The sequence below is a fragment of the Holdemania sp. genome, from assembly GCF_986127675.1.
The window spans coordinates 1-56,084 of record NZ_CFQZWI010000007.1; the positions used below are offsets into that span (position 1 = coordinate 1).

Annotated in this window: 56 protein-coding genes, 1 other RNA gene and 1 other annotated feature; of the genes, 34 read left to right on the forward strand and 23 right to left on the reverse strand. The window is 48.4% G+C overall.

Annotated elements, in window-relative coordinates; genetic code table 11:
• Positions 1-13: 13 nt before the first annotated feature.
• The 21 genes from AC5OW4_RS02350 to dnaA form a co-directional block, all read right to left on the reverse strand.
• Entirely contained in the window at positions 14-1,222 is a 1,209-nt protein-coding gene (locus tag AC5OW4_RS02350; RefSeq protein WP_195395495.1) for a glycoside hydrolase family 10-like protein, read from the reverse strand.
• Between the two features lie 57 nt (positions 1,223-1,279).
• The gene (locus AC5OW4_RS02355; protein WP_195395494.1) at positions 1,280-1,909 is read right to left on the reverse strand and encodes a hypothetical protein; all 630 of its coding nucleotides are present in this window, start codon (positions 1,907-1,909) and stop codon (positions 1,280-1,282) included.
• On the reverse strand, positions 1,906-3,774 hold the full coding sequence (gene mnmG, locus AC5OW4_RS02360; protein ID WP_195395493.1) for a tRNA uridine-5-carboxymethylaminomethyl(34) synthesis enzyme MnmG: 1,869 nt from the start codon (positions 3,772-3,774) through the stop codon (positions 1,906-1,908). The genes AC5OW4_RS02355 and mnmG overlap by 4 nt, the downstream gene beginning before the upstream one ends.
• A 6-nt stretch (positions 3,775-3,780) precedes the next feature.
• On the reverse strand, positions 3,781-4,731 hold the full coding sequence (locus AC5OW4_RS02365) for a hypothetical protein (protein WP_195395492.1): 951 nt from the start codon (positions 4,729-4,731) through the stop codon (positions 3,781-3,783).
• 332 nt (positions 4,732-5,063) lie between these two features.
• Positions 5,064-6,731 carry a formate--tetrahydrofolate ligase gene (locus tag AC5OW4_RS02370; RefSeq protein WP_072685166.1) on the reverse strand — a complete coding sequence of 556 codons (1,668 nt, stop codon included), beginning with the start codon at positions 6,729-6,731 and terminating at the stop codon, positions 5,064-5,066.
• Between the two features lie 16 nt (positions 6,732-6,747).
• On the reverse strand, positions 6,748-7,341 hold the full coding sequence (gene recR, locus AC5OW4_RS02375) for a recombination mediator RecR (RefSeq protein WP_072685167.1): 594 nt from the start codon (positions 7,339-7,341) through the stop codon (positions 6,748-6,750).
• A 4-nt stretch (positions 7,342-7,345) separates the two neighbouring features.
• On the reverse strand, positions 7,346-7,654 hold the full coding sequence (locus tag AC5OW4_RS02380) for a YbaB/EbfC family nucleoid-associated protein (RefSeq protein ID WP_072685168.1): 309 nt from the start codon (positions 7,652-7,654) through the stop codon (positions 7,346-7,348).
• A gap of 3 nt (positions 7,655-7,657) precedes the next feature.
• Positions 7,658-9,499 (reverse strand): DNA polymerase III subunit gamma/tau, encoded by a 1,842-nt coding sequence (gene dnaX / locus AC5OW4_RS02385; protein ID WP_072685169.1) that lies wholly within the window; start codon positions 9,497-9,499, stop codon positions 7,658-7,660.
• A gap of 90 nt (positions 9,500-9,589) precedes the next feature.
• Positions 9,590-10,135, reverse strand: a complete 546-nt coding sequence (tadA, locus tag AC5OW4_RS02390; protein ID WP_072685170.1) for a tRNA adenosine(34) deaminase TadA — start codon at positions 10,133-10,135, stop codon at positions 9,590-9,592.
• Positions 10,136-10,151: 16 nt separating this feature from the next.
• Positions 10,152-10,249, reverse strand: an RNA gene (gene ffs, locus AC5OW4_RS02395) — signal recognition particle sRNA small type.
• Between the two features lie 185 nt (positions 10,250-10,434).
• Positions 10,435-10,734, reverse strand: coding sequence for a hypothetical protein (locus AC5OW4_RS02400; protein WP_072685171.1), 300 nt, complete (start codon positions 10,732-10,734; stop codon positions 10,435-10,437).
• Between the two features lie 134 nt (positions 10,735-10,868).
• A complete protein-coding gene (locus AC5OW4_RS02405; RefSeq protein WP_195395491.1) occupies positions 10,869-11,858 on the reverse strand; it encodes a C45 family autoproteolytic acyltransferase/hydrolase in 990 nt (329 codons plus the stop codon).
• Positions 11,859-12,043: 185 nt separating this feature from the next.
• Positions 12,044-12,469 carry a GNAT family N-acetyltransferase gene (locus tag AC5OW4_RS02410; RefSeq protein WP_195395490.1) on the reverse strand — a complete coding sequence of 142 codons (426 nt, stop codon included), beginning with the start codon at positions 12,467-12,469 and terminating at the stop codon, positions 12,044-12,046.
• A 47-nt stretch (positions 12,470-12,516) separates the two neighbouring features.
• Entirely contained in the window at positions 12,517-13,800 is a 1,284-nt protein-coding gene (gene serS / locus AC5OW4_RS02415) for a serine--tRNA ligase (RefSeq protein ID WP_072685174.1), read from the reverse strand.
• Between the two features lie 38 nt (positions 13,801-13,838).
• Positions 13,839-14,040 (reverse strand) — a binding site (T-box leader).
• A 141-nt stretch (positions 14,041-14,181) separates the two neighbouring features.
• Positions 14,182-15,159 carry a helix-turn-helix transcriptional regulator gene (locus tag AC5OW4_RS02420; RefSeq protein WP_072685175.1) on the reverse strand — a complete coding sequence of 326 codons (978 nt, stop codon included), beginning with the start codon at positions 15,157-15,159 and terminating at the stop codon, positions 14,182-14,184.
• A gap of 284 nt (positions 15,160-15,443) precedes the next feature.
• A complete protein-coding gene (gyrA, locus tag AC5OW4_RS02425) occupies positions 15,444-18,005 on the reverse strand; it encodes a DNA gyrase subunit A (protein WP_195395489.1) in 2,562 nt (853 codons plus the stop codon).
• Positions 18,006-18,017: 12 nt separating this feature from the next.
• Complete coding sequence (gene gyrB, locus AC5OW4_RS02430) at positions 18,018-19,946, reverse strand: DNA topoisomerase (ATP-hydrolyzing) subunit B (RefSeq protein WP_072685177.1); 1,929 nt, start codon at positions 19,944-19,946, stop codon at positions 18,018-18,020.
• Between the two features lie 2 nt (positions 19,947-19,948).
• Positions 19,949-21,055 (reverse strand): DNA replication/repair protein RecF, encoded by a 1,107-nt coding sequence (gene recF, locus AC5OW4_RS02435; RefSeq protein ID WP_072685178.1) that lies wholly within the window; start codon positions 21,053-21,055, stop codon positions 19,949-19,951.
• The gene (gene yaaA, locus AC5OW4_RS02440; protein ID WP_072685179.1) at positions 21,052-21,255 is read right to left on the reverse strand and encodes a S4 domain-containing protein YaaA; all 204 of its coding nucleotides are present in this window, start codon (positions 21,253-21,255) and stop codon (positions 21,052-21,054) included. Before yaaA ends, recF begins: the two co-directional genes overlap by 4 nt.
• Positions 21,256-21,356: 101 nt before the next feature.
• Positions 21,357-22,478, reverse strand: a complete 1,122-nt coding sequence (gene dnaN / locus AC5OW4_RS02445; protein WP_072685180.1) for a DNA polymerase III subunit beta — start codon at positions 22,476-22,478, stop codon at positions 21,357-21,359.
• Between the two features lie 146 nt (positions 22,479-22,624).
• On the reverse strand, positions 22,625-24,001 hold the full coding sequence (gene dnaA, locus AC5OW4_RS02450) for a chromosomal replication initiator protein DnaA (RefSeq protein WP_072685181.1): 1,377 nt from the start codon (positions 23,999-24,001) through the stop codon (positions 22,625-22,627).
• A gap of 511 nt (positions 24,002-24,512) precedes the next feature.
• Between dnaA and AC5OW4_RS02455 the strand changes: the two genes are divergently transcribed.
• The 3 genes from AC5OW4_RS02455 to AC5OW4_RS02465 all read left to right on the forward strand — a co-directional run bounded on the left by AC5OW4_RS02455 (position 24,513) and on the right by AC5OW4_RS02465 (position 26,974).
• The gene (locus AC5OW4_RS02455) at positions 24,513-25,346 is read left to right on the forward strand and encodes an HAD family hydrolase (RefSeq protein ID WP_072685183.1); all 834 of its coding nucleotides are present in this window, start codon (positions 24,513-24,515) and stop codon (positions 25,344-25,346) included.
• Entirely contained in the window at positions 25,340-26,107 is a 768-nt protein-coding gene (locus AC5OW4_RS02460) for a M15 family metallopeptidase (RefSeq protein ID WP_083538604.1), read from the forward strand. Before AC5OW4_RS02455 ends, AC5OW4_RS02460 begins: the two co-directional genes overlap by 7 nt.
• Positions 26,108-26,179: 72 nt before the next feature.
• On the forward strand, positions 26,180-26,974 hold the full coding sequence (locus AC5OW4_RS02465; protein WP_072685184.1) for an HAD family hydrolase: 795 nt from the start codon (positions 26,180-26,182) through the stop codon (positions 26,972-26,974).
• Positions 26,975-27,352: 378 nt separating this feature from the next.
• Here the strand turns inward: AC5OW4_RS02465 and AC5OW4_RS02470 are convergent, their stop codons facing one another.
• The gene (locus AC5OW4_RS02470; protein ID WP_195395485.1) at positions 27,353-29,269 is read right to left on the reverse strand and encodes a GGDEF domain-containing protein; all 1,917 of its coding nucleotides are present in this window, start codon (positions 29,267-29,269) and stop codon (positions 27,353-27,355) included.
• Positions 29,270-29,787: 518 nt separating this feature from the next.
• Between AC5OW4_RS02470 and rpmH the strand changes: the two genes are divergently transcribed.
• The 18 genes from rpmH (at position 29,788) to AC5OW4_RS02560 (ending at position 46,851) form a co-directional block, all read left to right on the forward strand.
• The gene (rpmH, locus tag AC5OW4_RS02475; protein WP_072685186.1) at positions 29,788-29,922 is read left to right on the forward strand and encodes a 50S ribosomal protein L34; all 135 of its coding nucleotides are present in this window, start codon (positions 29,788-29,790) and stop codon (positions 29,920-29,922) included.
• A 37-nt stretch (positions 29,923-29,959) separates the two neighbouring features.
• On the forward strand, positions 29,960-30,298 hold the full coding sequence (rnpA, locus tag AC5OW4_RS02480) for a ribonuclease P protein component (protein ID WP_072685187.1): 339 nt from the start codon (positions 29,960-29,962) through the stop codon (positions 30,296-30,298).
• A gap of 22 nt (positions 30,299-30,320) precedes the next feature.
• On the forward strand, positions 30,321-31,190 hold the full coding sequence (yidC, locus tag AC5OW4_RS02485) for a membrane protein insertase YidC (protein ID WP_072685188.1): 870 nt from the start codon (positions 30,321-30,323) through the stop codon (positions 31,188-31,190).
• Between the two features lie 15 nt (positions 31,191-31,205).
• Positions 31,206-31,832: a Jag family protein gene (locus AC5OW4_RS02490; protein ID WP_072685189.1), complete on the forward strand. Its 627-nt coding sequence runs from the start codon at positions 31,206-31,208 to the stop codon at positions 31,830-31,832.
• A 141-nt stretch (positions 31,833-31,973) separates the two neighbouring features.
• Complete coding sequence (locus tag AC5OW4_RS02495) at positions 31,974-32,354, forward strand: BlaI/MecI/CopY family transcriptional regulator (protein WP_072685190.1); 381 nt, start codon at positions 31,974-31,976, stop codon at positions 32,352-32,354.
• Entirely contained in the window at positions 32,347-34,623 is a 2,277-nt protein-coding gene (locus AC5OW4_RS02500; RefSeq protein WP_195395484.1) for a M56 family metallopeptidase, read from the forward strand. The genes AC5OW4_RS02495 and AC5OW4_RS02500 overlap by 8 nt, the downstream gene beginning before the upstream one ends.
• 67 nt (positions 34,624-34,690) lie before the next feature.
• On the forward strand, positions 34,691-35,272 hold the full coding sequence (locus AC5OW4_RS02505) for a hypothetical protein (RefSeq protein ID WP_195548324.1): 582 nt from the start codon (positions 34,691-34,693) through the stop codon (positions 35,270-35,272).
• A gap of 229 nt (positions 35,273-35,501) precedes the next feature.
• Complete coding sequence (locus tag AC5OW4_RS02510; RefSeq protein WP_195548325.1) at positions 35,502-36,722, forward strand: peptidoglycan bridge formation glycyltransferase FemA/FemB family protein; 1,221 nt, start codon at positions 35,502-35,504, stop codon at positions 36,720-36,722.
• Positions 36,716-37,969: a lipid II:glycine glycyltransferase FemX gene (locus AC5OW4_RS02515; protein WP_493676601.1), complete on the forward strand. Its 1,254-nt coding sequence runs from the start codon at positions 36,716-36,718 to the stop codon at positions 37,967-37,969. The genes AC5OW4_RS02510 and AC5OW4_RS02515 overlap by 7 nt, the downstream gene beginning before the upstream one ends.
• A gap of 373 nt (positions 37,970-38,342) precedes the next feature.
• Positions 38,343-38,540: a hypothetical protein gene (locus AC5OW4_RS02520; protein WP_072685194.1), complete on the forward strand. Its 198-nt coding sequence runs from the start codon at positions 38,343-38,345 to the stop codon at positions 38,538-38,540.
• A 108-nt stretch (positions 38,541-38,648) separates the two neighbouring features.
• Positions 38,649-39,035, forward strand: coding sequence for a GntR family transcriptional regulator (locus AC5OW4_RS02525; RefSeq protein ID WP_072685195.1), 387 nt, complete (start codon positions 38,649-38,651; stop codon positions 39,033-39,035).
• Positions 39,016-39,729 carry an ABC transporter ATP-binding protein gene (locus AC5OW4_RS02530; protein WP_072685196.1) on the forward strand — a complete coding sequence of 238 codons (714 nt, stop codon included), beginning with the start codon at positions 39,016-39,018 and terminating at the stop codon, positions 39,727-39,729. Before AC5OW4_RS02525 ends, AC5OW4_RS02530 begins: the two co-directional genes overlap by 20 nt.
• Complete coding sequence (locus AC5OW4_RS02535) at positions 39,723-40,523, forward strand: hypothetical protein (protein ID WP_195548327.1); 801 nt, start codon at positions 39,723-39,725, stop codon at positions 40,521-40,523. The genes AC5OW4_RS02530 and AC5OW4_RS02535 overlap by 7 nt, the downstream gene beginning before the upstream one ends.
• 279 nt (positions 40,524-40,802) lie before the next feature.
• Positions 40,803-40,997, forward strand: coding sequence for a DUF378 domain-containing protein (locus AC5OW4_RS02540; protein WP_006058322.1), 195 nt, complete (start codon positions 40,803-40,805; stop codon positions 40,995-40,997).
• 69 nt (positions 40,998-41,066) lie between these two features.
• Positions 41,067-41,864, forward strand: a complete 798-nt coding sequence (locus tag AC5OW4_RS02545) for a hypothetical protein (RefSeq protein ID WP_195548328.1) — start codon at positions 41,067-41,069, stop codon at positions 41,862-41,864.
• A 406-nt stretch (positions 41,865-42,270) separates the two neighbouring features.
• Entirely contained in the window at positions 42,271-42,834 is a 564-nt protein-coding gene (gene pth / locus AC5OW4_RS02550; RefSeq protein WP_006058324.1) for an aminoacyl-tRNA hydrolase, read from the forward strand.
• Positions 42,831-46,274 carry a transcription-repair coupling factor gene (gene mfd, locus AC5OW4_RS02555; RefSeq protein WP_195395475.1) on the forward strand — a complete coding sequence of 1,148 codons (3,444 nt, stop codon included), beginning with the start codon at positions 42,831-42,833 and terminating at the stop codon, positions 46,272-46,274. The genes pth and mfd overlap by 4 nt, the downstream gene beginning before the upstream one ends.
• Before the next feature lie 52 nt (positions 46,275-46,326).
• Positions 46,327-46,851: an AbrB/MazE/SpoVT family DNA-binding domain-containing protein gene (locus AC5OW4_RS02560; protein ID WP_072685201.1), complete on the forward strand. Its 525-nt coding sequence runs from the start codon at positions 46,327-46,329 to the stop codon at positions 46,849-46,851.
• 303 nt (positions 46,852-47,154) lie between these two features.
• Here AC5OW4_RS02560 and AC5OW4_RS02565 read toward each other — a convergent pair whose 3' ends face one another.
• Positions 47,155-47,586 carry a hypothetical protein gene (locus tag AC5OW4_RS02565; protein ID WP_493676603.1) on the reverse strand — a complete coding sequence of 144 codons (432 nt, stop codon included), beginning with the start codon at positions 47,584-47,586 and terminating at the stop codon, positions 47,155-47,157.
• 256 nt (positions 47,587-47,842) lie between these two features.
• On the opposite strand from AC5OW4_RS02565, the gene AC5OW4_RS02570 reads away from it, so the two are divergent.
• From AC5OW4_RS02570 to AC5OW4_RS02630, 13 genes are all read left to right on the forward strand, one after another.
• On the forward strand, positions 47,843-48,166 hold the full coding sequence (locus tag AC5OW4_RS02570) for a hypothetical protein (RefSeq protein WP_493676604.1): 324 nt from the start codon (positions 47,843-47,845) through the stop codon (positions 48,164-48,166).
• An 11-nt stretch (positions 48,167-48,177) separates the two neighbouring features.
• Entirely contained in the window at positions 48,178-48,405 is a 228-nt protein-coding gene (locus AC5OW4_RS02575) for a helix-turn-helix transcriptional regulator (RefSeq protein ID WP_493676605.1), read from the forward strand.
• Positions 48,406-48,449: 44 nt separating this feature from the next.
• The gene (locus AC5OW4_RS02580) at positions 48,450-48,713 is read left to right on the forward strand and encodes an RNA-binding S4 domain-containing protein (protein ID WP_493676606.1); all 264 of its coding nucleotides are present in this window, start codon (positions 48,450-48,452) and stop codon (positions 48,711-48,713) included.
• Positions 48,714-48,760: 47 nt separating this feature from the next.
• Positions 48,761-49,066 carry a sporulation protein YabP gene (gene yabP, locus AC5OW4_RS02585; RefSeq protein ID WP_072685206.1) on the forward strand — a complete coding sequence of 102 codons (306 nt, stop codon included), beginning with the start codon at positions 48,761-48,763 and terminating at the stop codon, positions 49,064-49,066.
• A complete protein-coding gene (yabQ, locus tag AC5OW4_RS02590) occupies positions 49,063-49,602 on the forward strand; it encodes a spore cortex biosynthesis protein YabQ (protein WP_493676607.1) in 540 nt (179 codons plus the stop codon). The genes yabP and yabQ overlap by 4 nt, the downstream gene beginning before the upstream one ends.
• Positions 49,603-49,758: 156 nt before the next feature.
• On the forward strand, positions 49,759-50,097 hold the full coding sequence (locus AC5OW4_RS02595; RefSeq protein WP_229056725.1) for an FtsB family cell division protein: 339 nt from the start codon (positions 49,759-49,761) through the stop codon (positions 50,095-50,097).
• 246 nt (positions 50,098-50,343) lie between these two features.
• Entirely contained in the window at positions 50,344-51,042 is a 699-nt protein-coding gene (locus AC5OW4_RS02600) for an AT hook domain-containing protein (RefSeq protein WP_072685208.1), read from the forward strand.
• 250 nt (positions 51,043-51,292) lie between these two features.
• Positions 51,293-51,556 carry a hypothetical protein gene (locus tag AC5OW4_RS02605; RefSeq protein WP_195395473.1) on the forward strand — a complete coding sequence of 88 codons (264 nt, stop codon included), beginning with the start codon at positions 51,293-51,295 and terminating at the stop codon, positions 51,554-51,556.
• Between the two features lie 151 nt (positions 51,557-51,707).
• A complete protein-coding gene (locus tag AC5OW4_RS02610; RefSeq protein WP_493676608.1) occupies positions 51,708-52,118 on the forward strand; it encodes a GNAT family N-acetyltransferase in 411 nt (136 codons plus the stop codon).
• 185 nt (positions 52,119-52,303) lie between these two features.
• Positions 52,304-53,869: a flavocytochrome c gene (locus AC5OW4_RS02615; protein ID WP_072685211.1), complete on the forward strand. Its 1,566-nt coding sequence runs from the start codon at positions 52,304-52,306 to the stop codon at positions 53,867-53,869.
• Positions 53,870-54,145: 276 nt separating this feature from the next.
• Positions 54,146-54,628 carry a PTS sugar transporter subunit IIA gene (locus AC5OW4_RS02620; RefSeq protein WP_493676609.1) on the forward strand — a complete coding sequence of 161 codons (483 nt, stop codon included), beginning with the start codon at positions 54,146-54,148 and terminating at the stop codon, positions 54,626-54,628.
• Positions 54,625-54,900, forward strand: a complete 276-nt coding sequence (locus tag AC5OW4_RS02625; protein ID WP_493676610.1) for a PTS sugar transporter subunit IIB — start codon at positions 54,625-54,627, stop codon at positions 54,898-54,900. The genes AC5OW4_RS02620 and AC5OW4_RS02625 overlap by 4 nt, the downstream gene beginning before the upstream one ends.
• 8 nt (positions 54,901-54,908) lie before the next feature.
• Positions 54,909-56,084 (forward strand): PTS transporter subunit IIC (locus AC5OW4_RS02630; RefSeq protein ID WP_493676611.1); only part of this gene is annotated, 1,176 nt, incomplete at its 3' end.

Sequence of the window (56,084 nt, forward strand, 5' to 3'; positions counted from 1 at the left end):
TTGTGATCGCCGATTATTTTGTCTCAATCATCAGTTCCTGAAGATTTTCCAGCTCCTGACTGACCCGCTGCGCATTTTCTGCGGCGGGCTGGAACAGTGAATTGTAGCTGAAGATGGAGAAGCCGGCCACATCCGCATGATCGCGCAGCTCCAGAATCTGCCGTTTCAGGATATCGTTGTGCTGCTGCCACTCAAACTTGCCTTCCTTGGCATAATTGTCCACGGTATTGATCTTATAGGCGGCCAGCCCGACGATCAGTTCGGTCGAAGTGCCCTGGGTAAGGTCTTCCCATTGTTTCAGGCATTGATCAAACGGCAGCGTGCCGTGCTCATAGCCGAAATAGATCTGCGGAAGAATGTAGTCGAGATAGCCGTCGTGGCGAACCCATTCCCGGACATCGCCATAAATGCTTTCCACCGAGTATTCCAGATTGCCGGCCGGACTGATGCCGACCTGAATCGTTTCATCAACCTGTTTCACCGTGGCGTAGAGACTGGCCACCATCTCATTGATGTTCTGCCGCCGCCAGTCGCCCAGCGACAGCTCCCCTCCGGTTTGCCGGTATGCCTGATAAGCGGGTCGATCAAAGCTTTCGCTGACACCGTCGGGATAGAAATAATCGTCCAGATGCAAACCGTCGATCGGATAGTTCTGCGCCAGTTCTTTCGCCACCGCGCAGATCAGTTCGCGGACCTCGGGATAGGCGGGATTGAGATACCAGCGCTCGCCTTCCGCAACGATCCGGGTGCCGCGCATCGCGGTGTCGTTAAGCCACTGGCCGATCACGGAGCTGGCAGGAATCTGACTTTCCTGATCGGTGCGGAACGAACGCATCGGATTGATCCATGCCTCGATGTGAAAACCCGCTTCATGGGCCTGCTTGACAAACAGCCCGAACGGATCATAATTCACATTCTGACCGATCTGACCGGCGACATATTGCGCCGCCGGATAGTATTGCGAGGGATAATAGGCATCGGTGAAGGCAGATGCGTGAACGTAGACCGTGTTGAAGTTCATGGTTTTCAAATTTTCCAGCATTGTCTTGACGCCCTGGATGTACTCAGCTTCACTGCGGTTGTCCAGAATTGATGATAATTCGATGTAGGAAATCCAGGCGGCCCGGACTTCGCCCATTTCTCCGGTTTTTTTGTGCGGATGACAGCCGGCAAAGATCAGCAGGATCACGAAGACGGCGATCAGGATTCGTTTTATGTGCATAAACTCGCTCTCCTTCAACCTTACTTTATGCGCGGCCGGGTATCCTTATGAAACGGTTCAGGCCGTCTTGCCGGTAATGAACTCGCTGTACGGCAGCGTTTCGATCCAGGCGCAGAAGGCCCGCCATTCCGGCAGCCGGTGCGTGCGGCGCTGCAGATAGATCGTTTTGAGCTGACGGTAGTTGGTCGTCATGCGAGCGGTAAGACGGAAGCCGCAGGGATTGGAATAGAGAATCTGCAAGTAGCGTTCGTTCAGCTCCGCCTGCAGCGTCTGCTTTTCCGCAGGATCTTCCGTTTCCTTCATCCGGGCCTGCAGGTCGTTGTAAGCCTGGACTTTTTCCTTCATGATCTGAACCATCCGCGGATCGACGTAATCAATATAGGCGCTGTCCAGATCAAATTTCGTAATCCGGTGCATCGTCGACTGACTCGATACGAAGTCGAGGAAATGGTAGCGCTCGGCTTCCACCCAGGCTTTGTTGGTCAGCGTCAGATCCATCTGCACGATGATGCCGTTCATAAAATTATCGTGGCCTTCGCCCTGCTTGCTGGTGGCGAGCTTGACGACGGTCGGGGTGACGTCCTCGCTGATCTTGCCCAGATCGGTCGCCATTGGGTATTTGCTTCCACGCACGCTTTCTTCCAAGCCGTAAACGTGGACGCGGGAAATTACTTCTTCATAGTTCATATTTTCTGTTCCTTTCTGTGACGTTGTTCCAGAACCATCGCGAGCATCGCAATGTCGGCCGGCGACACGCCGGAGATGCGGGAAGCCTGGCCCAGAGTGTGCGGCTGGATCGCCTTGAGCTTCTGGCGGCCTTCCAGCGAAAGATGCTGCACCTGATCGTAGTCCAGATCTTCCGGCAGGACCACATGATCCATCGCCATCATCTTCTCCGCTTCCTTGCGGGCTTTGTTGATATAGCCTTCATATTTCAGTTCGATTTCCGTCTGTGCGGCGGCAGCGGCGTCGAATTCAAAATCCAGCGCCGGTTTCAGCATCGCCACGGTGATGTGCGGCCGGCGGACGAGTTCCTCGGCGCTCACCCCATCGGTCAGCGCGGCATAGCCGACCGCTTCTAAAGCATCCTGAATCGGACTTTTCGGCGTCAGCCGGCAGGTCTTCAGCTGCTCCTTGAGTTGTTCAACCTGAGCACGGCGGCGTTGATAATCCTGCCAGCGTTGCTCGCTGATGCTGCCAAGTTTGTAGCCGTAGTGCATCAGGCGCTGATCGGCGTTGTCGTGGCGCAATAGCAGGCGGAATTCGGCCCGGGATGTCAACAGCCGGTAGGGTTCCTGCGTGCCTTTGGTGACCAGATCGTCGATCATCACGCCGATGTAGGCTTCATCCCGCCGCAGCACCAGCGGCGGTTGATTGCGCAGCTTGAGCACGGCGTTGATTCCGGCCATCAATCCCTGCGCGGCGGCTTCCTCATACCCGGATGTGCCGTTGATCTGACCGGCCGTAAACAGATTCTCCACAACCAGCGTTTCCAACGACGGTTTTAGCTGAAGGGGGTCGATCGCGTCATATTCGATTGCGTAGGCGTATTTGCGGATGACAGCGTGTTCCAGTCCCGGCAGTGAATGGACCATCTGTTCCTGCAGATCGCGCGGCAGCGAGGTGGAAAAGCCCTGGACATACGTGGTATCCAGTGATTCCGATTCCGGCTCCAGGAAGATCTGATGGCGCGGTTTATCGGAAAACCGCACGAGCTTGTCCTCAATCGAAGGACAATAGCGCGGGCCGACGCCTTTGACAACGCCGGAATACATGCTCGACTTTTTCAGATTCGTCAGAATCAGTTCATGGGTCTGGGGTGTCGTATAGGTCAGATAACAGAGCTTCTGATCTTCCGGTCGGCGGATGGTGCGGGTCGTCGTGGAAAAGGCGACGAACTGATCGGTGCCGGGCTGCGGTGTGGTCTTGGAAAAATCAATGGATTCCGTCAGCACCCGCGGCGGCGTTCCGGTCTTTAACCGGAAGGTTTTTAAGCCAGCCTGACGCAGCGATTCGGAGAGCTTGTTGGTGGTTGGTTCCCCATCCGGACCGCTGGGCGTCACTTCGCTGCTGATCATGACCGAGGAACTCATGTATGTGCCGGTGGTCAGAATAACAGCCCGGGCGTCTATTGTCTGACCGTCCTCCATGGTAATGCCGGTAATTTTCCCGTTTTCAACAAGGATCCCGGTACAGATTCCCAAAATCAGCTGCAGGTGCTCCTGATGCAGAATTTCTTCCTGCATCTGTCGGGCATAAGCAAGCTTATCCGACTGCACCCGCAGCGACTGCACCCCCGGGCCTTTGGTCGTATTTAACATCTTAAACTGCAAGGCTGTCTGATCGGCAGTGATGCCCATCTGACCGCCCAGCGCGTCGATCTCCCGGACGACGATGCCCTTGGCCGGGCCGCCGACGGAGGGATTGCACGGCATCTTGCCGATATTTTCCAAACTTAACGAAATCAGCGCCGTTTCACATCCCAGACGAGCCGCGATCAGCGCCGCTTCAATTCCGGCATGGCCGCCGCCCACAACGATGACATCCAGCATGTTTGATCAAATCCTTTCTTCTCCCTGATTTAAAGCGTCGATTGCCCGCGTAACCTCATCAGGCAGCGGTTCTTCACCGACGATCTCAAAATGCAGCGGAATGTGATATTCACTCCACCGGGAAAACTCCAGCTTCATCAGCGCGCAGTGGCCGATCAGATACTGCAGCTTCCGGTAGAAGTCTTTTGAAGTATAGACGAATGGGATCAGGATTTCAATCCTTTCACCCGTATAACAGACCAGTTCGGTTTTACTGCCCTTGATCAGCTCGATAATCTTTTTTTCTTCCGCTTTCTGATCCATCGTCTGACGGGCTAAGCGGCGCAGCCGCTTTTTCTCACTTTCGGTGTAGAAGGAATCGCCGGCCTTTTCGATGATCTGCGACAGCTGGTGCTTGATCTGTTCTTCTTCAAGGTTGAAGTTTTGACCGAGTGTCTCACTCATCGCTGCCATCCACATATCGACGCCGGTTTCCTTGGCTTTGTTCAGCACCTTGGAGGTCGCCTGCGGATCTTCCTTATCCAGATAGATATAGCTCTCCACTTTATTGGAAATGGCAACGCCAATCTCGCTTAAATAAATCGGCGCCTGAAAAAACACAACATCGGTGAGATACAGGCAATTCATCAGTTTTGGCATTTTCTTATTTTTGGAAACCTTGACGATCGCGTCATACAGTTCATCTTCGCTGGCATAGCCGTTTTCTGTGCCATAGACGTTCCACATCTGACGAAAACTGAGGGTATGGGCTTTTTGAAACCTACCGTAGCCCACGATTCCTTTCTCGCGATGACGTCCGCGCTCGCTGCCTTTGGCCAGAAAAAACAACAGGTCGCCCGGTTTGAAATCAGTAAATTTTTTGGAATTGCTGGGACGCCAGAAATTCATCGTCCGGTTTCCGTTCAGGCGATGAAATTCGATCATATTCCGGTCTGTAATGTATGCGATGGATGCCATGAAAACTCACCTCTATGCCTATTATTTTACCATTTTCCTGAGCCTGTGAAAAGAAAACAAAGTTGAACAAGCCCGGAAGTTGCAGGAATTTTTCAACGGTTTTCATATCCAGAAATCACAGATTCCTAAATATCCTGTTTTATTCTCATTTTAATCAATTTATTCGTGCCGCATTGCTTTGTAAAAAAGTTTAGATGAATATTATTCAAGTTCATTTGTTTGTTTTTGATGATCCTGGCAAAAAAAGATGAAGCTATTTTTAACGGCTTCATCTTGATTGAAATTCAATTTTATCCGAGGTTTCCGGTATTTCTGACCGCCTATTTTAAGACTTAGAAAATACCGTAGGAAATACCCTTTTCGTTGATCCCCATGTGCAGTGCTGCCGGATCCTTCGGCAGACCTGGCATCGTCATGATGTTTCCCGTCAAAACAACGACAAAGCCCGCGCCGGCGGAAATCCGCAGTTCCTGAACGTGAATATCAAACCCTGTCGGACGGCCGACGATTTTCGCGTCGTCTGTCAGAGAGTTCGGGGTTTTCGCCATGCAGACCGGCAGCTTATCCCAGCCTGCCCGTTTGTATTCTTCCAGCTGAGCTTTAGCCCGATCGCTGAAGATGACAGACCGCCCGCCGTAAATCTTTCGAACGATCGTGTCGATCTTTTCTTCCAGTGACAGATCGAGATCGTATAACGGTTCAAATTTGGAGTCTTCTTCACACATTCTGACAACTTCCTGCGCCAGATCGACAGCGCCCGCTCCGCCGCTGGCCCAGGCGTCGGATAAGACAACGCGGTGGCCATTGTCTTTGCACCAATTCAGAATCGCATTGACTTCCGCCTGCGTATCGGCGCTGAACTTGTTGATCGCGACGATATACGGCACGCGGTACTGCCTGATGGATTCGATATGCTTTTCCAGATTTTTAATTCCTTCCAGAATTGCCGGAACATTCTCTTCTTTCAGCTGATCTGCCGGCACGCCGCCATGCAGCTTCAGCGCTCTGGCCGTTGCGACAATGACGACGGCGTTCGGTTTCAGTTCGCCGTAGCGGCATTTGATATCAAAGAATTTTTCGGCCCCCAAATCTGCGCCGAAGCCTGCTTCAGTAACAACATAGTCTGAAAGCTTCAGTGCCATGCGGGTCGCGATCAGACTGTTGCATCCATGCGCGATATTCGCAAACGGACCGCCGTGGATGAATACCGGCGTTTTTTCCAGAGTCTGAACCAGATTTGGTTTCAGCGCTTCCTTCATCACCAGCGTGACCGCGCCTTCGACCTTGAGATCGCCGACCGTGACCGGCTGATCGTCATAGGTATAGGCAACGACCGCCCGGCTGACGCGTTTTTCAAAGTCCTGCAGGTCTTTGGACAGACACATGATCGCCATGATCTCCGTTGCCACGGTGATGATGAATCCATCTTTGCGTTCTACGCCGTTTGTTTTTTTATCCTGAGCGATCGTTATGCTGCGCAGCGTCCGATCGTTCATATCCAGACAGCGCTTCCAGACGACCTTCGTCGGATCAATGTTCAATTCGTTCCCCTGATAGATGTGATTATCCAGCACCGCGCTGATCAGATTGTTTGCCGCGGTGATCGCATGCATATCGCCGGTAAAATGCAGGTTGATTTCCTCCATCGGCACCACCTGGGCATATCCGCCGCCGGTCGCACCGCCCTTTAAACCGAAAACCGGGCCCAGAGAAGGCTCACGCAGACAGCCGATGACCATTTTGTTGATCTGAGCCAGACCGTCGACTAAGCCGATCGTCGTTGTCGACTTGCCCTCGCCGGCTTTGGTCGGATTGATCGCCGTGACCAGAATCAGCTTGCCGTTGCGGTTATCCGCAATCTTGTCCATGATTTTCAAATCGATCTTCGCTTTGTTTTTGCCGTACACTTCAAGGTAATCAGAATCAATCTTGGCCTTTCTTGCAATTTTTTCAATATTGTCCATCGTGTTTTCCTGTGCGATTTGTAAATCTGTTTTCATGTTAATCCCTTCTCTCTTATTTAAGACTTTTGCGTCCTTCGAACGCTTTGATCAGCGTCAGTTCGTCGGCATAGTCCAGATGGCCGCCCATAGGCAGACCGTGCGCGATGCGGGTGACAAGCACCCCTTTTCCGGAAAGCAGCTTGTCCAGATACAGCGCTGTGGTTTCACCTTCGATTGTGGCGTTGGTGGCGATGATCACTTCTTCAGTTTCCGGGCTGATTCGCTCCAGCAGCGCGTCGATATTCAGATCTTCCGGCATGATTCCCCTGGATGTGGAAATCAAACCGTTGAGGACATGGTAAACGCCGGCGTATTCCTGCATTTTTTCCATGGCGATCACGTCCTTCGGCGACTGCACGACGCAGATCATCCGCGGATTGCGATTTTCATTCTGACAGATCGGACATTCGTCCTGATCGCTGATGTTGCCGCAGATCCGACAGCGCTTGATGTCATTCTTGCAGCTGATTAACGCCTGAGCGAACAACTCAACTTGTTCCTGCGGCGCATCGAGCATCATAAAGGCGTAGCGTTCGGCTGTCTTGGCGCCGACGCCCGGCAGCAGCTGAAAGCATTCGATCAGTCGTTCAAATGACTTCGGATACATGCAATCAGAAAGCTCCCGGCATCTTGACGCCCTGCGTGATTTTATTCATCCGTTCTTCTTTATCTTTTACCGCGGCGGCCAGGGCTGCGTTCACCGCGATCATCACAGTATCCTGAAGCATCTCTTTGGAGTCTGCGGACAACAGATCTTCGCTGATCTCAATGCCGGTAACTTCCATCTTTCCTGTCAGCGTCACCTTTACCGCATCGCCGCCAGCTGTGGCCGTGTATTCTGTCGCTTCAATCTCTTTTTCTACCTTACCGATCTGATTCTGCATCTGCTGCGCCTGTTTTAATAAATGTTGAATGTTCATTTGTTATTCCTCCTCGATGATTTCGACATTTTCGGCTCCGAACAAATCGCACAGTTTTTCAACCACGTCCTGTTCTGGTTCCGTTTTCTCTGTTTTTCCGACTTCCTCGTCAATTTCTACCGGTGCGACCTGAGCCGGTTCCGGCAGTGTTCCGCTGCGCGAGCGGGCGAGGAAATCGTTCGTTTCTATTTTAAACTGTTCCTGCGTAATCGCAAAGAGTTGTTTTTTGATTTTCAAGCTTTCATAACAGAATTGATTGATCTGCGATTTCATTGCCGGATCGTTGATCTGATTGGCCAGCGCCTGATAGGATACGCAGATCAGGATATAGTTTTCTCCGCATGCAACAATTTTCCCATTGCGCAGCAGATTGGCAATCCGCGCACAGTTGAGATCACGGTCACGGCACTTCTGATCAATCAGTTTCCACTGACTTTCATCTTTCATCCGCATTTCTTTATTCGCGCCGGCCAGAAGCTGCATGACAAATTCATAATCCAGCGGCAGAATTTCGAACTCCGGATGGACCTCCGCCGGTTTTTCCTGAACAACGCTTATGTTTTCTTCCGGCGGCGTCGGTATGGACGGCGCTATTTCTATCGGCGGTGCTTCTTCCGTCAGATCGGCTTCCTCGTCTGTTCCCTCAGGCATGTTCGAAATTTCAATCTGCGGTTTAGCCGGGGACGCCGGCGCCGGAGCGGGTTTTACCGGCGCTGCGGCCGGTTGGGTATAAACGGTCTGAACCGGTGCGGCCGGGCGTTGGCTTGAATCCAGTTCAGCCATCATTTTCAATACCGCGACTTCAAAATACGATGCGGCGCTGCTTGCGGTCCGGTATTTTTCCAGAGTTTCCATCAGAATGTCAATCAGCGCTAATAACTCGCGCGAACTTTTGCCGCTGATGATCGTATTGGCTTCTTCTTCGTTAATCTTATTTAAAAGAGTCACGTCCTGCGTATAGATGAAAATTACGCATTCCTTCAAAATTTCGATGAAATCGGAGGTCAGACGTTTAATATCGACGCCTTTTTCATTAAGCGTGCGGATTTTTTCCAATAACAGCTGAGCTTGATGCTGAAAAATCCATTGCAGCATCTCAATTTTCTCACTCACTGTCGTAATTCCATAGATTTCATTGACATGTGCGGCGGTGATATGATTTTGAGCATAGGCGATACATTGATCCATAATGCTCAAAGCGTCGCGCATTCCGCCGTCAGCCAGTTGGGCAACCAGACGCAGCGCTTCATCGTCGCATTCAATATGTTCCTGTTCCAGAACACTGCGGACACGGGCCATGATTTCATTCTGACTTACTTTTGAAAAATCATAGCGCTGGCAGCGTGAAATAATGGTCGGAAGCACCTTCTGCGGTTCTGTCGTCGCCAGAATGAAGATGACGTGAGACGGAGGTTCTTCCAAAGTTTTTAACAGCGCGTTGAAGGCGCCGGAGGACATCATGTGAACTTCGTCGATAATATAAACTTTATAGCGTCCTTCCAATGGGGCATATTTTACTTTTTCAATGAGTTCCCGGACTTCGTCGACGCCGTTGTTGGATGCAGCGTCAATTTCCACGATATCGGGATGATTTCCCTGTTGGATTGCCAGACAGCTGCGGCATTGATTGCACGGTGCATTCTGTTGATCCTCGCAATTCACCGCTTTGGCCAACAGCTTGGCAATGGTCGTCTTCCCGGTCCCGCGGGGACCGCAGAACAAATATGCATGGGCGATTTTATTTTGCTTTACTGCGTTTTTCAGCGTCGTGACAATGTGCTGCTGACCTACGACTTCTTCAAAGGAGGATGGTCGATAGGTTCGATATAGTGCTTTATAACTCATGCCTGATTCCTCCTTCGCTGACTTACTTATTATAACAAAAATGAGTCGTCATTAAAATGAAAACCCATCTTTTTACGATATTCGTTTCTGTTATTTTCTGGCGTTTTCGCTGGCCTGTTCCGGATGGGAAAAATCTTTTGATTTTTCTTCTTTCAGGCCCTTTTTCTTGGCCCTTTTTTGTTTAAAGAACGTTTTTAACAGGGCTGCGCAATCCTCGCCAAGCACGTCTTTCGTCACTTCGGGATAGTGATTGAATCCTGGGATATCATAAAGGTTAAAACAGGTTCCAACACTGCCGCCTTTGGGATCCGCAGCGCCGTAAACCACCCGGGCAATGCGCGACTGAAGAATGGCTCCGGCACACATCGGACATGGTTCCAGCGTCACATAGAGAATACAGTTTTCCAGCCGCCAGGAATTCATTTTCCGGCAGCCTTTCTCAATAGCGATGATTTCCGCATGAGCCAGCGCAGACTGCTTCTTTTCGCGCAGATTATGTCCCCGGGCAATGATCTTTCCCTCATGGACAAGCACCGCTCCAATGGGAACTTCGTCGATCAACTCTGCTTTTTTTGCTTCTTTGATCGCCTGACGCATGAAATACTCATCATTTTTATCTTGTTTGTTCTCTGCCATGTTTTGAACCTCGATTCAAGAAAATAAAAAGGGTACACACAAACAGAGATTCTTATGGCTGCTACCTTCCGGTCCTGACCAGGTTCAAATATGTTTGTTGTACCGTTTATTATTATACTCAATCCTTGCTTAAACCGCAAGTGACTGTCTGTCTTTTTTGACACAAACTCTTTTCAAGTCTTAATGAGGAAATTATGAATGTTTCACGTGAAACACTCCAGATGAATTCAAAGAAATATCCTGTTGTTTAATAAACCATGACACATCTATCGGCTTCTTATGATTGTTCTTGTTGGGTTTTAGTTTCTTACAACGCGGATGACTTTTCCCAATCCGACAGCTTCTCTTCCTTCCATGATCTGAAACATTTGACCTTTCCTCACCTGATCATAGTGACTGTCCTGAAAAGTGAATTGGATTTTCGCTGTCGACCATGTTTCAAATTCTGATATGGAACAATCAATAAATGTTATACCCCAGTATTCATCCGGATTCTGCCCTTCAAATAAAGCATCAGGCCGATATCCAATGACAGGCAGATGTCGGCGCTTACTGGAATAAAAGAACACTTCTGACAGGATGACTTTGTTATCTTCCATAAGTATACCTTTCCTTTGTTATAAACTAAAAAGTTCGTATTGTTTTTAATTTAACTTTGTTTTACAAAACAATTTACACAGAAAGCGATTGAACAAAGCGCAATCTTTTAAATGTCTTCATCTTTATTTTGAGATTATAAACCAGTTTTTATTGTCTGATAACCCTCTCTTGATGGATTGCCATCGCAAAACTGGATTTTATCATCATTGAGATCATAGATCACAGACCAGACTGTATCTCCGCCGCGTCGACGGTCATATTGACATAAAAATCCTTGTTTTCCTTTTAATACCTCTTTTAAATATTCCATACTCAGCACATTTTGATGTTGAAAAGCTTTCTGACACGTTTTTAATCGCAGCCCTGATTCCATATCATCAATATTTTCTGGATTAGCTGGTTTCATGGCGTCGCTGACAAACTGATTTACTGAATATAAGATGGAATGAGATTGAATAATCTCGATATGCTGCGCACTGCATTCGACAACCGCTTTGTTGCCTGTGCTGTCAGCCATCGTTAAGATCTGAGATGAGCCGATCTTCATTTTCTTTAGCCTGGTAATTGCTTCATTTACGTTTGCACAGTGTTCTAATAAGATCCTGACGATCATTCCGGCGTTTAAACCAAAATGCTTTTGTGCGCTGTATACGAAAGTCAGCCCAACTGCGAGTCCTTTTTCATTCATGCCGTCTTCCATTTCAACAAAACCTGTTGTGTTTCCTGTAAAAGCATAGCCTGACGCAGGTTTAATTACGCAATGACTATACATTGGCTGCATCGCAGTCAAAAAATCACTGTTTCTTCCTAATAAGAGATGCCCGCGGTGATCTAATCCTGTAATGCAGGTACAGAAATTCATCGCCGTATAAACATACATGCTTAACAAGAATTGAGTCAGTACCTCCGCATCACATCCATTTCCTTGCGCCACTCCTTCAATTTCTTCCAGAATCGCCGGATAATCAGATTTATACAGGAATTTTACTGATTCACTGTATTCTTTTCGTTCTTTCGTTCCGGGAGGCAACGTTGCGGACAGATTAACGCCCAGTTCTGCAAAATATTTTCCATATTGAAAACCAATCTCTCGTGGAGTTCCAACTAAGTTTAAATTGTTCATCTTCTATTTTCTCCTGATTTCAGGAGCTGGCGCCAACCCCACAATTAGGATAACTGAATAAAAATTACTTGTCTATGCTTAAATTTTATTCTTAATTTTCTTTTTCCTTTTTCAAAGCTCACCTGTTTAATCTTATGTTTCACGTGAAACATTTGATATGGCTGTTATTATTTGATGTTACTCAATTACATTCTTTTCCACTGCATAAGAAGCTCAATTTCGCCTGTTTTCTGATCCATAAGCCGTTCACCAATAACAAAGCCTTCCTTAAGATAAAATTGCAACGCTCTTTGATTCTTTTGATATACGCTCAGCGTCAATTCTTCATTTCCTGTCTTAGCCCATTCGATTAAAGAATGTCCAATCCCTCTTGATTGAAAATCAGAACTTACAAATAAACCTTCAATTCTTGTTTCATTCATTCCAATGAAACCGACGATATGTCCATCAATTTCCGCGACTTGAATAAGACTGTGAGGGAGCATTTTTCTCACTTCTTCTTTATTCTCCTTCCAATAATCTGATTCAATAAAAGAATGAGCCTGAATATTGCTTTCCAACCAGATCTTAACAACATAATCAAGATCGTCTGTTCTCATAGTTCTTAACATATTTCCTCCAAAGTAATGAAAAAGGAGAGTTATCTCCCCTTTTCATACTATTTCTTCTCGATTTTTGTCTTTCCGCCCATATACATTCTTAACGGTTCAGGAATATTCACCGTTCCGTCAGCGTTTAAATTGTTTTCCAGGAAAGCAATCAGCATTCTTGGCGGAGCTACGACTGTGTTATTCAGCGTATGGGCAAAATACTTCCCTTCCTTGCCCTGAACACGAATGCCTAATCGGCGAGCCTGCGCATCGCCCAGATTAGAGCAGCTGCCTACTTCAAAATACTTCTTCTGACGCGGAGACCAGGCTTCTACGTCGCAGCTCTTTACTTTCAGATCTGCCAGGTCGCCAGAGCAGCATTCCAGCGTTCTGACAGGAATATCCAGTGAACGGAAGAAATCGACCGAGTTCTTCCACAGCTGATCATACCAGTATTTTGAGTCTTCCGGCTTGCAGACAACGATCATTTCCTGCTTTTCGAACTGATGAATTCGATAAACGCCGCGTTCTTCAATGCCATGCGCACCCACTTCTTTACGGAAGCATGGGGAATAAGACGTCAGCGTCTGCGGAAGCTGTTCTTCATCAATAATCGTATCAATGAACTTGCCAATCATGGAATGTTCGCTGGTACCAATCAAATACAGGTCTTCCCCTTCAATTTTATACATCATGTTTTCCATTTCCGCAAAGCTCATGACGCCTGTGACCACGTCGCTGCGGATCATAAATGGCGGGATGTAGTAGGTAAAGCCACGGTCGATCATGAAATCCCGCGCATAGGACAAAATTGCAGAATGCAGACGGGCAATATCGCCTTTTAAATAGTAGAAACCATTTCCACTCGTTTTTCTGGCACTGTCCAGATCAATTCCATCAAACGACTCCATGATCTCCGTATGATAAGGAATCTCAAAATCAGGAACGACAGGCTCGCCGAATTTTTCAATTTCCACGTTTTCACTGTCATCTTTGCCAATCGGGACTGTTTCATCAATGATATTCGGCAGCACAAGCATAATCTTTTTGATCTCCGCTGCTAATTCTTCTTCCTTCACTTCCAAATCAGCCAGCTGCCTTGCAATATTGGCAACCTCTTTCTTTGCTTCTTCCGCTTTTTCTTTTAAGCCCTGCTTCATAAAGCCGCCGATCTGCTTACTGATGGCATTCCGCTGTCCCCGCAGACTATCGCCGTCGGTTTTCGCCTTCCGGAACTGACGATCCAATTCGACCACCTTATCGACTAATTCCAATTTTTGATTCTGAAACTTCTTTTTAATGTTTTCTTTGACTACTTCTGGATTTGTACGCAACAAATTGATGTCCAGCATGACTATTTCCTCCTTTTAACATAAAAAAGGCCCGCCCACTCAGGGACGATGCCTCGTGTTGCCACCCTAATTACCAATGTTTCACGTGAAACATCAGTCACTTGAATCGTTAACGGCGATAACCGGAAAGGTTCACTTTCACTCCGAGGTGGATTTCAGCACGGATTGACAACAGTTTTCACCAACCACTGTTTCTCTAAAGAAAATCATGTACTTACTTATCCTCATCTACGTTTTAACACCTTCATTTTAATCAAGCCCCATTTTTTTGTCAATGGATAAAACGAAACCAACGTAATTCCGATTTCATTCCTTCTTCAGTTTGACCCGAAAGAAAGAAAATAAACGAGAAATTGAGATATTGAATCCGCAAAACGAAAATTAATCTGAAAACTTACGAACTGGGCGGATATATTTCCAGCACCGCTCAGGATTAAAATAGAAATAAATTAACCGTCCTGGAGTCGTTGTATCATAACCATATCCAGTGTCTTTGAAATCAAAATCAGCCATCGCCTTCTCAACTTTTTCCTCAACGCTGCGATTTTCCTGTTCATAATCAAACGGGCCATGCTCAAAAACGAGGTATTCGCCCTCAGGAATTTCTGTCAGCTGCATCCCTGTGGGAATTTCTCCTTGATACTCGTTGGGAAGCCGGACTCCGTAACACTCTGTACGGGGGAAGCCCCAGTCGCATAGCCGTCCTGACGGATCATTACGATAAGCCATAATCTGACCTCCGCCGCTGTTCGCTTCGCTTCCGCCCTCATCATCTAATTTTCCTTTGATACTGTCGAGCAATCCGCAAATCGTTGCCTGATCCTGACCTGGAATCTGATTTTGTTTCTGCCAGAAATCCCAGTATCCGTTACTCTCTTTATTTTCAACATACAAAAATTGATGAGCTGGAATCGTAACGAAATAAATTTTTAAAGCTTCTGATGACTTAACCATACCAATCTCTCCTTGTCCAAAAAAGTAGCGATCAAAAGGATTGATTTTCGTACGTAAAATAACTGGCACAGGATGTCTCCGATAATCGCTGGGCGTTATGCCATACAAGTTTTTAAACGCCCGGGTAAAGGCTTCATGGGAAGAAAAGCCATAATCCAGAGCGATTTCCAGGATTCCTTTCTCACTGTCACGGACTTCCTTTAAAGCAAAGGCCAGTTTCCGCCGGCGCAGATAATCCCGAAACACCATTCCCGATATTGCCTTAAATTTTCGCGCTGTATAAAACTCGGAATAGCCCAGCTGATCGGCCAAAGCATTCAAGGTCAGAAATTCGTCCTGATGCGCTTTGATACTCTCGTCAATCACATTAACGACGTACTGAATCTGTTTTTGCCATTCAAGCATAAATCTTTCCTCCTTTCGCTGCTTACTTTGCAATTATAGGCCACCCCCTGCTTCGCCGCTTGATCAGACTTGCCTTTTTCGTTTTTCACTTTCAGGAATTGAAGATCTTGATTTCAGCTTGAATATTATTCTTATTAAAATTGAGAACGCTTCTCTTCTCTGTTACATCCTATTCTTTATCCTGTTCTAAAAATTATTAAAGTGAATGTGAATTCCGAAAAAAAGCTATAATCTTAATCGACTATAGCTTTTTCATTACTTTTTAAAACTAGTTCTATTTCAGTCTATTCCTGAATCTCAGATTCAGATGCGTCACCTTGAACTTCGCTGCTCTGATCCCCGGTTTCATCCGTTTCTACCGTTGAATTCAGTTCGCTGTTTCCGGCTTCGTCCTCTGTTTCCTCATCGTCTTCCGACTTGTAAACGATGGCAACCGTTGAAACACTCTGGCTGTCTTCTACGGAAATCAACTTCACACCCTGCGTATTCCGGCTGTATACCGAAACCTTTTCCAAACTGATTCGAATGACGATTCCTTCGTTGGTCATAATCAGGCAGTCTTCATCGCCGTTGACCGCGCGTAAGAAGACTAACGGTCCGTTCTTATCGGTAACCTGAACGGTCTTTACCCCCTTGCCGCCGCGGTTGGTCATTCGGTAATCCTCCAGTTTGGATTTCTTACCATACCCCTTTTCCGTAACGGACAGGATGTACTGACCTTCAAAGTCGGTCGTCATGCCGATAACCCGGCTGCCGTTGACATTGAAGCCCTTGACACCGGTTGCGGTCCGGCCCATCGGACGGACGTCGGTTTCATCGAAGCGAATTGCCTGTCCATTCGCCGCCGCAATCAGAATCTGACTGCTGCCGGTCGTCGGTTTCGCGCTGATCAGCTCGTCGCCCTCGCGCAGATTGATCGCAATCTTACCCGATTGCCGGATATTTTCGAATTCTTCAATCGGGACACGTTTGACAATGCCCTGCGCTGTGACAAAGAACAGGAACTTCGCCGGAGAATTCTCGCGTTCTACCGGTACCATTGCCAGTACCTTTTCATCCTTGTCCAGATTCAACAGGTTGACGATTGGAATGCCCTTGGAAGTCCGGGAAGCCAGCGGGACCTGATAGCCCTTGATCCGGTACACCTTGCCCTGATTCGTAAACATCAAAAGGTAATCGTGCGTCATCATCGTCAGGAACTGATCGACGATATCATCCTCATGCATGCTCATGCCCTTGATACCCTTGCCGCCGCGATTCTGCAGCCGGTAGGTATCGACCGGAATCCGCTTGACATAGCCGTTGACCGTCATCGTGATCACGACGTCTTCCTGCGGAATCAGATCTTCATCCTGCATATCAATTTCAGCGTCGATGATTTCGGAACGACGCTTGTCGTTGTACTTTTCTTTAATCTCCGTCAATTCCGAACGGATGATTTCCAAAACGCGGCTGTGATTGTTCAGAATATCCTTTAAATCGGTAATCTGCGCCATCAAACCGTCATACTCTTCTTCAATTTTCTGCCGTTCCAAGCCGGTCAACCGTCTGAACTGCATATCCAGGATCGCCTTCGCCTGAATTTCGCTCAGGCCGAAGTTTTCCATCAACCCGTTCATCGCAATGGATGTGTCCTTGGAACTGCGAATCAGGCTGATGATGGCATCAATGTGATCCAGCGCAATCTTCAAGCCTTCCAAGATATGCGCACGGTCTTCCGCTTTCTTCAATTCAAAGCGTGTCCGGCGCACCGTGACGTCGATCTGGTGATCAAGATAGCATTTTAAAACATCCTTCAATCCCAGCTGCTGCGGGGCGTTGTCGACCAGAACGATCATATTTACGCCGAACGACGTCTGCAGCGAGGTCATGCGGTACAGCTGGTTTAAGATAACGTCGCTCTGGACGTCCTTACGCAGTTCGATCACGATGCGGATGCCTTCCATGTTGGATTCATCGCGCAGATCAGTAATGCCCTCAATAATCTTCTCACGGACCAGACTGGCGATCTTTTCAACCAGCGCCGCCTTGTTGACGACATATGGAATTTCCGTTACGATGATCTGTTTCTTGCCGTTAGGCATATCCTCAACCTTGACCTTAGACCGGATCATGATGGATCCGCGGCCGGTTTCATAGGCCTGCTTGATGCCCGCACGGCCTAAGATATACCCGCCTGTCGGGAAATCCGGACCGCTGATGTAATCTTCCATCAGTTCCATGACCGTGATATCCGGGTTCTCCATCAACGCAATGACAGCGTCGATCGTTTCTCCGAGGTTATGCGGCGGAATATTGGTCGCCATGCCGACCGCGATGCCGGTTGTCCCGTTGACTAACAAGTTCGGGAAGCGGCAAGGCAGAACCACCGGTTCGTGTTCCTCGCCGTCGTAGTTATCCATCCAGTCGACAGTATCTTTATTGATATCGCGCAGCAGCTCCATCGAAATCTTGGACATGCGCGCTTCGGTATATCGCATAGCCGCCGCTCCATCGCCGTCAACCGAGCCGAAGTTGCCATGGCCGTCGACTAACGGATAACGATAGCTGAAATCCTGAGCCATTCGGACCATCGTTTCATAAACCGCGGTATCCCCATGCGGGTGATATTTACCGATAACTTCACCGACGATACGCGCCGATTTCTTATGCGGCTTATCCGCAACGATGCCCAGATCGTTCATCGCGTACAGAATGCGGCGGTGGACCGGCTTCATTCCATCCCGGACATCCGGCAGCGCTCGCGCCACGATAACGGACATGGAGTAATCCAGAAAGGATGTCCGCATTTCACTGGAAATATTCGTTGTTTTTATATTTCCGTGATTAAAGTTGTTCTCATCCATCGACGATCCTCCTTAAATATCCAAATTCTTCACGAAATGGGCGTTTTCCTGAATAAAGTTGCGGCGCGGTTCGACTTCGTCGCCCATCAGCATCGAGAACACGGCGTCCGCATCCATCGCGTCTTCAATCGTCACCTGAATCAGGGTTCTGACTTCCGGATCCATTGTCGTTTCCCACAGCTGTTCCGGATTCATTTCACCCAAGCCTTTGTAACGCTGAATATTCAGCCGGTCGCCCAGCTCAGCTTTGACATGATTCAATTCGTCGTCCGAGTAGGCATAACGAACCTGTTGGCCCTTCTGAATCTTATACAGCGGCGGCTGCGCAATGTAGACGAATCCGCCTTCAACCACCGGCCGCAAATAACGATACAGGAATGTTAACAGCAGCGTGCGGATATGTGCGCCGTCGACATCGGCATCGGTCATGATGACAATTTTATGATAGCGCAGCTTCGTCACGTCGACTTCCTCGCCGACCCCCGCGCCGAAGGCGGTGATCATCGAACGGATTTCGTTGTTGTCAAAAATACGGTGCAAACGGGCTTTTTCAACGTTTAAAATCTTACCCCGCAGCGGCAGGATCGCCTGAAACTTGGAATTTCTTCCCTGTTTTGCGCTTCCGCCGGCGGAGTCCCCTTCCACCAGGTAAATTTCGCAGATTTCAGCATTCTTACTGGAACAGTCAGCCAGTTTTCCCGGCAGTGAACTGATTTCCAGCGCGCTTTTCCGACGTGTCAGTTCACGGGCTTTTTTCGCCGCCAAACGTGCTTTGGAGGCCAGCTGCGCTTTTTCGATGATCAGCTTCGCGCTGTTCGGATTTTCCAATAAGAACCGTTCCAGCTGTTCGCCCAGAATGTTGGAAACGATCTTGCGCACTTCGACGTTGCCCAGCTTGGTTTTCGTCTGGCCTTCATACTGCGGATCCGGATGCTTGACGGAAATGATCGCGGTCAGCCCTTCGCGCACATCGTCGCTCTGCAGCCCTTCCTCGTCCTTTTTCAACAAGCCCGCCTCCTTGGCGTAGTTGTTTAACGTGCGGTTGAGCGCCAGCTTGAAGCCTTCCTCGTGCGTGCCGCCCTCGCCGGTATTGATGTTGTTGCAGAATGAATACACATTAGGCACATAGCCGTCATTGTACTGCATCGCAATTTCAACCTGGATGCCGTCCTGCTCGCCTTCCACGTAAATGATTTCTTCGTGGATCGGCGTCTTGTTTTTATTTAAAAACGCGATGTATTCCTTCAAGCCGCCCTCATACAAAAACGTATGCGTCCGCTTGACTTCATCTTCCATTCTCTCGTCCGTAAACAACAGCTTAATGCCCTTGTTTAAGAAGGCGATCTGGCGCAGCCGGTCATATAACACGTCGTGGTTGTAAGCGACGGTTTCCGTAAAGATCGTCGAATCCGCTTTGAAACGGACTAAACTGCCATGCTTATCCGGATCGCAGGTCCCGATCTGCTTCAGCGGCGCAACCGCCTTGCCGCCGTTTTCGAAGCGGATAAAGAAGACCTTGCCTTCCTTGTAGACCGTGACCTCCAGCCATTCGCTCAGCGCGTTGACGACGGAAGCGCCGACGCCGTGCAGACCGCCGGAGACTTTATACGCTCCGCCGCCGAACTTGCCGCCGGCGTGCAGAACAGTGAAAATCGTTTCTACCGTTGAAATTCCCGTCTTTTCATGAATTTCAACCGGCATGCCGCGGCCGTTATCCTCGACCGTGACGATATTTTCAGGATCGACAGTGACTTCAATATCCGTCGCATACCCGGCCAGCGCCTCGTCGATCGAGTTGTCGACGATTTCCCAGACCAGATGATGCAGGCCCTTTTCCGAAGTCGAACCGATATACATGCCAGGCCGTTTTCGGACCGCCTCTAACCCCTCCAGCACTTGAATATCATGCGAGGTATAAGAATGCTCTACTGGTTTTTCCATATTCAATTCATGTCCTCCTTCCAAGGTCGTATCTGACCGCTGTCTATTTCTGCAATTTTAACTTTTCGCGACAGAAACGGAAGCAGATCCGCAATTTCCGTCGTCGTAATAAACGTTTGGATTTCCGGGGAAATCAAAGAAAAAAGGTTTACCCTTTTTTGTTGATCCAGCTCCGACAACACGTCGTCCAAAAGCAATACCGGCAGTTCGTGAAGCTGATCTGCAATGAAGTCGATCAGCGACAGTTTCCACGCCAGTACAATCATTCTCCGCTGACCCTGGGAAGCATAGCTCAACACATCCCGTCCGTTGAGCTGAAAGCTCAGATCGTCGCGGTGAACGCCGCTGGACGTCGTCTTCAAAATCCGGTCGCGCTCGCGGTTTTCCAACAATTTGCGGCTGATTTCTTCCCGCATCGCCGCCGGCCCGGTTTGTTCCGTGATCGTATGGTAGGCCGCCCTGACCTGCGCTTCTTCTTCGGCCAGCGTGCTGTACATCCGGCTTAAACTTTCATTCATCCTGGCGATGAATTGCCGCCGCATCGTGATGATTGTCAGCTGCTGCTCGATCATCTGCTGATCCAGAACCTCCAGCATCGCGTTGTCGACGTGTTCGCGTTTCAAAAGGCTGTTGCGTTCTTTTAAAAGCTTCATCATCGCGCTCAGCGCCTGCATGTACCGCGGCGAAACCTTGCCGATCTCCACGTCCATCAACCGTCTTCGTACCTTCGGCGGCGCTTCAAAAAGCTCCAAATCCGAAGGCGCAAACAGCACCGCGTTGAGCTTGCCGATGAATTCGCTGGATCGGGATATCGGCTTCTGATGGATCATCAGCGTTTTTCCTTTTCCGTGAATCACCGCCGACAGCACCATCTCCGGCTCAGTATCCAGCCGGCATTCCGCCTTGCAGAAGTCCTGGCCTTCCCGGATCATATCCTGATCCCGCACAGCCCGGTGAGATCGTGTCGTCGAAAGCAGTACGATGCTTTCCAGAAGATTGGTTTTGCCCTGCGCGTTTTTCCCGATGATCACATTCATGTGCGGATCCGGGATAAACTGGCAGGAATCATAGTTTCTGAAATTTTTCAGGCGGATCTGATTGATCTTCATCGTTCGATCGTATAACGCTTATCCTCGATCCTGATTTCATCACCGGGATAAAGCTTGCGGCCGCGCCGGTCTTCTTTTTCACCGTTGACCGTAATCTTGAGTTCTTTCACTGCCAGCTTTGCTTCGCCCCCGGAGGAGATCCAGTCCGTCATTTTCAGCAGCTGCCCCAAGGTAATGAATTCCGTATCGATTTTGATCATTGTCAGAGTCCTTTCCTGCCTGTGGCCTATCGTATAGATTATACCACAAAAGCAAGCAAAAAGCACCGTCTGGGTGCTTTTATTTCGTGTTTCAGAAAGATTTAAGAATAGGTTCTGACCGGCAGAACCAGCTGCAGAATCGAGTCATCGTCAGTGTTGCGGATGACGAAGGGTTTCATCTCGCCGCTGAACAGAATTTTGATCGTCGTTGCGGATAAAACGCGGATCGCTTCAAACACATATTTGCCGCTGAATGAGATTTCAAGCGGATTGCCTTCATAGCCAAGGATGTTTAAATTTTCAACCGATGAACCGACTTCCTGTGATTTGCTGGAAATGACGACTTCCTCGCTGTTGGCACTCAGCTTGACGATGGAAATGCCTTCATTTTTGATGAACGACGCACGGTCGATCGCATTGAGCATGTCGCGGGAATCCACGGTCAGCTCATGCGCGAATTCTGTCGGAATTAAACGGGCGGTTTCCGGATAGGCGCCGTCGATCAGACGGGTCTGAATCACGGTTTCACCAATCCAGAACTGCGCTTTCTTATCCGAGACGGCGATCAGCACGCTGCTGTCCTGAGCGATCGTCTTGGACACTTCATTTAAGCTCTTGGCCGGGATGGTAATGTTAAAGTTGTTTTCGGAGGTCAGATCGACGATCTTGCGGGCCAAGCGGTAGCTGTCGGTAGCGACGCATTCCAGCCGCTTGCCGCTGCACTTCATGTTGACGCCGGTTAAGACCGGGCGGGTTTCCCGATCACTGGTCGCAAACGTCGTCTGGCTGATGACCTTTAATAAGACGTCGGCATCCATTTCAAACTGCTGACCCGGGCGGGTAAAGTCGATCGCCGGATAGTCCAGGGCGCGCATCCCGTTGATCCGGAATTCTGCCGACATCCCGCTGATCTTGGTCAGCGAACCGTCGACGATTTCCAGTTCGATTTCGTCGGCGTCGATCTTTCTGACGATTTCGAGGATATATTTGGCTTCAATCACAATCGAACCGGTTTCTTTGACGATCAGATTGGTTTCTTCATCGCTGCCATTTAATGTGGTCTGGATGGAGATATCGGAATCACTGCCGGTCAGTACGATGGAATCCTGATTCACTTCAATTTTGATGCCGGATAACGCTGGTAATGGCGAGTTGGAAGAAATCGCTCTGGATACGGTATTGAGGGCAGAGTAGAAAACTCGCTTGGAGATTTTGAAATTCATGGTGTACCTCCCTTGTGTTTTTATTAAGTATTCAAGTTCAACATCATTAGGACTGTGGAAAAGTGGATAACGTTTCAAAAAGCCTTATATTACAGGTCTATTTTATCACTTTTGACGGCGGAAATAAAGTGGAAAGCAGTGGTTAACTATTTGACCTGCATGAGCTTCTCCAGCTCGCCGACTGCCTGCCGGTAGGTCTCGTCGTTCTTTAACCCCTTCTCAACTTTCTCGCAGGCGCTCATCACCGTCGAGTGATCACGCTTGCCGAATTCATCGCCGATTTTCACGTAAGGCATGTCGAGATGCTTGCGGCACAGATACATCGCCATGTGCCGGGCGGTCGCGATGTTTTTCGTGCGCGTTTTGGAGACCAGCTGCAGTTTGGTCAGGCCATAGTAATCGGCGACGCAGCGGATGATCTTGGAGGCGGTCAGATCGTTTTTATCAATCGTCTGGGCCTGGCCGCGGAACGCGGAAACCGCCGTTTTGAAATCGATCCGGGTGCTGTTGGAGAAGTTGATTGAATAGAATAATAAACGGTTGAGCGCGCCTTCCAGCTTGCGCACATCCTGCGAAAAATTCGAAGCGATGTATGCCAGCACATCGTCGTCGATGATCGCCGGATCGACGCTCTGCTTTTCCAGCTTGACCTTTAAGATCGCAACGGACGTTTCAAATTCCGGCGAGTCGACGCCGACGGACAACCCGGAAGAGAAACGGCTGATCAGGCGTTCTTCCAGTCCTTTGATCTCGGTCGGATGGCGGTCGGAGGTCAGGCAGATCTGCTTCTTGTTGTTGACCAGTTCGTTAAAGATGTAGAAGAACGTTTCATGGCTCTTTTCCTTGCCGGCCAGAAACTGGATGTCGTCGACCAACAGGACGTCCAGATCGTTCATTTCTTCTTTGAATTCCTGAATCTGGCCGTTTTTGATGGAATTGACGACGGCGTTGACGAAGTCTTCGCTGGTCGTGTAGTAGACTTTTTTGTCCGGCGCATGGGCGCTGACGTAGTTGCCGATCGCGTTTAACAAATGCGTCTTGCCTAACCCGGAATTGCCGTAGATGAACAGCGGGTTGAAAAACTGTCCGGGATTGTAGGCACAGGCCAGCGCTGCGGAGTGGCTTTCGCGGTTGCTTCCCCCGACTACGAAATTGTCAAAAGTGTAATCCGGGATCAGGTTGGTCGTGTTCAATCCAGTGATCGCCGGCGCTTTCTTTTTCGCCGCCATCGGCCGGATTTTCTGCAGCTGGCTTTCCATGATAATCTCGCAGCTGATCTTCCGTTCCTGAACTTCGCTGATCGCTTCTTCAACGATCTCTTTGTTCTGCATCATAATCGTTTGCTGGATATACCCGGGCACGACGACCAGAGCTTTCTTTTCATCAAGGTCCATCAGCTTGGAATCGGAAAAAAACTGATTAAAGATCAGATTGTCCAGTTTTTCCTGCTGTTTCCCCTTTTCCAAGATCAGCGTCAGGGTTCGTTTCCAGATATCGGATAAGTAAGAATCCATTACTGTCATTTTTTATACAACTCCCATTCGTGGATAAGTTTCCATAGCACTACTAGTTTAGCTAATTTATCAGCATTTTTCCACGATGATTTTCTTCCAAAAAAAGTTTTCCACAGGATAAGTGTCCTTAAATCGGTGTTTATTGTTTGTTTATGCCGGGTTATCCACTGTAATCCACATCTTTTCCATTGTGGAGAAAGTGGGGAAAAGTGGACATGGATAACTTTTTTGGGGAAAATGGGGATAAAACCGGTGGAACATAAAGTTATCAATAGTTTATCCATATCAAAATAGCCTTTTATAAAAGTCTTTTTGACATAATCCACCATTATCCACAACTGTGGATAACTATTGAATGTGGAATGCGGAGAAGGCGTGGATAAAGAATTATCCAACCGCGGGAAAACCCCGAAAATCCGCGGGTTGGACAGAAGCTGCGGTTTTTCCTGTGGATATCTTGGGATTTGCTTACCATTGCCGCGATGGTATAATTACAATACGATAAAGTGAGGATTAAAAAATGATACGTTTGATCTTTTGCGACGTGGACGGAACGCTGGTTCAGGATAACGAGCAGGGGGAATACACGATTTCGGTGGAAAACCTCCGGGAAATCAACAAGACGGTGAACTCCGGCGTGCATTTCGCGCTGGCGACGGGGCGTCCCGCCGACTTTGTTCCGCGGACTTATGGCCGGCAGTTCAGCTTTGATACGGTCGCCTATTCCGGCGCTTACGTCACATCGCGCCAGAAGCTGATTTACGAAAGTGTATTTACGCTGGAAGAAGCGCGGCATGTCCATGCTTTGTTGGAAAATCAGCCGGCGGAACTGTTGTGCATCACGAATCAGAATGATTATTGCTTTGCGGATCGGAAACCGGAATACATCGACGAATTTTCCGATCCGGACAATGTGCCGGACCATCGGGAAATCCTGCCGTGGACACTTGCGGAGCTGAGCCATCGCAAACCTGAAATAACCTTTGTTTCGCTGGTGATTCTTTGCCATCAGCCGGAAACGTTAGCGCTGCTGGCCAGACAGGCTGCGCGATTGGGCTATGATCCGGTCATGACCCGCCATGATGGATACTCGATGATGAAACCCGGCGTCAACAAGGCCAGCGGAATTCAGAAGATCGCCGCGCTCGACCATGTGCCGCTGTATGAGATCGCCGTTTTAGGGGATTCTATCAATGATCTGGAAATGTTTGAATTGATTGAAGAAAGCTACGCGATGGAAAAAAGCAATCCGGAAATCCTGGCGCGGGCTAAATATATTGTGCCCGACGTTGCCGCGGCGCTGCGCCGGATTCAGGAGAAAAACCGCGAAGAACAGGAGATGAGCAAGTGTTGAAAATAACGAAAATACTGATTGCCCTGATGCTGGTCATGACGATCGGCGGTTGTGGAAAAAAGGCAAAGACGCCGGCCGAGGATCATTCTGCCCCTGCCGAAACGACCTCGCCGCAGCCAACTGATGCACCGGAGGAGACTCCGGCGTCGGGCAAGGAGGATGGGGAAGGAGATATTCTTATGGAAGTTCCAGATCTGACCAGTCTTGAAAGCATTACGCTGATCGTCAACAAGCAGCGTCCCTTAGGCAAAGATTATGAACCGGCCGACCTTGTGAAACCAGATGTGCCGCTGGCCAAGTCCTCCGTCACGCTGCGTCAGGAGGCGGCGGACGCGATGAAAATCATGTTTGACGCCGCAAAAGAAGACGGCATTTCTTTAATGATCGGCAGCGGCTACCGTTCTTATGATTATCAGAAAAATCTGTATAACAACTATGTCGCCCGCGACGGCGAGGAAGAAGCCAGCCGCTATTCCGCCAAACCAGGCCAGAGCGAGCACCAGACCGGACTGGCCGCCGATTTATCCGGAACGAACGGCAGCTGTTATCTCAAAGGCTGTTTCAAGGATACCGACGAAGGCGTCTGGCTGAAAGAAAACGCCTGGAAATACGGCTTCATCCTGCGCTATCCGGAAGGCAAGGAAGAAATCACCGGTTATATCTTCGAACCGTGGCATTACCGCTATTTCGGCACGGAAGAAGCGCAGAAAATCTATGAAAGCGGTTTAACCGTAGAAGAATATTACAATTTACTGGATTAGGCTTTTCAATTTCTAATTCATCTTCTATAATGGGGCTGTTTTTGAGCCAATGAAGAAGATGAAGGAGCAGCGATGAAGAAAAAATGTCTCTTTTTTGATATTGACGGTACGCTGGTGGATGAACAGACGCACCAGATTCCGCAAAGTACGATTGAAGCCCTGCACACGGCCCGGCGCAACGGCAGCGTTGTATTTATCAACACCGGCCGGCCCTATTCCCACGTTTCAGCGAGGATCAAAGCTTTGAATTTTGACGGCTACTGCTGCGGCTGCGGTACGGAAATTCTGGTTCAGGGAAAACCCCTCTACCGTCATCAGATTCCACAAACCGTCTGCCAGCAGATCAAGGAAAAAGCCGACGCGTGCCGGATCGACGTATTCGGTGAAAATACGCCGACCTGTTACGTCAGCCTGGGACATGTGGAGAACGGTTTTGTGAAGTCGATGGAGATTCTGCACAGCGAAGGCTTCAACAACATTGTTCCCTGGATTGACCACCGCTCCGAATTCGTAAAGTTCTGCATCGCTTATGATCAGCGCAGCGATCTGGAAGACTTCAAACATTTTTTGAAGCAGAAAGAATTTGCGTTTATCGACCGTTTCGACGGATTCGCGGAGATTGTCCCTCAGGCTTGCAGCAAAGCAACGGCGATTGACGTCGTGCGGGAAAAATACAATGTTGATCTGCAGGACTGCTACGTCTTCGGCGACAGCACGAACGATCTGCCCATGCTCAAACATGTGCCGCACAGCGTTTTAATGGGTAACGGTACGCCTTCCCTGCAGCCTGTCGTTGAAAAGGTCACGGCCCCGATCGATCAGGATGGCATTGCGAAAGCACTGAAAGAATACGGCTTGATCGGCTGAATTGATATAAAAAAGCAGAAACCTTCCGGCTTGCAAGATGTCGGAAGGTTTTATTCTGAAAAACGCATGAAATTGAAGAAGGTTTCTGGAAAAATAAGTTTTCTGTAGGAGCTTTCGATTTGAACGCGTGATTTCAGCGCTGTTTTAATCCGCAAATCCTGTTTTATTCTGGGCGGTCACAACGACTGCATGCAGGGAAAAACAGGATAGACAAACGATTATAAAATGATTTTCGTCTATCAAATCAATAAAAAAACCGGCCGCAGTGCTTGCAAGTTTGGATAATCGCTGAAAAGCGGGGCCGGAAATTTATGATCAAAAGGATGTCTGAAAAAAGATCGGTGCCCATCCTGCCGCAGTGACTGTCTGATCAGGACGCTAGTGTTGCGCCGGAGGATCTTCCCGATGAACCGGGCGGTCCAGATCCTTTGCCGTTTTAGAATCCACAGGCGAGGTCCGCAGGTAAAAACTGTTTTTCCCCTGCCGTTTTGCCTGATACATTGCTATATCTGCGGCGTCATACAGCTGATCATAAGTCGTGCCGTCGATGGGCGCGTAGGCAATGCCGATGCTGACGGAAAAAGTTCCGGCTTTTTCCGCAGCGAGCCGTTTAAGAATATGCGAAGCTTTCTGAACCGCAATCATCGGATCGCGGGTTTGTCCCATGAAAACCATGAATTCATCCCCGCCCAGTCTTCCGATCACGTCGTTCTGGCGAAATTCGGATTTAAGCAGCTCTACGAGGTCAATCAGGATCTGATCGCCGATCCGGTGACCCCGCGTATCGTTAATCTCTTTAAAATTATCAATGTCCAGTAAGAACAAAAAGCCGGTTTCCTCTTCATTCAGATGTTCGGTGATCTGCGCTTTGGTTGCTTCCCGGTTCAAGGCGCCGGTCATCGCGTCAGTGGAAGATTTTTCGATCAATCGTTCCTCCTTGGATTTCTGATCCTGAATGTCGGCGATCTTTCCGATAATGGATAACGGCCGCCCGCCGCGCTCGCGCAGCGTTTGTCCCTGGCAGGAAACCCAGCGGTAATTCCCGGCACGGGTCTGGAAACGAACGTCGATGCGGTATAAGGTATCAACGGCGGCCTGGGACGCTGTTTTCAGCATGGTGATCAAAGTGGTCTGGTCATCCGGATGGATCAAAGGCATGGCCCCCGGATAATCCATGGGGTAAAGAATCAGATCAGCCGGCACGTTAAATCGTTCCGCAATGTTGGGCGTAAATGTCAGCCGCTGTGTTTTACAGGAATATTCAAATAAAATGGTATCCGAGAATTGTGCGAGCAGATCGTAGCGCGCCTGATTGTGCAAAATTTTCTTCCGCTGCCAGATAAAAATAGTGATGATCATTCCAGCGAGCAAAATCAGAAAGAGAATCAGCGAAGCAGTTAAAACCGCGGCGTTTTGGCTGATCAGCTTGGAATATCCCTTAAATTCGTAAGGATAAGCGATCGTCAGCAGCAGCCAGTCGTTATAGCCCAAAGCGGAAATCGTGAGATACAACGCGCGGTTTTTCGTGCCTTTGACCAGCAGCATATCGCTTTCGCCCCGGTTCAGCGCCGCTTCCACATGGGCGATCGCATCTTCAGAAACGCCGATGTTCTCCAGTTCCGACTGAAGCTGATAAGGAATTTCCGGCCATCCAAACGGCTCAAGAATAATTTCGCCGTCGCGGCGGATCAGAAAATTCTGGGCATATTCTTCATTTCTGGCATTGGGAACACTGACGAACAGATTGGCGTTAAGAATGCTGTGGAAGGCGCCGATCACCTGACCTTTCTGGATCACCGGGACAGAAACGCTGATCAGGGCGTCCGTCCCGTATTGTTTTTGGCGGAACAGATCCGAAACGTAAGGATGGCCGTCCAGCAAGTTTTGGATCCCCTGCGGATCAGTTCCCGGCACCGGCGTATTGACCATGGATTGCAGCGTCTGAGCGGAAACATATTGAATATCCCGAACCGTATTGAAGTTTTCAATGGCAGTCAGATAGGATTGCGTCCAGGGGCTGTTGGGATCGGTGTCGGACGTCTGGTAAATTGCCGCGATGGCTTCCAGACTGCGCTGGGTATCTTCAATGGCATTGATCGCTTCTAATTCCTGCTGCTGATGAGAAACGCTCAGGATTTCACTGATCAGTTTCTGAAAAACCTCTTCATTGCGCTTTTGATTGATCTGAAGCAGACCGGCAATCACCAAAAGCGACACGATCAGACTGCCGGCGATCAAAAACCAGCTTGTACGGAAAACCGTCTTTTTTTGAGAGAAATTCGTTTTGTGTTTCATGGATCTTCACCCGTTTTCTAAGGAGAAAAAGTCGTCTTCTGACCTTGTGCACGTGAAAAGCAAATATTACCGACGTTTTAATGAAACAAAGAAGAAGAAAAACGGAAAAAGAATTCCGGTTTATATTTCTTCCGGAAATCAGCGTTATTGATTTTCAGGTTTTGTTTTTCTGGTTTGTAATTGCGGAATTATCCCTGGGATAAACTGGTAAAATGATAAATTGAATTCAGGAATAAAGAGTATCTTTATTGTATAGCTTTCAATCGGGAGAATCAAGAACAGGGCTTAAAAAGGTGCGCCAGAAGCGCCGAGAAATTCAGTAAAAGAGATGCTGAGGAAGCGGCCGAAATTGCCTTGATCTGAGTGAAAATAAAAAAAACTTCTTTCATTTTATCAAAAAAGGAGAAATCAGAGGGGGAAGTCGGCGGAGTTTAGTTGACTTTTACAGAAAAACTATTGTATAATGTACCAGCAATTGCTCATTATTGTATAAAAAGAACTGGAGGTGGCTCTTTAATATGAAAAGAACTTATCAACCGAGCAAAAGAAAACACCAAAAAGTCCACGGTTTCAGAGCCCGCATGAAAACGGTCGGAGGACGTAAAGTTTTAGCCCGCCGTCGTGCTAAAGGCAGAAAGATCTTGTCGGCATAAAATAGTCACCCACAGGTGGCTTTTTTAATAAATCAAGATGAAGAAAAAATATCGGATCAAAAAAGCCGGCGAATTTCAAACGATTATTGAGCATCGGAAATTTGTCAGCTGCCCTTCTTTCGTACTGTATGTCAAAGCACGCAAAGAGGAGCACAGCCGGATCGGAATTTCTGTCGGCAAGAAATTGGGCAATGCCGTGGTCAGAAACAAAACCAAGCGTCAGGTGCGGATGATGTTTCAGGAAATTTATGATTTTGATGAAAATTTTGACGGAATTTTAATCGTCAGGAAAAAGTTTCTGGAACAAAGTTATGCAGACAACAAAAAAGACTTGGAAAGCCTTATTAAAAAAGTTAAAATAAAGAAGTACGCATGATTATTCAGTTAAGGAGAGTTCAATGAGAAATCGTAAAAAACAGTTGCTTCTGCTGTTGGTCTTCGTCGCGCTGCTGTTTTTGGCAAGCGGATGCACATCACCAGTAGATCCGGAAACAAAAGAAGTTATTCAAATCACATCAGAGACGACGTTTAAGTATATGATGGCCAATGAAAACTGGTTCAACGCATTCTTCGTCTTCCCGTTATCGAAGTTAATTAACTTCCTGACGCCGTATGTCGGAGTCGCGCTGTCCGTTTCCATCGTCACCCTGCTGGTTCATCTGATCACGCTGATCTTCACGATCAAGTCGACGGTCATGACTCAGAAGATGCAGGTCATCCAGCCGGAAATGAACCGGATCACGAAAAAGTACGAAGGCAAGACCGACGAGCGTTCCCAGATGGCGCAGGCTCAGGAAATGCAGCGCTTATACAAGGAAAACGGCATCAATCCGTTCGGCGCAATTATTTCCTCTTTCATTCAGCTGCCGATCATCATGGCGGTTTACATGTCGGTTCAGCGTGCTGAATCCGTCGTTAACGGCACGATGTGGGGCTTAAGTCTGAAAGAAACGCCGCTGCATGGCATTATGTCGGGACAGTGGCTGTATCTGGTATTGTTTGTCATCATGGCGATCTGCCAGATCGGTTCGATGATGCTGCCGCAGTTCTTAGCGACGCAGAAAGCGAAGAAGGAAGCCGCCGCACATCATAAAAAGTATGAAAAGACCAAGCAGCCAGGCGGCAATATGATGATCTACATGATGGTCTTCATCCTTGTCATCTCCGTTAACTGGCCGGCAGCCATGACGATTTACTGGGCTGTTTCTTCGCTGGTTATGATCTTTAAGACCTTGTTCGTTCAGTTTATCTATATCGATAAGAAATAGAAAAGAAGGGACTTTATGAAGAAATACACAGGAAAAACATTAAATGACGTACTGAATTCCGCAGCGAAAGAAAAAGGCGTGTCCGTCGAGGAACTGACTTATTTCGTTACCGAAGAAAAACAAGGATTCCTGGGAATCGGAGCTTCAGTCACCGCTGAGGTTTATGCTTCCTGTGATGTCAAAGAGTTTCTCTTCAATTATATCGGCGAGTTTTTCACCGGTCTGAATCAGGATGTCGAAATTGAGATCTTTGAGGAAGACGGCGGTTATCGGATCATGCTGAACGCGGAAAACAACGCGGTGATCATCGGCAAGAACGGCCAGACGCTGCAGGCGTTGAATACCGTGGTGCGCGGAGCTGTCAATTCAGCGTTCCGCAAGCGTTTCTCAGTCATGATTGATATCAATCATTACAAAGAAGAACGGTATGAAAAGGTGAAGTCGATTGCCGGACGAATTGCGAAAACGGTGCAGCGCACGAAAGTGGATGCTTCACTGGATCCGATGCCGAATGATGAACGGAAAGTCATCCATCAGTATTTGTCGGACTGGCCATACATCAAGACGGAGAGCGAAGGCGAAGGCAGCCGGCGTCATCTGAAAATCATGTATGACCGCACAAAGACTGCGGGAAAGAAATAAATTGAAGAAAGAGCTGTAACGCAAAAGGAAAAAACCAAGCGTTACAGCTTTTTTTGTGTTCACGGGTTGAAGCGAGAGAACACATTGACATTTGTAAAGGAAATCGTTATGATTATATTGATAAATGTAGAGGTGATAATCATGGGCGGAGAGAAAAGGCTGCCGGACACGGAGCTGGAAGTGATGACGGCGATCTGGCAATGCGAGATTCCGGCAAAAACATCGGAAATTGCCAGACACATTGAACGGGACTGGACGATGTCGACGATTCAGGCGCTGTTGGCGCGTCTGGAAGAGAAAGGGTTTGTACACGTCGCCAAGCAGGGACGGTTGAAAACCTATGTTCCGTTGATCAGCGAAGAAGAATATCGCGATCAGGAAACAGTTCGATTCTTTGAGCGGTTTCACCGTAAGTCGGTGCGCAGTTTATTTATGACGCTGGTTAAAAATGAAAATCTATCAGAAGCAGATCTGGAGGAACTGGAAGAAATCATTCGGAAAGAAGAAAAAAAGCATGGTTGATTTGTTCGGACAGGTCATTGAAATTTCTCTTTCCATGTCTGTGCTCATTCTGCTTCTGTTTATTTTTTCCAAAGCTTTGCATAAACGCTACCGGGCTTCAGCGGCAGTGTTCGCCTGGCTGGCAATCGCTTTGCGGCTGATTCTGCCATGGAATATATCCTTGCCTTCCGCAGCGGTTACGATTCCCATTCCGCAGACCATGGTGCAGCCGCATCCCGTTGCTTCTGTTTTTACCGAAACTTTGCTTCCGGAGATGACCGAGGAGAACGCCGTCCCTCAGATTCCGCAGAATGCGCCTGCGGATAATCCTGAAAAAAACAATGAAGAAAGTCTTTCACCCGCGTCCGGGTTTTCCCTTTCTGCCGTGCAGATTCTGACGGGAATCTGGATCCTTGGCATGGGATTTTCCCTCCTTCGCTTAATTCTTGACTATCATCAGGTAAAAAAACTGTTGATGGCCCGCGGCCGGCGAATTTCCAGGCAAAGTCCGCAAGGCCGTCTGCTGCGCCAGCTGTGCCGGAAAATGCAAATCAGGAAAATACCGCCGCTGATGGTCAGCCGGTCAGCACCGACGCCGATGGCAATCGGTTTTTTCAATCCGTCAATCGTTTTGGCGCCGGAATTGTTGGACCATGAAAATCTGGATCTGATTCTGATGCATGAATTAATTCATTTAAAACAAAAGGATTTGTGGAAGAAAGTGCTGCTCAGCGCAGCGCAGACGATCCACTGGTTTAATCCGCTCGTCTGGCTGATGAACAATCAGGCGGAAAATGATATCGAGATGGCGTGCGATCAGCGCCTGTTAAAAGACCAGCCGAAAGAAGTCAGAGCAGTCTATGGCCGGATGATCGTCGATGTCATCCGTCAGACCCGTCTTCCGATGACGGCATTCTCCACCCGCTTTTCATCAGGAAAACCGCTGAAAAAAAGAATTCAGGCCCTATTTGATTCCTCAAGGAAAAAGAAAGGGACGCTGATCTTAACGTTGATCCTGTTATGTGCTGGCATGGGTTCCATGTTGATTGCCTGCGGCGTTCAGGCTCAGCCAGGCCAGCAGGAAGAACAGTTGCTGCGGATCAGCCGCAATGAAGACAACGCGGAACTGATGGTTCAAAGCGAAGATCCGGCTGTTCTGGAAACGATGCAGAAGGTGATTGAGCGCCAGCGAGCGCCTATCAGCGAACCTTATTATTATGATTTGAAAATCCATTTTAACGGGAAAGACTATTTGGCTTGGACCAATCCCCAATGGCTTTATCTCAAGGATCAACAGGGAAAGATCAGTTATACTGACGATCCTTACGCACTTTATGATTTCTATGCTTTGATCGGTTATGAACAGCCGGAAATCAAGACGGGAGAATTAACGATCAATCCAGTGGAGGGAGAAATCGCAAAAATCACAGTAGCTGATATAAATTCCAGACTCCAGCCTGAAAAGGAAGTCAACTGGCAATGGATTCAGCCGCATCAATATACTTATTTTGATGTGTTTTCTGATCTTCATGGAGAATATGTGGAATTGGGAAAGAATACGTGGACAAATCAAAATCCTGAATTCAAAAATGACTGGTTATTAACCTTCGTCATTCATCCTGGAGATCAATATACAAGCTATCCTTTCCCGGAAGTAATCCATATCTGTTTCCTGAAAGGAGACCTGGCGTTGATCAACGACTGGCTGGTTCAGCTGGATCATGATTACACAGAAGATATCCGTGAACTTTTGAGTAATCTTGGTGAAACAGGATCTCACTTTGAAAGCACAGAAGACGAAGCCAAACTGAAAAAAGAGAGGATCCGAAATAATTTTCCATGGGCTTCAATTATTGAACCTGTGAAAGCAGAATCGAACTATATTTACAATATACCGCAAATGAACCTGCGGATTACCATTGATCAGGAAGTGCCGGCCGATGTGTTTATGATTTATGATAAGCTGTCAAACGAAGTGGGCTTCCAGTATTATGAATGGCCGATCGAAGACTGGATGAGTTCAGATTATACACATGGTTCATATGATGGCTATTATGTTTTCGGTTTATTTGACGAACCCCCGGTTGACGGCGGTTACTTTGGCGACGGCGCTTTGATCGCAACGGAGGTCATGCGATTCAGTGATACGGAAATTCTTTGCATCACTTCGGATTTGGGTTTAAATCTGACGAGTGAAGGAACGGATTATCTGAAATCAGTTGGTTTCTGGCCATCCGACGAGAAATCCATGCCTTTATTGAATCATCTGACTTTTGAAAAAATTCGATAGCTAAATAAAGTTTATATGTTTTTGATCTGGTTTTTTTGATATTTGACAGAAGAAAGGAAGACATCGAATGAAAAAGTTTGCACTAATTTTGGCCTGTTTCGTATTGGCAAGCTGTGCGGCGCAGGAAATAAAAGAACCTGCCGAAAATTCGCCGGCGGCACTCCCTGCAGAAAGAACGCCGGAAGCCTCGGCAGAGACAGTGCCGACACCTTCTTCGGAAACGATTGTGTTGGCGGAAGGCGTAACTGCGAAGAAACAGGAAGGAAAGTTGATCGTCAGCGCATTTGATGGAGATGTCACGTTTGAAATGACCGACCCGCTGCCTTCCGAGCTGAAATCCAGCTTTCAGATGAGCGAGGATCAAACTACGTTACAAATTGAGCTGGAGTTCAGAGCAGAGGGATGCACAGGAAATGACGAAACCTGCAGGGGTCTCTTTGAATCGTATTCCATTGCCCGGGAGGCTGGAGAAAATCCGATGGGTACGATTAACGGCTATACCGTATCTCAAAACATCATTATGGATTCGCTGCTGACGGAGGAAAATTTAAAACGGTATCGGGAATTACAAGGCTATCCCGAGGGCGAATGGCGCGAAGGCATTGAACCAGTTAACTATTTTCACTGGTCTTTTGATAAAGAATCCTGAACAGACAAATTAAAAACGACAAAAAAGAATGGGCGACTGTTCTTTTTTTGAAACCTGAAATTCCAGGAAAAAAGGAAATGTTGCGAAATCTTGAAGAAAAACACAAGTAGAATTTGACAAAACAAAACTACAAATGTAGACTTATATTGGAACTACATTTGTAGACTCTCTGCTTATTCGATCATTTTAGAAACAGATCGAGGTTCAGGGATAGAAGGAGAGAATCGCTATGATCGCAGACGAATATGTTTTTGATGAACATCCCAAACCTCAGGAAATCGAAGATTTTCTGGAAGGCCATCCGCAGAACAATTTACTTCAACATGCCCGCTGGAGCCAGGTCAAGGAAAACTGGTCGATGAAACAAGTCGTCGTCCGCCGCGGCGGAACAATTCGGGCTTATGCGATGATTTTGATTCGTCCGCTGCCGCTGGGGCTGAGTTTGTTTTATATTCCCCGTGGTCCGATCGTCAATTATCAGGATGAACCGTTAATTCGTTTCTTCTTCGCAAAGCTGAAGAAGCTGGCGCGCCGCAGCAATGCGGTCACGATTCGCTTCGATCCGAATCTGATCGACCGGACATACCCCTATGTTCAACGCAATCAGGAACACGGAGAGCATCGTCAGGCTCCCGTTATCCGGCAGCTGACGGAAATGAAATGCCGCCATAAAGGATATACGCTGTACCTGCGTGAAGCCACGCAGCCGCGCTTTCAGGCGGTGATGCTGCGGGAACAAATGGATTGGGCAGCGCTAAGCGCCAAGACCCGGCGAAGTATCCGGCATGCTGAAAAATGCGGTGTGACGATCCATGAAGGCGAAAGCGAGCTGGAACATTTTGCGGAAGTGATGAAACAAACTGAACAGCGGAAAAAAATCCATCTGCGCAATGCGGCTTACTTTAAACGGTTGACAGCCCTGTATGGCGAACGTGCCGTACTGATCACTGCCCGGCTGGATTTGAAGCAACGGCTGGACAGAATCATAAATCAGTTGTCTGAGCTTCAAGGAAAACCGGAAGACTTAAACAAAGCAGAAAAAGAACAGATCATCAATCTGAACCGGGAACAGGAATTTCTGGAGAAAAAAATCAGCGAAGGTTCTTCCGTTGTGACGCTGTGCGGATTATTGGCTTTGATTCAGGATGATCAGATGGAAGTCCTGTACGCGGGCACCCACAGTGAATTTCTCTCCTATCGCGCGCCGTATTCCGCACACTGGCGATTGTTTGAAAAGGCGCGGAAGATGGGCATTCAGCGCTGCAATCTGGGCGGTGTGGAAGGGACGCTGGACGATGGACTCAGCGTCTTTAAAGGAAATTTTCCAATTCAGATTGAAGAGATGATCGGCGAATTTGATCTGCCGGTCATGCCGGTTCTTGCCTGGACGCTGGATCGGGGTATCGCCTTGATCAAAGCGGTGCGGCGATGGAGGGTGAAGACATGTTAAGACTGATCGAACATGAACAGTCCCAGCCCTTCGACGCCTTCGCGGCCAGCGGGAAAATTCCGCACTATACGAAAACCCATTTTTATGGCGAACTTTGTCGCCGAAAGGGGATTGAGGTTCAGCGGGTCTCCGCCCGCAATGAAAAGGATGAAATTGTGGCGACAGCCTTAATCCAATGGGAGAAATGCGGCAGGAAGGAGTATGGTTATCTCTGTTATGGATTCAATCTGGATTATACGAACTCAGAAACCTTGCAATTCTTTGCCAGCGCTTTAACGGAATTGGCCAAGCGGCGCGGTGCGGCGTATTTGCGGATGGAGCTGAATATTCCGCGGATCGAGCATGAAAAAGATGGCCGGATTAAACCGGAGGGATTTAACAATGAATTTGTGACGGCGCAGATGGAAGCCTGCGGTTATCATCATCTGGGGTATACCTATGGTTACAGCGGCAACCGGATGTCGCGGTTTACCTATTGTCTGAATCTTGATCAGCCGCTGGAAACGATCCGGAAACAGATAAAGCATTACACCGCCTATCAGAAGAAAAATATTCAGCGCGCGGTTTCAGTAAAATTAAGTGATGAGCGAGATCTGTCGATCTTAGTCGAAGCGGAACGGGAGCTGGCGCATAAGCTGCATTTTCTGCCCAAAAAAGAAAAGGATTTCCGGCAGCTGATGGAATGTTTCCCTGATCAGGCCCGTTTGTATGTTGTCAGCGCAAATGTCGATCAGGCTTTGAGTCATCTGAAACTTCTGCGCGAACAGCTTATTTGTCAGCAGGGAAAGTTGATCAATGCTCAACGCCTCGCTGAAAATCAGAAACAGATTGCGGCGCTGGATCAGGAGATTGCGGAACTGATGCGGGATTATCAGGGACTGGGTGAAATCAAACTGGGCGCTAAACTCATCATTCAACAAGGCGAGCATGTCTATAACGTCAATATGTATACAAAGAAAATTCTGCCGAACTTCCGCGCCGCTTTTGCGCTGCACAGCGCGGTGATCGAGGATTGCTGGAAAAGGGGAGCGAAGACCTATGATTTTGAAGGCGTATCCGGCGCGCTGAATCCAAAGGATCCGTACTACGGTATTCATGATTTCAAGAAAAGCTTCGGCGGAGAATTCATTGAGTTCCTCGGTGAGTTCGACTATATCCAAGATCCGCAGGCGTATCAGAGAATTTTAAAGCGGCAGCGCCGGCACAGAAGACTGCGGCGAGGTCTGGCCCGGGTACTTTACCGTTGAGATCGAAAGCATGAGTTGACTTCCAAGGACGAGAAGCGGGAGAAAGCGCAGTATCAAACAAACGACTTCCCGATAAAATAAAAAAATCATAAAGGAACATAAAAATCCACCTTCCTGGCAGGTCTGCGGGCAAAAAACAGAGAGATGGATTTTTTAGGAATTGTTTAAAAGGGGAAATAATCAACTTATCAGGATTTAAAACAAGTCCATCAGAAATTTCGTTTCAACAACGATTTTTGACAAAAAAAGTAGGCATTTTGCTTCATCCTAAATTGTAAGGATAAGCCTTTATATAAAGGCTTATTTGAAGGTTAAATTCATTATAAAACAGCTGTCACAAAAAGACTACATTATGTGACAGGAGGAAAAAAGAATGGATGAAGGCCGCAGAAAAGAACTGGAAAAATTATTTATTATGGATCTGGATGATGCGTGGCGAACGCGGTTGTCGCCCGAGGAAGCTCTGTTGATCGCTCTGTGGGATCGTCAGTTTGCGGAAGCTCAGCTTCGCCTGCAGCAGGGAGAAAATCGGAAAGCTTCCCAACGTGCAAGCACAAAAGAATGCGAATGAGATTTTTCACACGAAAAAACAAGGCGAAGACTTTGTTTTTTTTTGTGTTGACAGAAGTATTAGATAATGTTATTGTATTAGTGTACTAATACAGAGAGGAGAAAACCTATGGCAATCGATTTTGATTCCAACCTTCCGATTTATATCCAGGTCATGGATTATATCAAAAAAGAGATCGTATCCGGACGGTTAAAGCCTGGCGATCGGGTCGATTCCGTACGGGATCTGGCTCTGCATTTCGGCGTCAACCCCAATACCGTGCAGCGCTCGTTATCCGAGCTGGAGCGTGAAGGGCTACTGAAAAGCGAACGAACCGCAGGTCGTTTTATCTGTGAAAATGAGGAACTGATCAGTCTGGTTCGCGAGCAGATGGCGACTTCCTGCATCAGCCGCTATGTGAAAGAGATGGAGAATCTGGGATTTGAGGGGGAAGAAATTCTCACCCAGACCGCTTATTATGTAAAGGAGAGAGACAATGACAACGGAAAACATTAAACCTTTGATTCAGATCCGGGGCTTGACGAAATCTTACAGTCAGACAACGGCGTTAAAAAATGTAGATCTGGATCTGATTCCAGGTCAGATCATCGGGCTGCTGGGCCCCAATGGCAGCGGTAAGACGACCTTAATCAAGATTATGAACGGCCTGCTTCGGGATTACAGCGGCGAGATTCTGATCGACAGGCATAAGCCGGATGCTTATACCAAAAGCATGATTTCCTATCTGCCGGACGAGAGCTATTTCAGCGACTGGATGAAAGCCAGCGATGCGCTGAAGATGTTTGAGGATATGTACGCAGACTTTGACAGTACAAAAGCCCGCCTGTTGATGAAGCGTCTGGATTTGAATGCGAACATGCGGATTAAGTCAATGTCCAAGGGCATGAAGGAGAAATTTCAGCTGTGTCTGGTCATGAGCCGCAAAGCCCGGATCTATGTGCTGGACGAGCCGATCGGCGGAGTCGATCCGGCGGCACGCGAATTGATTCTCGATATTATCCTGAACAACTATGCCGAAGACGCAATCGTTCTGATCTCCACGCATTTGATCAGCGATATCGAAAAAATCTTCGACGATGTTATCTTCTTGAAATATGGAGAGCTGGCCATGCATGAGAATGCGGAGCAGCTCCGGGCGGAAACAGGAAAATCGGTAGACGAAGTTTTCCGGGAGGTCTTCAAATGTTAAAACTCTTAAAATATGAATTGATTCATGAATGGCGCAGCTATGGGATTATCTATCTGGTCTTCATCGCCGCCTGCGGTCTGTCGCCGATCTTATTTAAAGATCAGATTATGATGAATCAGGCGATGGTTCAAACGGACTCGACGATGAACATGCTGGGCATGATTTCCATTCTTGTGATTAGTATTCTGACAATGGCGATCATCATCAGCACAGCGATCAACATTGCACTGAATTACCGGAATTCCATGTTTAAACGCCCGGGTTATCTGACCCTGACGCTGCCGGTCACAACGCATCAGCTGATTTTAAGCAAGGTAGTGGCGGATATTCTGTGGATTTTGATCGCCGGTTTCGTATTGATGTTTGGTTATATGCTCATGGTTCTGGTTGCCGGAATTCTGGTGGGGATGGACTTGCCAAGCTGGTCGGAATGGATGCGCTTATTCTCCCATCTGCATATAGATCTGTCAGATCTGGTAAGATCGATCTTGGCACTGGTTCTGATTTTCTCGGGCATGGCGGAAATGATTCTGTATGTTTATATGGTCATTACGCTGCCGCAGACGAAGTTTACGCCGCGGCATAAGACGGCGATCTCCGTGACGCTGTTCTTCGCAATTTCGATCGTGCTGGGGATGATTCGCGACAGCTTTTCCGGCCCGCTGACTCAGCTGCTGCACGGAATACCGACCAATGGAATCCTCGCGGTGGAGATTCTGATCGCCTTGCTGACCTGTGCTTTGTTCTACGGCGTCATCTACTTTATTCTTGAAAAGAAATTGGAAGTGGAATAAACAAAAGAAATTCTCATGGGCAGACCGTGGGAATTTTTTATTTAAAACCAAAAGCAGGCAGCGAAAAGTTCGGATTTACGGGATAACTTTTGAAATGTGATTGGCAACCAGCGACTTCTGCTTGCGGAAAGTTCCTGTAAAAGCCAAGGTTGAAATAGAGGGAAGGAAAAAAAATTTGAGGCTCAGAGAGAAAAAAACGCCACGAAGTTTTCCAATTTCTGTTTAAAGTTATAAAATGGTTCGAGGCTGGCCATACTAACGACCAGGAGGATCGATGAGATGAAAATGATCAATGGAATTGCCTTGCTTCTGGTCATCGTCGGCGCAGTCAACTGGGGTCTGGTCGGAGCTTTTGAATTCAACCTGGTTTCCTTCCTGTTTGGTCCAGGCACGCTGTTTTCACGGATTATCTACAGTCTGGTAGGGATCAGTGGTCTGATCGCGCTGACCTTCTTCGGAAGACTTGGCGACTGACAGAAACCGGCAATGCTTTTTTTCCTGAGCTAAATCAGGTATAATGTCACCGAAGAGGTGACTTTTTTTATGAGTCTTGTAATTACGATTGTCTGCTTCGCGATTTCAGCGGGCATGTTGATTTCCCTGCTGACGTTGCTGAAGCGTTCCAAGAAAATGAAAAAACTGATTGCCTGCGTCGATCAGATCGGCGATGAAGCCCAATTTTTTCCGGTAATTGATCAGTTTATCACGTCGATTCAGGATCCGGAGTTTGCGGCGAAAGGTGAAATCCTGAAATTGTGGGGATTGATCAAGTATTATCATGAGTTGTCTGAAATTGAAGCATGCCTGCAGCGGATTGATTTAAGTAAAATCATCATTGATCCGAAGCATCGCCGGCGCAATAAGATCGGCTTAAACGAAGATAGTTTTTATTATCTCTGTTTCGCGTGCAGCTTCAAAGCGTACAGCCAGAACAAGACCGAGCTGTTAAACCGCCTGCATGAAAAGGTGCTGGAAAAGGAAGATTATTTTCAGGATCAGCTGTTCTATCAGTTATACTCCGCCAGCTGGAACTGGTATACGAAGCAGGGCGACCGCGGGGAAGCCGTATTTCTGGATCTGGCGCAGGGCCTGATCAGAAAAATGAAATGTTCCCGGCAGATGCTGGATATTTACCGGAATATCGCCGCGGCTTTCCTGGCGGGAATCGCGCAGGATCGCGGCGATACGGAATTAGCGCAGCGGGTGGAAAAGCCGGTGTCCAGCTGGGCGGCAACGGAAATGGGCGGCAACATCCTGCGGGATCTGGGAATCCGCGAAGTGAGTCCGATGCAGAGCTGGTCGAAAACGGAAGCGGCAGAAGAAGAAAAGCCGGAAAAATAACAAACCGGATTTTGTATTAACCCGAATTTTTTTGAAATCAGGAGAATAAAACATAAAATGTCGCAAAAATGATGGATAAAACTGTTATCCTGCGTAAAGCTGTAAATAGCAGAAGGAAACTTCGTCTGCGAAAAGTTGAAAGTCCCTGGTCTGAAACGGGATTTAAAAATATTTGGCAATCTCAAAAGAGGTTGCCTTTTCATTTGAGAAAAAAGAAAAGACGAAAAATCAAGTCTGCGGATAGGACAACCGGGCAGAATTCTGATATAATGATCGCGCACGAAAAGACCGGGATGAATTGAAATCCGGTCATTTTGCGTCTTGTTGACACGGTGAGCACAAAATGGTGCACCCCTTCAACAAGAGGTTGAACTACGCTTCTATGAAAAGACAGGAGGAATGATTTATGAAGTTAATCGTCGGCTTAGGCAATCCCGGCCGAGAATACGAACATACCCGTCACAACGCCGGTTTCGATGTGCTGGACCGGCTGGCTGATCTGTTGAACACCGGCATCAGCCAGTCCAAGTTCAACGCGCTGATCACAACAGTGCGCACCGGACAGGAAACGATCCTTTTGATGAAACCCCAGACCTACATGAACAATTCCGGGGAAGCGGTGATCCAGGCCGTCCAGTTCTATAAAATCCCGGTCGATCAGATTTTGGTAATTCACGACGACCTCGATCTGCCTGTCGGCAAGATCCGTATCCGCACCTCCGGCAGCGCCGGGGGCCAGAAGGGGATGAAGAACATCATCGACCATCTGCATACTCAGGATATCGCCCGGATCCGCGTCGGAATCGACAAAAATCCTTTGATTCCAATCGTCGATTATGTGCTGGGCAAAGTCCCGGCCGATCAGCGCGAGGACTATCAGGCGGCGATCAACCATGCGGCGGAAGCGGCCAAAGCCAGTATGACGATGCCGATCAGCGACGTCATGAACCGCTTCAACCGCAGCCGATGAATTTCCTGTTAGGCCGGCTGGCAAACAATCCAGCCGTTTTGGCCTGCACGGAGCAACAAGCCTTCCTCTCCGCGTCTTCCCTCACGGAAGAAGCGCTGATTCTGGCCGCCAGCTACGCGCAACATCCGCGGCCGATGTTGATCGTCAAGAATAACTTATATACCGCACAGCGTCTGGCGGAGAAGCTCAAATCCCTGCTTTCTCCGCAGGTCTGCGCGCTTTTCAGCGTGGAAGAATCGCTGCGCGTGGAAGCCATCGCCGCTTCGCCGGAAGCCACGGCGGAAAAAGTCGAAACGCTGAACCGGCTGCTGAACGAGGATCAGCTGATCTGCGTCACCCACGCGTCGGCGTTGGTTCGCTATCTGCCCTCACCGGCCCAGTTTAAGCTCTGTACGATCGTCTTGAAGACCGGTATGGAAGTGTCGATGAACGAGCTGAAACGCACGCTGATCGCGGCCGGTTATCAACAGACCGCCCGCGTCGACCAGCCGCTGTGCTTCGCCAGCCGCGGCGGGATTATCGACATCTACTCCATCAACAGTGAAACCCCGGTGCGGATTGAATTTTTCGATACCGAGATCGAGAGTATCCGCACCTTTGATATCGCCACCCAGCGCACCGTCGAGGTCAAAGCCGAAACTGAAATTGTCCCGGCCTCCGACCTGCTTCTGGATGACGAGCAGATAAGCTTGATTCAGCAGCGCGTCCGCCGCCATCTCGAGTCGCTCAAAAGCCGCTATACCCATGGCGAATACGAACAGATCGAGGGTATCATTGACCTTGATATGGAAACGATGCGCGCTCATCTGCGGGAAAGCCGGCTGTATCCTTATCTGAGCTATCTTGATGACAACAGCTCGCTGATCGACTACTGTCCTAAAGCTCAGGTTTTCCTGTCCCATCCCGATCAGATTAAAACCCATCTTCATCAACTGAGCGAGGAAACGACGGCGTATATTCAGGAAATGACGCTGGAGCTGAAAATGCTGCCGCGCTTCACCGTCCAGCATGAATTAAACACCGTGCTCGCCGGACGCAAGGTTACGGAAATCGACAGCTTCGATTCGCTGCGCAGAGTTCCGCACGCGATGATCCGCGAGGTTGCGCTGCCCAACGAAACGCTGGAAATGAAGCTACAGATCGCCCTGAAGGAAGGCCGCGGACGTCAGCTGTATTTCTTCTTGCAGGAACATGAGCTGAAGGAAATCGTGCCGATCCTCAAAGGCAAGGAAATTCCGTTTCTGCTCAATGATCGTAAGCCGCATGACGAAGGTCTGGTCTTGATCAATCAGTCATTGGACGAAGGGTTTGAGGCGCTTAAGGAAAACATTGTCGTTTACACTTCGCACGAACTATTTAAGAAAAAGACCAAGCTGGGCCGCTACGCCTCCAAGTTCAAGGAAGCCGAAGCACTCAGCAGCTATCAGGATTTACAGCCGGGCGATTTTATCGTTCATTCCCAACACGGCGTCGGGCAATACCTTGGGATCGTGACCCGCGAGTTCAACGGTGTTCATAAGGATTTCCTGCGCGTCGTCTACAAGGGCAACGACGAGCTGTTAGTTCCGCTGGAACAATTCCGTCTGGTGCGTAAATTCGTCTCCCGTGAAGGGGTTGTGCCGAAACTGAATAAGCTGGGCAGCCATGATTGGGAAAAGACCAAGCAGCGCTTGAAAGACAATGTCAACGAGATTGCCGACCGCCTGGTCAAGCTGTATTCCCAACGCGAGGAAAATATCGGCTACGCCTACGGGCCGGATTCTCCGCTCCAACAGGAATTTGAAGACGATTTCGATTACGAGCTGACGCCCGATCAGGCACTGGCCGTGCAGGAGATCAAAAAAGACATGATGCAGTCCAAACCGATGGATCGTCTGTTGTGCGGCGACGTTGGCTTTGGCAAGACCGAGGTCGCGCTGCGGGCTGCGTTCAAGGCGATTACCGAGGGCAAGCAGGTCGCGTTTTTGTGCCCGACCACGATCCTTTCCCTGCAGCACACCGCCACGGCCATGAAGCGCTTTGAAAACTTCCCGATTCACGTCGAGGTCCTCAACCGGTTTGTCGTGGAGTCCAAACAAAAGGAAATTCTGCGCGAACTCAAGGAAGGAAAGGTCGATATGATCATCGGCACGCACCGGATTCTGTCCAAAGACGTGCAGTTTCACGATCTCGGGCTGTTGGTCATTGACGAAGAACAACGCTTCGGGGTTGAACATAAGGAAAAGATCAAGGAAATGAAGGAATCCATCGACGTGCTTTCGCTCTCCGCCACGCCGATTCCGCGCACCTTGCAGATGTCGCTGATCGGCATCCGCTCCTTGTCCCAGCTGGAAACACCGCCGAGCAACCGGATGCCTGTGCAGACCTATGTCATTGAGAAAAACCGGGCGTTGGTCAAGGAAGTCATCGAGCGCGAGCTGGCCCGGCAGGGACAGGTGTTCTACCTGTTCAACAACATCCAGGAAATCTACAATGTCGCCCGTCAGATCAAGCAGGACGTGCCGGAAGCGGAAATCGCCGTCGCTCATGGCAAGATGAGCCGCGATGAAATTGAGGAAGTCATGATGCAGTTCACGGATAACGAAGTGAACGTGCTGATCTGCACGACGATTATCGAAACGGGCATCGACATTCCCAACGCCAACACAATTCTGATCGAAAACGCCGATACCTTCGGTCTGGCACAGCTCTATCAGATCAAAGGCCGGGTCGGCCGCAGCGACCGCATCGCCTATGCCTATCTGATGGTGCGTCCGCGCAAGCAGGTGAACGAGATCGCTCAGAAGCGCTTGCAGGCGATCAAGGAATTCACGGAGCTGGGCAGCGGTTATAAGATCGCGATGCGGGATTTGACGATCCGCGGCGCCGGCGATTTGTTAGGCCCGAGTCAGTCCGGCTTCATCGACACCGTGGGGATTGATATGTATATTGAAATGCTGCAGGAAGCGATCGCCGAGAAGAAAGGCGAAGTCAAGCCGGAGGTCAAAGAACCTGTCCGCGCGCAGGTTCAGGTCGACGGCTACATTCCGAAGCAGTTCGCGCCGCTGGATTTTGAGAAAATCTCGCTTTACCAGCGGATTGATGCAACGGCGGATGAAGCGCAGCTCATGGCGCTGAAAGAAGAAACCCAGGATTATTTTGGCAAAATGCCGAAATCCGTCGGCTTGTTGTTTGAGAAGAAACGACTCGATATCCTGCTGAACGAACCGCGGATCGATTCTTTCCGCGACGTTAAAAACCAGATGGAAATCGTCTTCTCCAAAGCCTTTTCCGATCATATCGACGGCGTGAAATTATTTGAAACCTTCACGACGATCTCCAAGGATATCCAGCTCCGGTATGTGCAGGGCAAGATTATTGTCCGGCTGCCGAAAAAAGGAAATGAACTGGCGCTGGCCATCGAAGTGTTGGATCAAAGTAAGAAACTGGAAGTTTCATAGAATAATCCGGGGCCGGCTGTCCCATACTATTTGTACGTAAAGGAGAGTCGGCATGAAAGCAACAGGTATAGTTAGAAGACTGGATGACTTAGGGCGTTTGGTCATCCCGAAGGAAATCCGTAAAATATATAAGCTCAAGGAAGGGGATTCGATTGAATTCTTCGTCAACGAGGATTCTGAAATCGTATTGAAGAAATTCTCCGTCCTGAGCGATGAAACGGAGTCGATTACGCGGATGTGTCAGACGCTGCAGGAAGTCACGGAACATCCGGTCTTGTTTGTAGAGGACGATCAGATCTTATGCGTCGGTCAGGCGAAGCTGGATGAATGGCGCAGTCAGTCGTTGTCGGTGGAATTTCAGGAGTGCGTGAAGGCGTATCATGTCCGTCCGTTTGATCAGGTGCGCTTATTCGCCGCTAAGCCGGAAACCTTTAAGGGAACGATCTTCCCGGTGGCAGTGTACGGCGACTGGCTGGGAGCGTTTGTCGTGCTGGAAGAGGAGACGCCGCTGCAGCCGCAGCATCTGGATATCGCGCAGGCGTTCAGCCGGCTGCTGATCCGCAATCACGAACATTAACTCGTGTAACGGCATTGAATGAGAAACGGGCGGCGGATGACCAGACAATATCGAACATAGAATCTTTATTTTTGGCAAACTGCGGTACAGAATCACAAGATCGTCCAATTTAAGCAAAAAATGAAAAAACAGGCGTCTGCCGCTGTCTTCGGGTTTGCGAAGTGCGGAAGATGTCTGTTTTATGTTGGAAAATGGAATAAAAAACCTTTAATTTATACAAAAATATAGCGAATGTCCATGAAACGATGGCGGATGTAGTCAGATCTGGAATTTTGGCTTTAGAAGGATTCCTTTTACAGAGCCTCAGCCGATAAAAAACGTTTTGCCGTCAAAGGTTTCCCGGCGCAGCTTGTCATCCAGCGCGGGCACCGCTTCCCAATCGGAATCCGAACAGCCATATTTTATCGTGTGCAGCACCGTGCCTTCAAAAAGATAGACATTATGCGGAAGTCCCGGCGGAAGCATAAAGCACTCGTCAGGATCCAGGCGGCGGAAGGTCAGCTGTTCCGACTGCCACAAGGCGATCACAATCCACCCTTGTTCTACAATGTAAAACTCCCGCTTCCGATGATGGATGTGGCTGGACTGCCATCCACTCTGGTTTGTGCCCAGCGCCAGAATATAACTGCTTCCCGTATCCCGGGTCAGGCGAAACCGCAGCTCGCCGTTATTCATTTGATGATGCACAGGCTGGACGCCGAATTCCAGCGCCTGATCGTTCGTCAATTTTCGCATGGTGATTCCTCATTTCTTTCTGATCAGTATAAACCGGGAATAGATTTATGAACAGAGCCAAACGGATATTTGATTTTGTGAAACTGAATCTTTTAAAATTCTGCAGAAAAAGGAAAACTCCGATTCAGAGGACAGGGGATTGATAAGAATAAGTCCTGTTAAAATGTTAAAATGTCTTGACATTGCAAAAACAGAGATTATAATGAAAATGTAAAAAGAGTTTAACATTAAAGAGCTCTCAGATAAGGAGGCATCAATGATGAAAAAGAGAGATGAAATGGATCGGAACATTCAGCTTCGCTCGGAAGCCTGGGGCTACAAAGCCGTCTTGCTTGCTTTGTGTGCAGCAACCTTATGGAATTGCGGACAGACCTGGCTGAACCATAGCCAATATCATCCATGGCCCTCGCTGGTCTTGGGCATGGCCGTCTGTGTCCAGGGATTTTCACAGCTTGCCTTAAAACGGCAGATGATCGCGGGCGACGATGAATATCATGAGCCGAATAAGCTGTTATGGACAGCTGCGGCAGCGTTTGTCATCCTTGTCCTGGCGATCGCTCTGGGCGTGGGTCTGATGTAGGGATAACCTGAATGCGAAACCGGGTCAAAGAACTGCGCAAGCAGGCGGGACTGCGTCAGGAAGATCTGGCGAAGGAATTAGGCGTCAGCCGCCAGACGATCATCGCGATTGAAAACGATAAATACAATCCGACGCTGGAGCTGGCAATGAAACTGGCGCGGCGGCTGGGCTTGCACGTCGACGAAATATTCTGGCTGGAAGAAGACAGTCCCGGAAGAACAGAAACGCCGCGAGCTTAAAAAGAGAATCAAACTATGGTATGATAAGAAGCAGAGGTGATGGAATGCGATTGGATAAATATTTAAAGGTGGCCCGGATCTTAAAACGCCGCACGGTTTCAAAGGACCTGGCGGATCATCAGCGCGTGCTGATCAACGGGAAAGTGGCCAAACCGGCCAGCGAAGTCCAGGCTGGCGACCTGATCACCGTGATTTTCGGCCAGCGTCAGCTGACGGTGCGCGTGACGGAAATCACTCAGTACACCCGCAAGGAAGACGCGGCTTCCATGTATGAGGTCGTGGAGGAAAAACGCGTCGAGCTGGAATAAACGAAACCTTCTGTTCATAGGTTGATAGGGAACAGGAGGTTTTCTTTATGAGTGAAAGTCTGTTATCCAATCCCTTGAAATTCGAAACGAATCCCTATCATAACGTGGTGATGAAAGACCGCAAAAGTTTGGATCTGACGGGAGTGAAGCAGATCGACAGCTTCGACAGCAATGAGTTTCTTCTGGAAACCAGCCAGGGCTGGATGCTGGTGCAGGGGAAGGATCTGACATTGGGCAAGCTGGATACGGAACGCGGCGAGGTCAGCATCCGCGGCCTGATCGACCGCCTGGAATATATCGTAAACAAAAAAGGACCGGGCAAGGAATCCTTTTTAGGTAAGTTGCTGAAATGATTCTGCTTCCCCAGCAGTTTCAGGCGCTGGTCTATCATTTTTTCAGCGGCTGGGTATTCGCCTTGACCTGGAGCGGCATGAACCGGCTGACGTGGCACTATCGACGCCATTTTGTGCGCTGGGTGATCGAAACGCTTTACTTTTTTCTCTTCGTCACGCTGATGTACGCCGGCCTGCTGCCGATTACCGGCGGGCAGACGCAGACGTATCTGATCGCCGTCTTCGTGCTGGGCGCCGCAGTTTACCTTAAATTCTACGCGATGACCTTTTCTCCCTTATTTGAAGGGCTTGTGCGCGGTATCGTCAGGCAGCTGACCGGATTGAAGAAACAAAAAGCGAAAAGTCAGGCGGCTTTTAAACATCGCCAGGAAATCCGGCATAAGAAAAGGGACGAAAAGCGGCAGAACAAAAAGTTGAAGCATCAGAAAAAACATCACGAAAAGCAGCTGAAGCGGCAGAAGAAAGCGGAAAAACGGCAGATCAAACGAAGCCGGAAACATCCCGGCCGTGTGCCGCCGAAGGAAGAATCCGGCTGAAGTGCGGGTTCTTTTCGTATTTTTCCATTTCAAGCGGTTGTAGCCGCAGTCAGTTCACCGGAGTTTCACTTGCGTTTAAATGAATTTTCAGTATAATAAAGATGCACCTAAATTTTTATCATTTTCGCAAGAAAACAGGCGAAGGAGGAATTGAACTTGACAGCTGAAAATAAAAATGAGCCGAAAACCGTCAAACCCAAAGGACGGAAAAAACGGAGCATGCTTGCAAAGTTCATCAGTCTGGTTGTAATCTGTTTTTCCCTGTTTATGCTTTACGGCGTAGTTAAGGAAATCTTAACGACGATGGAATTGAAGCAACAGATCTCCCGAGTTGAGGAAGAACTGAAAACACTCCAGGAAGAAAATAAATATCTGACACTGCAGCGGGATAAACTTGAAGATCCTGCTTACGTACAAAGCTATGCGCGGGGAAGCTTTATGCTTTCCAAGGAAGGCGAACAGATTTTCTATCTGCCGTCGGACGATAAGAAATAGCCAGGAAATACGCAATCACAGCCGGGTCTTGAAGACCCGGTTTTTTTGTTTTCCACCGCCTGGATCCCGTTGCGCCTGAAAGAATGATGTAGGATTACCTGAAAAACAAAGGAAAAATAAGCGATTTCCAGAGGTTAAATCCTTATAAATCAACTATTTTTCATACAACGACACGTTACGCGGGATTTCGACAAACCCCAACCCCTATAATGACGCTGTCAAGGTAAAGAAAGTGAGTGAATAAGGATGAAGGGTCCGGGAATCAACGATTATTTAAGAATACTTCAACAGAAGAAGCAGGAGGCGCATGATCGAGGGGAGAAATGGATAGAAATTAGTTCCAAAGAGCTGCATCAGGAGGTGTCGCCGGAACATGCGACAATGCCGACCTGTTGTCAGGCAATTTACAAACTGTTGTATCAGGGTGATGAAATTCTGCAGCGGCCGAAGGGACAGACCGGTTTTGGTTCGCATTTGCGCGTGCGGTATTACGTCGATAATCTGAATGACCGGGAAGCGATGTTCCCGCCGAAGAAACGCGGCCGGCCAGCCAAGAGCGAGGAACAGAAACGCCGCGACCGAATGCTGAAAAGCAGCCGGAATACGGAAGATCTGCGGCGGATTTTAGCGGCCTGGCTGAATGAACGCGGCTGGCAGACCACAGAGTTTCCCAACAAGATTCAGGCGGAAAAAGACGGAATTACCTGGATTATCGAAGTGCAGGGAACGCATCGCGGCCGCCGGCAGCCTCTGCCGGTGAAGATCAACGCGATTCTGAAAGACATCAGTGAGGATACGGCCAGCTCCGTTCGATACAGCGTCGCTTTTAACGATTCTTCAGTGTACCGCAAGCAATGGAGCGAGATTCCGAAGGTGGTCAAAAACAAGCTGAATGTCAGCGTCATTCTGGCGGATAAAAGCGGGAATATTCAGGAAGTCAAATAATCGTCAGTTCAGGACTGAGCGAACCTCCTTTATAACAAAACGAAGAAAGATCCGGGATCAGAAAACGGATCTTTTTCTATGGAATCGAGAAAATTCGTGCATATTTCCAGGAAATGGATGAAAAAGTAGACTTTACCTGACGATTGAAATATAATTAGAATTAATGGAAAAACCTCTCATTTTTGACATAATCAGGACTGGTGCATAAAGTCTACTTTTTGAGACAGACAGGGAAAGACAGGTGAATGGCATGGAAGTTTTCGGGATCAACAGCGCGATTGAGCATATTCTGATCTTTTTAAAAAATGAAGTGAACGCCGCGGAGCTGACGGATTTACGAAAACCGGCTTATCAGGAATCGCTGCTTGCGGTGCTGATCGAATGTCCGCTCGGTTTATATCGCCTGGAAACCTGGCAGGAAGTCTTCCGCTGGCTGAACTGGACGTTGGTCTTTTCGGATTATGATGAATTGAAAGCGGCTTTGGAAAGCGCGCAGAGGAAAATGGAAAACTAAGAACTGCGGGCGCGGTTCTTTCTTTTACTTCCTGCGGGAAACCGAAGCGGCAAGCATAAACTGAAACTGGCTGTCCAAACGCCAAAGCAATCCAACCGCCAGCGGTCAAACTGATCGGCGTTGTTGGATTGATAAGAAAAGGAGGCTCGCCATGATCATTCAAAACCTGCGTTCAGGCCGGGAAAACGAAATTCTGAGGCTGTATGAAGCTGTCGGCTGGACGGCCTATTTAAGTCAGCCGGAACGGATAAAACCCGCTTTCGATCACTCGCTCTGCGTGCTTGAACTCTGCGATGAACAAGACCGGCTGATGGGGTTTGTGCGGGCGGTGGGCGATGGTGAAACAATCCTCTATATTCAGGATCTGATCGTCGACCCGTCGATTCAGAATCAGGGATGGGGAACCCTGCTTTTAAAAACCATGTCGGACAGATATCCGCAAGTCCGTCAGAAAATCCTGTTGAGCGACGACGTTGCAGAAACGCTGAGCTTTTATCGTCGGCTGGGCTGGCAGCCGGTAATGGAGCTGCATTGTCAGGCATTGATCAAAATCATTCGTTAGCAGAACGTCGTAAATTCGAAGATTAATAACTCAATAATCCGTTATTAATTTCCTTTCGTTATGAAAGAAAGCTGGAAAACAACAGGTTTTAGTAAATTGTGTATAATTTGTGAAAAATTTCTTGATTCTCCGGCTTAAATTGATTACTATAAAAACGCAAAAGCATTTGCAAAGGAGAGAATGAAATGAAAAAATTAGTTGCTCTTACTCTTGCCAGCTTGATGCTTCTGGCGGGCTGCTCCAGCACGCCGAAGAACGACGGCAATGAGGCAACACCGACTCCGGAAGCGGCAGCGACAGAAGCTGACGTTATCGTCGTAGGCGCCGGCGGAGCGGGCATGACAGCGGCGATTGAAGCTGTAAACGCAGGCAAGTCGGTTATCGTGATCGAAAAGGCAGCGATGACTGGCGGCAACACCACGCGTTCTACCGGCGGCATGAACGCGGCGAATACACCGGAACAGGATAAGAATGATTTCGCGGAAGACGCGGGCGTCGAAAAGATGCTGGCGAGCGCGAAGGAAAACTATCCGGATTTAGCGGAGCTGACAGCCACGGTTGAAAAGCAGTATGAAGAATACAAAGCCAATCCAACAGGTTACTTTGATACTGAAGAGCTGTTTATGCTGGATACGCTGGTCGGCGGCAAGAACCTGAACGATCACGCTTTAGTTGAAGTTCTGGCGAATGAAGCGAAGAACGGCATTGAATGGTTAAAGACAATCGACGCGAACCTGTCGCAGGTCGGCAGCTTCGGCGGCGCGAGCGTCAAGCGGATTCACAAGCCGGTCAACGACGAAGGCAAGACAGTCGCAGTGGGTTCTTACCTGGTTCCGAAGCTGACAAAAGCAGCGGAAGACAAAGGCGTTCAGTTTGTAATGGAAACGGCGGCGACGGAATTAGTCGTTACTGACGGCAAGGTTACCGGCGTCAAGGCGGGCGATACGACGTATACCGGCAAAGCAGTTATTCTGGCGACCGGCGGCTTTGCGGCGAATACGGAAATGGTTCTGAAATACAAGCCAGATTATAAAGGCTTTGTCTGCACGAATGCTCCGGGCATGACGGGCGACGGCATCGTGATGGCAACGGCCATCGGCGCAGATACTGTGGATATGGAACAGATCCAGATCCATCCGACCGTTTCTCAGGAAACCAGCGCGTTGATCACAGAAGGTCTGCGCGGCGACGGTGCGATTCTGGTTAACAGCGAAGGCAAGCGATTCTTTGACGAAGTCGGCACGCGTGATGCGGTATCGGCAGCGGAAGTTGCGCAGCCGGGCGGATTTGCATGGCTGATCGTCGACAACAAGATGGTCGAAGCTTCCAGCGTTATCGCGGGATATATCAAGCAGGGCCTGACGGTGGAAGGCGCCGACGTTGAAGCGTTAGCGGCGGCAATGGGCGTTGACGGCGCGGCGTTAGTTGAAACAATGGACAAGTGGAATGCCTGCGTCGAAGCCGGCAAGGATGAAGAATTCGGCCGGACCAGCTTCGCGAACAAGCTGGACGAAGGTCCTTATTATGCGATCAAAGTGGCTCCGGGCGTTCACCACACGATGGGCGGTCTGAAGATCAACACAAACACGGAAGTTCTGGATGCTTCCGGCAACCCGATTCCGGGTCTGTTCGCAGCGGGCGAAGTCACCGGCGGCGTGCATGGCGCTAACCGTTTAGGCGGCAACGCGGTGGCGGATATCATCGTCTTCGGACGGATCGCCGGCCAGCAGGCGGCGGCTTACGCAAACTAAGCAAGATTAACAATATCGAAGAAAGAGCGGATGTTCAGGCATGAATATCCGTTTTTTTTTATCTGATTTCAGTTTAAAGATTTCAAAATATGGAGAAATTTATCGAGTCAATTCAGAATTAGTTGTGTAAAATGTTGAGTATAAACAACGATTTGATCATTTAGCGAATTTCGGTTTATCTCAATTACACACCGAGTGTGCAATTAATTATTTTACTTTATTTCGTCAAAAAATAATAATGAAGGCGGAAGGAGAACATCTATGGACTTGCTTGAATTGATCGAAAACGGCGGTCTGTGCGTTTCACAGGCTAAAGATTACAAACAACTATACAACGAAATCAACGAGCAGCTGCAATCAATGAATTATGTTGAAAGTAACTTTTTAACCGCTCTCTGCCAGCGGGAAGAAGCATATCCGACGGGAATTGAAGGGGGAAATATAAACATTGCCCTTCCGCATGTCGACGCCTGTTATGTAAAACAAAACGCCTTATTTATTTACCGGCTGACTGATGAAATCCCATTTATCAGAATGGATGATCATCGACGAACCGTAAATGTCAGACTGGTGTTCTTGCTTTTGATCCATGACCTGGAGTTTCATGTTAAAGCAATTTCAGAACTGACTCGAATTTGGACAAACGATGATATCATGAAAGGCCTGTTGTCTGTCCAGACGAAACAGGAGTCAATTCATTTGCTGAAAACAAAACTATATGCAGTGTGCGGTCATCGCGCTGGAAAGGAGGAAGGATGAAAAGAATTATTGTCGCCTGCGGATCAGGCATTGCGACCTCGACAATTATCAGTTCACATCTCAGCGAGCTTCTTGATGCCCATCACGTGCGATATGAGCTGATTCAGTGCAGTCTTCAGGAAATTGAAAGCTATGTCAGCGACGCAGATCTGATCGTCACGTCGATGGATCTGCAGAAAAAGTATCCCATTCCCAAAGTCACCGCCATTTCTTTCCTTACGTCAGTAGGGGCGGAAAATACCGAAGAAGAAATACTCAATATACTTAAATAGGAGGGATTATGGATTATATTATTTCAATTTTTCAGGGGATCAGTGATTTAGGGAGTACCCTGATGCTTCCGGTGATGTTCACGATCATCGGTTTAGTGATCGGCTGTAAGTTTTCCAAAGCACTCAAAGCCGGGATTACCGTTTCCATCGGTCTGATCGGTATTAATTTGGTTATGAATCTGGTTTACAACAATATGGAGCCGGTGGCGGATATCCTTGTATCCAGTTTTGGATTAAATCTTAAATATCTGGATGTTGGCTGGGCTGCGGTTTCCGCCGTTGCCTTCTCAACTTTAGTCGGCGCGTTTATTATTCCGTTTATACTGGCATTGAATATTATTTTGATTTCATTAAAAGCGACACGAACAATTAATATTGATATCTGGAATTATTGGCATTATGCACTGACTGGTTCGTTTATACATATGGCAACAGGGAATTTATTCTTAGCCTTTCTCGGTGCGGCCGCGCATTTTGTCGCCTCGCTGGTTGTTGCTGACAGAACCGCAAAACAAGTGCAGGAAGTTATGGGAATCCCAGGAATTTCCATTCCACAGGGATATGCAGCGGCAACGGTTCCGCATTCAGTTCTTGTTGGAAAGGTGTTCGATCTTTTCAGTAAAAACAAAGAGGTGACTGCCGCTGATGCGGAGAAAGTAAACCGTTTTAAAGAAAACGAATGGGTAAAAACCATCACCGATCCGATTTACATCGGATTAATAATCGGTTCTGCAATTGCGCTGATCGTCGGATATGACTTGAAAGCTGCGCTGACCGTCGGCGTTTCGATGTCGGCCTTGATGTATCTGCTGCCACGGATGGCAAAAGTACTGATGGAAGGGTTACTGCCAATTTCCAATGCTGCAAAGGCCTTCATGACGAAACGTTTTAAAGGTCAGGAATTCTATATTGGAATGGACTCGGCAGTTTTATTAGGACATCCAACGACGATTACCGTCGGGTTGGTATTAATGCCAATCGCTCTTTTACTGGCGATTATTCTGCCGGGCAACGCCATTATTCCGCTGGCGGGAATCAGCTCTATGCAATGGGATGTAGCAATGGCAACTGTCATCCATAAAGGAAAATTCTGGAGAACTTTAGTATCCGGAATTATCGGCACAGCAATGGTGATATATGCTCTAAGTGACTTCTTAATCATGATTTTGTCATGGTTAGTGAAG

Coding starts and splice junctions, on each gene's coding strand:
- AC5OW4_RS02350 (WP_195395495.1), bottom strand. CDS start 1,222: ATGCACATAAAACGAATCCTGATCGCCGTCTTCGTGATCCTGCTGATC.
- yidC (WP_072685188.1), top strand. CDS start 30,321: ATGAGAAATCGTAAAAAACAGTTGCTTCTGCTGTTGGTCTTCGTCGCG.
- AC5OW4_RS02535 (WP_195548327.1), top strand. CDS start 39,723: ATGTTAAAACTCTTAAAATATGAATTGATTCATGAATGGCGCAGCTAT.
- AC5OW4_RS02355 (WP_195395494.1), bottom strand. CDS start 1,909: ATGAACTATGAAGAAGTAATTTCCCGCGTCCACGTTTACGGCTTGGAA.
- AC5OW4_RS02565 (WP_493676603.1), bottom strand. CDS start 47,586: ATGCGAAAATTGACGAACGATCAGGCGCTGGAATTCGGCGTCCAGCCT.
- AC5OW4_RS02500 (WP_195395484.1), top strand. CDS start 32,347: ATGGTTGATTTGTTCGGACAGGTCATTGAAATTTCTCTTTCCATGTCT.
- AC5OW4_RS02575 (WP_493676605.1), top strand. CDS start 48,178: ATGCGAAACCGGGTCAAAGAACTGCGCAAGCAGGCGGGACTGCGTCAG.
- AC5OW4_RS02600 (WP_072685208.1), top strand. CDS start 50,344: ATGAAGGGTCCGGGAATCAACGATTATTTAAGAATACTTCAACAGAAG.
- AC5OW4_RS02605 (WP_195395473.1), top strand. CDS start 51,293: ATGGAAGTTTTCGGGATCAACAGCGCGATTGAGCATATTCTGATCTTT.
- yabP (WP_072685206.1), top strand. CDS start 48,761: ATGAGTGAAAGTCTGTTATCCAATCCCTTGAAATTCGAAACGAATCCC.
- AC5OW4_RS02570 (WP_493676604.1), top strand. CDS start 47,843: ATGATGAAAAAGAGAGATGAAATGGATCGGAACATTCAGCTTCGCTCG.
- gyrA (WP_195395489.1), bottom strand. CDS start 18,005: ATGGATGAGAACAACTTTAATCACGGAAATATAAAAACAACGAATATT.
- AC5OW4_RS02405 (WP_195395491.1), bottom strand. CDS start 11,858: ATGAACAATTTAAACTTAGTTGGAACTCCACGAGAGATTGGTTTTCAA.
- AC5OW4_RS02465 (WP_072685184.1), top strand. CDS start 26,180: ATGAAGAAAAAATGTCTCTTTTTTGATATTGACGGTACGCTGGTGGAT.
- AC5OW4_RS02545 (WP_195548328.1), top strand. CDS start 41,067: ATGAGTCTTGTAATTACGATTGTCTGCTTCGCGATTTCAGCGGGCATG.
- AC5OW4_RS02610 (WP_493676608.1), top strand. CDS start 51,708: ATGATCATTCAAAACCTGCGTTCAGGCCGGGAAAACGAAATTCTGAGG.
- AC5OW4_RS02370 (WP_072685166.1), bottom strand. CDS start 6,731: ATGAAAACAGATTTACAAATCGCACAGGAAAACACGATGGACAATATT.
- AC5OW4_RS02580 (WP_493676606.1), top strand. CDS start 48,450: ATGCGATTGGATAAATATTTAAAGGTGGCCCGGATCTTAAAACGCCGC.
- mnmG (WP_195395493.1), bottom strand. CDS start 3,774: ATGCTGGATGTCATCGTTGTGGGCGGCGGCCATGCCGGAATTGAAGCG.
- AC5OW4_RS02515 (WP_493676601.1), top strand. CDS start 36,716: ATGTTAAGACTGATCGAACATGAACAGTCCCAGCCCTTCGACGCCTTC.
- dnaN (WP_072685180.1), bottom strand. CDS start 22,478: ATGAATTTCAAAATCTCCAAGCGAGTTTTCTACTCTGCCCTCAATACC.
- AC5OW4_RS02495 (WP_072685190.1), top strand. CDS start 31,974: ATGGGCGGAGAGAAAAGGCTGCCGGACACGGAGCTGGAAGTGATGACG.
- rpmH (WP_072685186.1), top strand. CDS start 29,788: ATGAAAAGAACTTATCAACCGAGCAAAAGAAAACACCAAAAAGTCCAC.
- AC5OW4_RS02520 (WP_072685194.1), top strand. CDS start 38,343: ATGGATGAAGGCCGCAGAAAAGAACTGGAAAAATTATTTATTATGGAT.
- rnpA (WP_072685187.1), top strand. CDS start 29,960: ATGAAGAAAAAATATCGGATCAAAAAAGCCGGCGAATTTCAAACGATT.
- AC5OW4_RS02505 (WP_195548324.1), top strand. CDS start 34,691: ATGAAAAAGTTTGCACTAATTTTGGCCTGTTTCGTATTGGCAAGCTGT.
- AC5OW4_RS02470 (WP_195395485.1), bottom strand. CDS start 29,269: ATGAAACACAAAACGAATTTCTCTCAAAAAAAGACGGTTTTCCGTACA.
- AC5OW4_RS02540 (WP_006058322.1), top strand. CDS start 40,803: ATGAAAATGATCAATGGAATTGCCTTGCTTCTGGTCATCGTCGGCGCA.
- AC5OW4_RS02380 (WP_072685168.1), bottom strand. CDS start 7,654: ATGAACATTCAACATTTATTAAAACAGGCGCAGCAGATGCAGAATCAG.
- gyrB (WP_072685177.1), bottom strand. CDS start 19,946: ATGGAAAAACCAGTAGAGCATTCTTATACCTCGCATGATATTCAAGTG.
- dnaA (WP_072685181.1), bottom strand. CDS start 24,001: ATGACAGTAATGGATTCTTACTTATCCGATATCTGGAAACGAACCCTG.
- AC5OW4_RS02625 (WP_493676610.1), top strand. CDS start 54,625: ATGAAAAGAATTATTGTCGCCTGCGGATCAGGCATTGCGACCTCGACA.
- AC5OW4_RS02410 (WP_195395490.1), bottom strand. CDS start 12,469: ATGTTAAGAACTATGAGAACAGACGATCTTGATTATGTTGTTAAGATC.
- recF (WP_072685178.1), bottom strand. CDS start 21,055: ATGAAGATCAATCAGATCCGCCTGAAAAATTTCAGAAACTATGATTCC.
- AC5OW4_RS02525 (WP_072685195.1), top strand. CDS start 38,649: ATGGCAATCGATTTTGATTCCAACCTTCCGATTTATATCCAGGTCATG.
- AC5OW4_RS02490 (WP_072685189.1), top strand. CDS start 31,206: ATGAAGAAATACACAGGAAAAACATTAAATGACGTACTGAATTCCGCA.
- AC5OW4_RS02455 (WP_072685183.1), top strand. CDS start 24,513: ATGATACGTTTGATCTTTTGCGACGTGGACGGAACGCTGGTTCAGGAT.
- AC5OW4_RS02510 (WP_195548325.1), top strand. CDS start 35,502: ATGATCGCAGACGAATATGTTTTTGATGAACATCCCAAACCTCAGGAA.
- AC5OW4_RS02615 (WP_072685211.1), top strand. CDS start 52,304: ATGAAAAAATTAGTTGCTCTTACTCTTGCCAGCTTGATGCTTCTGGCG.
- yaaA (WP_072685179.1), bottom strand. CDS start 21,255: ATGATCAAAATCGATACGGAATTCATTACCTTGGGGCAGCTGCTGAAA.
- AC5OW4_RS02420 (WP_072685175.1), bottom strand. CDS start 15,159: ATGCTTGAATGGCAAAAACAGATTCAGTACGTCGTTAATGTGATTGAC.
- recR (WP_072685167.1), bottom strand. CDS start 7,341: ATGTATCCGAAGTCATTTGAACGACTGATCGAATGCTTTCAGCTGCTG.
- tadA (WP_072685170.1), bottom strand. CDS start 10,135: ATGGCAGAGAACAAACAAGATAAAAATGATGAGTATTTCATGCGTCAG.
- AC5OW4_RS02530 (WP_072685196.1), top strand. CDS start 39,016: ATGACAACGGAAAACATTAAACCTTTGATTCAGATCCGGGGCTTGACG.
- AC5OW4_RS02400 (WP_072685171.1), bottom strand. CDS start 10,734: ATGGAAGATAACAAAGTCATCCTGTCAGAAGTGTTCTTTTATTCCAGT.
- AC5OW4_RS02365 (WP_195395492.1), bottom strand. CDS start 4,731: ATGGCATCCATCGCATACATTACAGACCGGAATATGATCGAATTTCAT.
- mfd (WP_195395475.1), top strand. CDS start 42,831: ATGAATTTCCTGTTAGGCCGGCTGGCAAACAATCCAGCCGTTTTGGCC.
- pth (WP_006058324.1), top strand. CDS start 42,271: ATGAAGTTAATCGTCGGCTTAGGCAATCCCGGCCGAGAATACGAACAT.
- serS (WP_072685174.1), bottom strand. CDS start 13,800: ATGCTGGACATCAATTTGTTGCGTACAAATCCAGAAGTAGTCAAAGAA.
- dnaX (WP_072685169.1), bottom strand. CDS start 9,499: ATGAGTTATAAAGCACTATATCGAACCTATCGACCATCCTCCTTTGAA.
- AC5OW4_RS02560 (WP_072685201.1), top strand. CDS start 46,327: ATGAAAGCAACAGGTATAGTTAGAAGACTGGATGACTTAGGGCGTTTG.
- yabQ (WP_493676607.1), top strand. CDS start 49,063: ATGATTCTGCTTCCCCAGCAGTTTCAGGCGCTGGTCTATCATTTTTTC.